Here is a 54,457-nt window from a genome sequence, read left to right as displayed (position 1 = left end):
CTGTTCACGCAGACCCTCTACCCGCAGTGGTTCCTGAACTCGTTCATCATCGCCGCGTGCACCTGTCTCGGAACGCTCGTGATCGCCTCGCTCTCGGCGTACGTGTTCTCGCGCTTCTCGTTCACCTTCAAGGGATCACTCCTCACGAGCATGATCGTGCTGCAGATCTTCCCGTCGTTCGTCGGGATGATCGCGGTCTACGTGATCCTCATGCGCATCGGCGCCCTCGACACGCTCTGGGGGCTGGTGCTGGTCTACCTCGCGGGCAACCTGCCGTACAGCATCTGGCTCGTCAAGAGCTATCTCGACACGATCCCGCACGGACTCGACGAGGCGGCCCGCCTCGACGGCGCCTCGCACCTGCGCACCTTCGCGACGATCATCATGCCCATCGCCAAGCCGATCCTGATCTTCCTCGCCGTGACCACGTTCGCGGCACCCTGGATGGACTTCATCTTCCCGAAGCTCGTCCTGCGCAGCCCCGAGATGCAGACCCTCGCCCTCGGCCTCGTGAGCTTCGTCTCGCAGAAGAACAGCGATTTCACCGCGTTCGCGGCGGGCGCGATCATCGTGGCGATCCCGTTCATGATCTTCTTCCTCGTCACCCAGAAATCCCTCATCACCTCGCTGTCGACCGGAGCCCTCAAAGAATGACGACGCCCGCGCCCTACGTCCCTGTGCCGATCCCCGCCCATCTGCCCGAGAAACTGACGATCACGCTGTGGGACTTCTCGTGGTACGTCCGAACCGGCGCGGGGGAGCCGTTCGAAGACCTGGATGCGGCCGCAGCCGACGCCGTCGCCCGCGGCTACAACACGGTGCGCATCTGCGCGATGCCGTTCCTGCTCTTCGGAACCGACCTCGACACGTCCGACCTCGAGCTCGATCGGCTCGGCGGAGACTACGCGCAGAACGTCCGCTGGTACGACGTCGCCTCGCCCACCCGCATCGACGCCCGGGCACACCTCCTCGAGCTGTTCCGGGTTCTGAAGCGGCACGACATGTTCGTGATCCTCTCGTCGTGGGAGTATCAGCAGTCATCCGTCTTCGCCACCCACCCGGCCTGGTGGGAGGCGCTCATCGCGGTTGCGCCCGAGGTCCGACCGCTCCGCCTGGCCGAGAGCCTCGCCGACCTCGTCTCCTTCGTCGCGGCCGAGGGACTCGACGATCGCATCGCGTTCACCGAGCTGCACAACGAGGTCCAGGCGGGCTATCTCGGCGAGGGCCTGCCGGATGCCGCGACCGAGCCCGACGCCGCGATCGCGGCGCTGACGCCTCGCCTCGACCGCGGGCTCGCCGCCTTCCACGCTCGCCACCCCGCACACCCGGTCACCGTCAACTACGCCGGCGTCCCCGTCGCGGCGATGCGGACGCTTCCGCGGGAGATGGACGTCCTCGTCACCCACCCCTACGTTTACGGCGTCCTCGACGAGATCACCGCCGCATTCGACCTGCGGGGGAGCCTCGCCGACTTCCCCGTCGAGGCGGTTCGGGCGGCAGGCCTGCTGCGCGCGGACGCCCCGGAGCCGACGAGCTGGGTGCTGCCCGACGAGGTGGCGTGGAAGATGCAGGCGACCATCGTCGGCAAACCTGAGATCTACCTCATGGACTGGGTGGACGCCGCGGCCTTCGACCGCTTCCTCTACGAGCGCTACCAGGTCCACCACCACGAGATGGTGCTGAAGCTCAGTCTCTGGCTCGACGTCGCCGCCGACCGTGCCGCCGAGCGCGGCATCCCCACCGTCTTCGGCGAAGGCTGGGTCGGTTACACGCCGTTGCACGGCGACTTCGAGGAGGGGCCGATCGGCGCGCAGTTCTGCCGCCTCGCGATGGCGGAGTCGGCTCGGATCGGCGCGTGGGGAACCATCGTGTGCTCGAACGCGGCGCCGCATCATCCGATGTGGCGTGACGTCGCGCTGCAGCGCGAGTGCAACGAGGGGTTCCTCGCCTCAGCGGGCGTGTGAGGAATCGGCTCGCGTCGCCGATCGCTCACCGCATCCGGCCGCGTAGCAGTGTTTCCGAGCGTGCAAGACGGCGGCATCCCGAGTGTTACTCTCTGCCTGAACGAGCCACCACACCCCGGCTCCCCGGTCAGGAAGAGCGCCGTATGACCTCTCGCAGCAGGGAGACCCTGGAAGGGTGGATCGCCGAGTTCCACGAGCGGCACGGCGAGGGCGACCTCATCAAGGTGGCGCTCCAGGACAGCTCGGACGGCGAGGACGGCGGCCTGATCGTCGTACCGCTGCGCAACGCATCGACAACGGTCTACACGCGCCCGCCGACGACGGATGACCCCCGCTGGCGCGTGGTCTTCGAGCCGCAGCCCGATGAGATCGCGCTGTCGCACGAGCAGGTCTCGGCGCTCACGGCGGAGCTCGATACGGCAGCCGCGCTGTGCGCCTTCCTCGAGTCGAAGGATGCCGCAGGCCCGAAGGTCCCCTGAGGAGCGCCGTCTAGGCTCGGGGAATGACGAGCGACGCGACACCCCGGCCGAACCGTCTCATCGAACCCCCGCTGGCCCAGCCCTGGATCGGCGCGCCGCCGCTCGCGGCCCTGCGGCGATGGTTGCAGAACTACGCGACCTTTCGCGGACGCGCGAGCCGGTCGGAGTTCTGGTGGCCGACGCTCGTGATCGTCCTGTTTCCCGTCGCCGTGCAGGTCGTCAACGGTGTCACCGCAGGCGACTGGCGGCCGATCGACACACGCGTGGTCCAAGACGTCCCCGACGTGATCGTGCTCGTCTTCTCGCTGGCGACTCTGCTGCCGATGCTCGCCGTCACCTGGCGTCGCCTGCACGACACGAACCGCAGCGGCGTGTGGTTCTTCTTGATCGTCTTGCCGCTGATCGGCTGGATCGCCCTCGCGATCATGCTCTCGATGCGCGGCGAGCGCGGGGGAGCGCGGTTCGATCCCGTTACGAGCGGCGGGCGATGAGGAGCGCCACGACGGCGACGACACCGATGACTGCGGCGATGCGCGCGGCCTTGCCGGTGCGGCGTGTGAGCGTCAGCGCGCCGTCGACGACCGTGACGTTCTGATCGATCCGGGCGGTGGCGAAGCCGGCAGCCGCGTCGACGATCTTGTCAGCGACGTCGGGAACGGCATCGGGAAGCGCGTCCTTCGCGGCATCCTGCACCTTGTGGATGGCGCCCTTGCCGGTATCCGCGACACCGTGCACGACCCGCGACGCGGCGCGGGTGACGCCCGTGGTGTTCTCGGACGCCTCCGGGGTCGGGGTCTGCGCGTCGGCATCGTCGACTGCGGCGTCGTCGCCCGTGGCAGGTGAGGTGTTGGCGTCCGTCATGACGGCTCCGTTCGTCGGTGCGAGAGGTCCGGACGAAACTCTCGCACCGACGCCGAAGAATCGAGAGGCCCTAGCCGACGCGGCGGATTTCGCGTATGCCCGCTCCGCTCAGGGCGTGGATGACCTCGACCCGGCCTTCGCCGAACGTTCCGATAGCGTCGACGGTGATGAGCAGTCCCTTCGCCGAAGTACCGGTCCTTCCCGTCGTCATCCCTTTCGGCATCGTGGTCTTCGCCGTGCTCCTGGCCGTGCTGTGGGCTCGGCGCAGCTTCTCGCTGCCTCGTGCGGCCGTGGCCGCGGCGGTCGGCGTCTACGCGGCGGGCATCGTGGGCAACACGATCTTCCCGATCTTCCTCGACAAGCCCGATTCGGGGGTGCCCTGGACGCCGGGCCTGGCGCTGATCCCGTTCGCCGACTACGAGCTCGACGACGCGCTGATGAACATGCTCGTCTTCGTGCCGCTCGGCATCCTGATTCCGCTCATGCTCGCCCGGCCGACGTGGCTGAAGGTCGTCGGCGCGGCGGCGATCACGAGCCTGACCGTGGAGTCGCTGCAGCTCGCTGCGCAGGCGTACTTCGCCGGCGGACACATCGCCGACGTCAACGACTTCCTCTCGAACGTCGCGGGCGGTGCGCTGGGCTACGGTCTGCTGCTCCTGCTCGCGCGCGTTCCCGTGCTGGCGCGCTTGATCGACCGGTTCCGCTGGTACCCCCAGGGGAATGCGGGGGCGCGAGACCGCGAGACGGTCGCCTCCCGCGCCTGAGGGGTCAGCGTCCCTGGCGCTTCTTGTACGGCTTGGGCTGACCCTTCACGATGGGCGCGCGACCCGAGCCCTTCGACGCCTTCGCCTTGCCGCCGCCTGACGCTTTCTGTCGGGGCGCGACCGCCGGGGCCGGAGCCGCGGCGACCTCGGCGCGTGCGTCCGCGAGCAGCAGTGTGCCCGCCGGGGTCAGACGGGGCTTGCCGCCGTCCTTGACGAACAGTGGCTGCCCGACCTCTTCTTCGAGCCGGTCGATCGACGAGTACAGCACGGGAAGCGAGACACCGATCTTCTCGGCAGCGCGCGGGAAATGCAGGGTGTCGGCGACGGCGACGAAGTGGACGAGATCGCGGATCTTCACAGGGCACCGTCGGGCGGGGTGGCGCGATCATCGCCGAAGCGGCGCTCGAGCACCGCGCCGTACTCGCTGCCCGTCAGATAGAGGCGCAGTGCGCGGGTGAGGCCGAGGAGGTCCTCGGGGTCGAGTTGGGCGTGGGCTCCCTCGTCGACGGCGCGGTCGATCTCACGAAGCTGCGGGACCAGCGCCTTTCCCGCCGCGGTCAGCTGCAGCGCCACCGCGCGGCGGTCGGCCGGATGCGTCGCGCGTTCGACGAATCCACGACGCACAAGCGTGTCGACGATGCGACTGGGGCTGCCCGTTTCGCAGACGATGAGGCCGCCGAGCTCCTTGAGAGAGATCGGCCCGTAGGAGTCGAGGACGAGCACGATCTCGAATTGCGACGACGTCAGTCCGAGGGGCGCGAGCTGCCGGCTGAGAGCGCGATTGCCTTCGCGCTGCGCCGCCAGTACGAGATAACGCAGCTCGAACGGTGCCAGTCCCGATTCGCGCGGGTCGGTCGTCGGCGAGGTGGCCGTGTCGGTCATTGCGGGTTCCAGCTGTTCGGGGGCGGTGGGGTGGAGGGTCCCGCCCCATTGTGTCAGGAAGTGTCGAGCGGACCGGCCGCCGCGCCTGGGCGGGCGGCCGGTCCGCTCGACCGCGGGTCAGGTGAGCGCGGGGACCGGCGCGGGGATGCCGGTGTCGGCGGCCGTCGACGGTGCGGACGGCTCCGTGCGGCGACCGAACGAGCGTGGCCCGAGGGCTCGCAGGATGCTCGGCATCACCAGCATCCGGATGACCACGGCGTCCAGCGCGACCGCGATCGCCAGGCCGATGCCGATCTCGCGGACGATGCTTATCTGAGCCGTCGTGAACGACAGGAACACCGCGATCATGATCAGAGCGGCGCTGTTGATCATCGTCCGCGTTCGGGCAGCGCCCTGCAGCACCGACTGCTCGAAGGGCATGCCCGCCCGGTAAAGCTCCCGCATGCGCGACATGATGATGACCATGTAGTCCATGCTCAGCCCGAACATCACGGCGAAAAGCAGAACCGGTGTCACCGAGTTGAGCGGATCGTCGCTCATCCACCCCTGCAACAGGGTCAACACGCCCAGGCTCGCGCCGACGACGAGGAGGTTGAAGACGAGCGCGAGCGCCGGCAGGATCACCGATCGCCACGCGAAGGCGAGCATCAGGAACGTCAACGTGAGGACGATCGCGGCGATGAGCGGGATGCTCTGGATGATCGTCTCGTCGAAGTCGAGTCCCTGCGCGGTCGCGCCGGTGACCGCGACGTCCGCGCCGTCGGGGAGACGATCCACGAGGCCCGTGCGGATGTCGCTGACGAGGGCGTGAGCACTGACGGAGTCGGGCCCCTCGGCGGTCGTCGCCAGCAGGCGCACCGTGATGCCCGCATCGTCCGCGTGCCACAAGCGCTGCAGCGGCGGGGGAGTCTCTCCCGCTTCGAGTGCGATCGCCGCAGAACCGCCGAGCGGCGCGAGCGACGCTGCGTCGAGAACGGTGTCGGCGCCGGAGAGATCGGCGATCCACGCGCTCGCCGTGGCTGTCGCCTCGAGCGCATCGACCGGCTGGGTGCCCTCGGGGAAGGTCACGATGACGTCGACGGGGAACAGTCCTTCCTGCCCGACGTTCCGCTCGAGCAGTTCGAGGCCCTGCCGGGCGGGGTCGTCTGCAGGCAGCACCGTCGCGCTCGCGACGGGGGATTGCAGCGACAACCCGAGAACCGGGATCGCCGCGAGAGCGAGCGCAGCGACGCCGGCGGCGCCGACGAGACCGGGGCGGCGGATGCGCGATCGCACGACGTGCTGACCGGTGCCGGCGGGTCGCCGTCGCCGGCCGAACGGGATGCGGCCGGCGTCGATACGCGTACCGAGCAAGGCGAGCCCCGCCGGCAGGACGAACATGGTGACTCCGAGGGCGACGAGCGAGACCACGACGCCGCCGAGGGCGATGCTCGTGAGAGCCATCACCTGCGGCACGAAGAGGGCTGAGAGTGCCAGGGCGACGGCGATACCGCTGAAGAGCACCGAATGGCCGGCGGTCGCCATGGTCACGGTGATCGCCTCAGGCGTGCTGCGCCCCGCCGCGAGCTCCTCTCGGAAGCGTTTGATGATGAACAGCGAGTAGTCGACGGCGACGGCGAGGCCGATCATCGACACGATGTTGGAGTAGAGATTCGAGATCTCCGTGACGCCCGTGGCGAGCGTTCCGAATCCGAGCGAGATCATCAGCGCTGAGCCGGCGACCAGGAGAGGGAGAAAGGTCGCCATGATCGAGCCGAAGACGAACAGGAGGACCACGATCAGCACGGGGAACACGATGATCTCCGCACGCAGGGCGTCCGCCTTGGAATGATCATTCAACTGGTAGTCGAGTGCCGGCTGCCCCGTGACGAAGGCCTCGCCCGGTATGCCGGCGTCGTCGAGGGCGGCCTGCAGTCTCGGCACGATGTTCTGCACCGCTGTACTGCCCTCGGTGAAACCCGCGATGATCGCCATGGTGCGGCCATCCTCGGACACGAGTCCGGGCTGATCGAACGCGGTGGTAATGGTCTCTGCGCCAGCGTCGGTCGCCAGATCGATCGCGCGCTCCACGTCGCTTGGCGTGAGGGGAACGTCGGCGTCGAGAACGACGACCAGCTGATTCGGTGCCTCATCGAACGTCTCCTCGACCGTCTCCTGGGCCAGCAGCGCCTCGGCTCGCGGGTTGGTGAACCCGCCGCCGCTCAGCACACCGTCCAGGCGGAGAGCAAGCAGAGCGCCCACCAGGAACAGCAGTGCCCAGGCGATGAGGACGGTCCGTGGCCGTCGGATCGCGAGGGTGGTCATGGCCTTCATGGTGTCTCCGATCTGCGTGGTCAAACATGCGTGATGTGTCATGTATACAGCATGTTGCGCCAGATGAAGATCAGATGCGCCGGTATTGCGAGCTTGACTCGCGCCCCACTAGCTTCGAGTCACACAACACGCATGCTGGGGCAATATATGCGATGTCATCAATAGGACCGCCCGAGAACGGCGGCCCACGTATGAGGGGGAACACGATGACCATTCAGCTCGACCACATCGCCGCGGACACCGTTCTGGATCCCGCTTCGGAAGCCATCGCCGCCATCGCACGCGGCGAGATCGTGGTGATCGTCGACGACGAGGATCGTGAGAACGAGGGGGATCTCGTCGCGGCCGCAGACCATGCCGACGCGGGCGTCATCAACTTCATGATCACGCACGGACGAGGACTGGTGTGCCTCGCGCTCCCGGCCGCTCGCGCCGCGGAGCTCGAGCTTCCCCCCATGGTTCCGCACAACGAGGACCACATGGGCACAGCCTTCACCGTGTCGATCGACGGAACGCCGGCACGCGGCGTGACGACGGGAATCTCGGCCGGCGAGCGCGCGACGACGATCGGTTTGGCGCTCACCGGCACGGCAAGTGACCTGCAGCGTCCAGGGCACATCTTCCCGCTCATCGCGCGTGACGGGGGAGTCCTCACCCGCACCGGTCACACCGAAGCCTCGGTGGACATCGCTCGGCTGGCGGGATGCACGCCGGCGGGTGTCATCGTCGAGATCATCGGCGAGGACGGTGAGATGCTTCGACGCGACGCCCTGCGCCTGTTCGCCGATCGACACGGCCTCGTCATGACGAGCATCGACCTCATCCGCCGCCACATCCTCGACGGAGCACGCTGATGCGCAGCGAGGTGCTCGTGCGTCGGATCTCGCGAGCCATCGTGCGACGGCAGCTGCGCACGCACCTCGCCGGGGTCGAGGGGCTGCACCACTTGCCGACGACCGGATCGTTCGTCCTCGTTCCCAACCACCGCAGCTACTTCGATCACTTCGTCATGGAGCTGCTCGTCGGGGCAGCCGTCGGCAGGCCGGTGTGGTTCCTGACGAAGCAGGAGAGCTTCGAGCGTCCCCTGTCTCGGGTATGGACGAAAGCCTGGTACGGCATCCCGGTGGAGCGAGACCGCCCCTCCCCGGGCACGCTCCGTGCCGTCCAAGCCGTTTTCGCCGCCGACGAGGTGCTGTGTGTCTATCCCGAGGGAACGCGGAACGCCACCGACGAGATGCTCCCGTTCCAGGCGGGGGCCTTCCGGTTCGCTTTGACTGCCGGTGTCCCGATCATCCCGGTGGCCCTGACCGGCACCGAGTCTGTGCTACCGAAGGGCAGCCGCCGCTTCCGTCGGGAGGGTCGCGTCCGCGTCGCGTTCGGCGCTCCGATCGTCCCGGATCTGGCAGGGGGCAAGCAGCGCGCGGCGCAACGGTTGGCCACGGAGACGAGGGCCGCCATCACAGCTCTGCTCGCGACCGACTGGCGCGCTGCGGACGGCTCGGCCGCCCCACGTGCTCTTGATGACCTCGTGACCGCGGCGCTCGACCCCGCAGGCAGGCTGGCCGTGGCGGACGAGCGACGTCTGCGCTTCGTGCTGCGGCTGATGTCGTCGTCGCACGCGCGGTCGGCTGACATCGAGGTGCAGCACGCCCGGTTACGCGGCCTGGCGATCCTGCGGCGTCCCGCACCTCTCCGTGCCCTGCCGGCCCTGGTGGTGCGTCGCCGCCTCGAGCGTGTGCTCCGCGCCGACCCCGAGCACTCCCTGGCGAACTACCTCCTCGCGCGCTGGCACCTGGCGATGCCGGCAGCACTCGGCGGTGACTCCACCTCGGCCGAACAGCTGTTCTCGCGGAGCGCGCAGGCAGCGACGGAGGGCGACACGCGCGCTTTGAGCGGTCTGGTCGAGCTGCAGCTCGGGAGCGGGCGGGTGGATGCCGCGCGCGAGACCTTGCGGCGGATCGCCGACGCTCCCGCGGTGGTGGGGTCGCGGGCGGAAGCTCGGGCGACGCGTGCCCGCCTGCAGCTCGTGACGCTGGCGGACCTCGCCGATCCTTCACCCTCCGGGGTGCTCGCATGACCGCGACCCTGAGAAGCGGATCGATGACGGTGCTGGGCGATGTCGCGGTGGTGTTCGACGACGGCTCCCGTATCCGGTGGGCCCGCACGGGCGGCAACCGATGGACCCTGTCGGAGCACTGGCCGAACGCCGAGGAGGGTGCAGCCATCGAGAGGCACCGTGCGCGAGGAGGCTGTTTGCTTGTCGTCTCGGATGGGAGACCGATCACCGCGGACGCATTCGCGAGCGAGGTGCCGCTGGGGGCGGGGGCGTCCCAAGGTGCCGACGTCGTCGAACTCTCGGTGGACCATTTCGATTGGCTCCCCGAGCTGGTGCGTGCGCGCGGGACGGCCTTCCTTCAGGAACAGGCCGATCGGTGGAACGGGCTGCCCGCTCTGCTCAGACCTGCGGTCGTGCTCGACACCGCCATAGATGAGCCGTTCACCCCGGGCCAGATCACGTTCGCACTCCTGGCGCCTGGCATCAGCCGCAGTCGCATCGAACGCGAGCTCGTCGACTATCTGGCCTTCGTGCGAGGCGGTGGCGCCGCGGCCGGACGGCGCAGCGCATGAGCTACGGCGGACAGGCGGTCATCGAAGCGTCCGCTGATGCGATCGTCGATGTTCTCACGGACGTGGGCGCGCTCGCCTCGTGGAATCCCGCCTTCGGAACGATAGAGGGGGCGGGGTCGGCCGCCGTCGGTCAGGAGTTCCGCACGCGCGTTCGCGGTCTCGTGCCGGCGTCGATCCGTTTCACGGCGATCTCCGCTGTCGAGGTTCGGTACGAACTGCACGCGCCGGGGGTACGCGAACGCGGCGTCTGGCGTCTCCGGCCGAGTCCGGCCCCCGAGAGCGGGACGATCGTCGGCCACGAGTTCACTCACACCGGGGTCGTTCTCGCCATCATGAGGCGAGCGTTCCAGTCGGTCGCGTCGTGGCGCCTCGCACGTCTGCGTCAGGAGGTGATGCGCCGGCGGGCCCCGCAACCGCGCGGGTTCAGCCGTTCGAGTTGACGCGGCGGACGAGCGCCGTTCGCAGAGAACGCAGCAGCAGCAACAGGCCGCCGAGCCCGACCACACTACCCAGGAACGGGAACACCGACACCGAGTCGGTGAGCAGTGGACCGTGCTGGACGACGCCCATCATGACGCCGACGATGACCAGGGTCGCTCCCACGAGCGTCGTGGTGAGGCGTCCGGTGAGCGACTCGACCCACGAGCGGTCGTCGGGGGACTCCAGAGCGCGGAGTCGTACGGTGAGGCGGCCCGACTCGAGGTCGCTGAGGATGCCGTCCACGCGGCGGGGCAGCTCACGCGCTCGCTCGAGCCCGAGCTGCAGCTGCACCTGAGCGGTCATCGCCGCCGAGCGCGGATCGCCCATGTGCAGGGCGTACTGCGGGGCCCGAGAGAGCGCGCGCTTGATCATGTCGTAGTCGGGATCGAGGCGCCGCAGCGTCCCCTCGATCGCGCCGAGCGTCCGGAACCCCAGCAGCAGACCGGGCGGGAGTGCGAGTCGGTGGCGCCGGAGCACCTCGATCAGCGCGGTGAAGAGATGTTGGTCGGAGGTGGAGTTGTGCAGTCGTGTGAGGATGACGCCGATGTCGTGCTGAAGCGCTCCGACATCGAGCTCGGCGTCGCCGCGCGGCTTCACGAGCATCAGGACGGCATCCGTCGCGCCGGAGTCGTCCTCGTTGTGCAATGCCACGAGCATCGGCAGCAGAAGGCGCCGCATACTGCGCTCGATGATCCCGACCGACCCGAAGTCGATGAGGGCGACGATCCCGTCGGGCTGCAGGATGAGGTTGCCGGGATGCAGGTCGGCGTGGAAGACCCCCCGCAGTGCGATCTGCCCGACGATGACGTCGAGCACGGCGTCGGCGATGCGCGTCGCCTCCGCGGGAGCGACGGCGCCCGGTGCATCGCTGCCGGGCTCGGGCAGCCGGCTGAACGGAATGCCCTGCACGTGCTCCATCACGATCAGCTGCTCGGTGCACAGGTCGGGATAGACGTCCGGGATCCGCACCGCGCGAGCGTCGGCGGCCGTCATCGAGTCGCGCAGCATCTCCATGTTCGAGACCTCGACGCGGTAGTCGAGCTCTTCGCGCAGAGCTGCGGAGAACTGCGCGGCGAGGGCCGAGGCGCCGACATCCTTCGCCCACGTCGTGCGCCGCTCGAGGTCGGCGGCGGCACGCTCGATGATGTCGAGGTCAGTTGCGACCTGGGCGCGCGCCTTCGGTCGCTGGATCTTCACCACGACGGCGCGTCCGTCCTTGAGCCGTGCGCCGTGGACCTGACCGACGGATGCCGCTGCCAGCGGCGTCTCGTCGATGCCGGCGAAGACGAGTTCGATCGGCCGGCCCAGCTGCTTCTCGATCGCGGCCTTGGCCTCCGGCCAGGGGATGGGCGTCGTGTCCATCTGCAGCGACGCGAGCGCACTCGTGATCTCGGCGGGGAGCAGATCGTTGCGGGTGGACAGGATCTGACCGAGCTTGACGAAGGTCACGCCCGCGTCGTCGAGGGTGGCCGCGAGCGCCCGAGGCAGTTCGGCTCGCGCCGACTCGCTGCGCATTCCGCCGAGGCCGTGCCGCGAGGCGATCGCGACGATACGCGCGTACCTCACCGCCCGGCGGCGGCGGTGCAACGCCTCGCGGACGTAGGTGACGGGACCGACCGGCGGCCGCGCCGGCCACATGAGCTCGAGCGTGATGAGGGCGATGAGGACGATCGCGAACAGCCAGGCCAGCACGAGCAGAACGAAGCCGAAAGCGACGGGCTGATCCGTGCGCAGCCCGCCCTGCTCCTGCAGCACGCCCGCTCCGCGCAGCACCCAGATGCCGAGCGGGCCGAAGACGACGAAGACGATGAGCGAGACGACAGGACCGCGCACCCAGCCGACCCGCGCCTCGAGCGCCCGCTTGGCGAGCCAGGTGGCCGCGATCGAGAAGACCACCGCGGCGATGGTGAAGAGCAACCACTCCGGCATCGATACCCCCTCGAGTCCGTCGACCTGCTTCGAGGCTAGGGCACCGGGCTCCGTCGCGCCGGGCCGATCATGCGATCTCGGCAGAGGCGGACTACCCTGAAGCGTGTCCACTTCTGCTGAACAGTCTGTGCCCGAGTCCGTCGACGAGCCGCCCGTCATCACTTTCCGCGACCTCGGGCTGGGAGAGCAGGTGCTCAAGGCGCTCTCCGACGTGGGCTACGAGACCCCGTCGGCGATCCAGGCCGCGACCATCCCGACGCTCCTCGAGGGGCGCGATGTCGTCGGCCTCGCGCAGACCGGTACCGGCAAGACCGCGGCTTTCGCGCTGCCTATCCTCGACCGGCTCGACCTGACTCAGAAAACCCCGCAGGCCCTCGTGCTCGCCCCGACCCGCGAGCTCGCGCTGCAGGTCTGCGAGGCGTTCGAGAAGTACGCGTCGCGCACGAAGGGTGTCCACGTCCTCCCGGTCTACGGCGGTCAGGGCTACGGCGTGCAGCTCTCGGCGCTGCGCCGGGGAGTCCACGTCATCGTCGGAACGCCCGGGCGCATCATGGACCACCTCGACAAGGGCACGCTCGACCTGTCCGAGCTGAAGTACCTCGTGCTCGACGAGGCCGACGAGATGCTCAAGATGGGCTTCGCCGAGGACGTCGAGACGATCCTCGCCGACACCCCGGACACCAAGCAGGTCGCCCTGTTCTCCGCAACGATGCCGGCGGCCATCCGCCGCATGTCGAAGCAGTACCTCAACGACCCCGAGGAGATCACGGTCGCGTCGAAGACGACGACCTCCTCGACGATCACCCAGCGCTACCTGATCGTGTCGTATCAGCAGAAGATCGATGCGCTCACCCGCATCCTCGAGGTCGAGAACTTCGAGGCGATGATCGTCTTCGCCCGCACGAAGAGCGCGACCGAGGAGGTCGCCGAGAAGCTGCGCGCCCGCGGCTACTCTGCCGCCGCCATCAACGGCGACGTGGCTCAGGTGCAGCGCGAGCGCACCGTCAACCAGCTGAAGTCGGGCAAGCTCGACATCCTCGTCGCCACGGATGTCGCTGCCCGCGGCCTCGACGTCGAGCGCATCTCGCACGTGGTCAACTTCGACATCTCGACCGACACCGAGTCGTACGTGCACCGCATCGGCCGCACCGGGCGTGCCGGCCGCACGGGTGACGCGATCAGCTTCGTCACGCCGCGCGAGCGCGGGCTCGTGAACGCGATCGAGCGCGCGACGCGCCAGCCGCTCACGCAGATGCAGCTGCCGAGCGTCGACGAGGTCAACGTCACGCGCTTGTCGCGCTTCGACGACCGCATCACCGCTGCGCTGGAAGACACCGACCGCATCGAGCGGTTCCGCGACATCGTCGCCCACTACGTCCGTCACCACGATGTGCCCGAAGTGGACGTCGCCGCCGCGCTCGCCGTGGTCGCGCAGGGCGAGACCCCGCTGCTGCTCGAGCCCGACCCCGAGCCGCGCGCACGCGCGCCGCGCGAGGACCGTGCCCCGCGCTCGTTCGACCGCGACGACCGCGACGGGCGGCCGGAACGCCGCCCGCGTGCGAGCAACCCGAACATGACGACCTACCGCATCGCGGTGGGCAAGCGCCACCGCGTCGAGCCCCGTCAGATCGTCGGGGCGCTCGCGAATGAGGGCGGTCTCAGCCGCGGCGACTTCGGCGCGATCCAGATCCGTCCCGACTTCTCGCTCGTCGAGCTGCCGTCCGACATGCCCCACTCGACGCTCGACCGCCTGGCCGACACCCGCATCTCGGGCAAGGCGATCGAGATCCGCGTCGACACCGGCGGCCCGAGCCGCAGCTCGCGCGGCCGCTTCGACCGCGACGACCGACCGCGTGACCGCGACCGCGACGGCGACCGCGACGACCGGCCGGCTCGCAAGCCCCGCCACCGCTCGGAGACGCGCGACTGACCGCGGCTTCCGGGAGCGGTGCGGCTCGCACGCATCCGCTCCCGGTGCAACCCCGGTTCGCGGCATCCGATCCGCGTGCAGAGTGAGAGGTGCCTCCGCAGTCGGGGGCGCCACACGAGCCGATCGGAGAAGCCAGATGAGTGCCGACCACCACGGACGAGACGACGAGCACCAGCACGAGGACAACGAAGCGGCCTCGGCCGGTTCCGAGTCGCCGGAAGAGGGCGCCGAGGCCGAAGAGGCCGCCGAGGACGCGCGTACCGACCGCTGACCAGTGCGCCTACGGCGATGCCCGTAGCGCCTGAGAGCACCCGGCGCAACGGGCATCGCTGTGAGCGCGGTGGCGGTGATGCTTCGAGCATGGCTGCTTCCTCGCGTCTCGCCGACCTGTCCGGGCTTACCGTCGTCGTCGTGGGGGCCTCGACGGGCATCGGGCGAGGCGTCGCCCTGCGCGCGGCGAGCTTCGGAGCGGCCGTCGTCGTGTTCTCCCGGCGACCGGACGCGCTGACGAGCCTCATCGAGCGCATCCGGGATTCCGGCGGACGAGCTCATGCCGTGGTCGGGGACGTCTCACGTGCGGGCGACCTCGAGCGCCTCGCCGACGAGGCGGAGACGGTGTTCGGGCGCATAGACGTCTGGGCGCACAACGCCGGCGTCGGCACGATCGGCCTGTTCGGCGACGTCCCGATCGAGGAGCACGTCCGCGTCGTCGAGACGAATCTCATCGGGGCCATGCGCGGAGCGCACGTCGCGCTTCGTCGATTCATCGCGCAGGGATCCGGCGTCCTCGTGAACACGGCCTCGGTCGAGAGCGTCGTGCCCCTGGCGTACCAGGCCTCGTACGCGGCGACCAAGGCCGGGCTGCTCAGCCTCACCCAGACGTTGCAGCAGGAGCTCCGGCTCACGGGAGTCTCAGGCGTCGCGGTGGCTGCCGTGCTGCCGTGGGCCGTGCGGACACCCTTCTGGCGGCACGCGGGCAACCACGCGGGCCGGGCGCTGCGGATGCCGCTCATGGATGAGCCGGAACCGGTCGTCGACGCCATCCTTCGTGCGGGCCTGCACCCGCGGGTCGCGCAGCCCGCCGGCTGGAAGGCACGGGCCTCGCTCATCGGTGCGCGGCTGGCGCCACGGGTGACCGCGCGCCTGTCCGCCGACATCGCCGACGCGCGAGTCCGTCGCGGTGCGAAGACGCCGCCGAGCGACGGCGCGCTCTTCGAACCCCTCGCTGATCCGGCGACCGTCGCCGAGACACCGCGGCGCTGAACGCCCGCCCGGGCTAGCTCCGCCGGACTGTGCGACGCACGAGGCGGAACACGCCCCACACGGCGAGCACCCATGGGCCCGCGACGAGAACGGGGTCGAGCCAGGTGTGGCGCTGATCGACGCGGCCGCGTCCGAACCGCGACCGGATCGGATGCCGCCGGGCCTCGCTCAGAACACCGGTCTCGGTGATCGGGTTATCGGGCCGCGTGGTCGCGAACGAACGCAGATGCGCACCGATCGCCTCGACGCGATCGCCGGCGATGAGGAGCAGCCAGTGCGCGGCGCGCCCCTCGCTGAACCGGTCGTATCCGAGCCTGCGGATACGACCGGACAGTCCGTGAAGCGGCTGCGCCGTGCCGTAGACGGGGGTGAGGAAGGCGTGCTCGATCGAGCGCTCGCGGCGCGGGTCGAGGCCCTGGCGCGGCGGCATCCCGCGCTCGGCGGCGGCCTCGTCGATCTTCTCGACGGTACCGGAGGGACGGTCGGCGGGATCGAGGTCGACGCCCCATCCCGGTATGCGCGCGCGCAGTGCCGCGCGGTCGGGCGCCGGCCGGGGCACGCTCGCGGTGTACGGCGTCGGCACGTCAGAGCGGTTCGAGGTCATGGGTCAGCCTTCCGAGGGGACGACGACCGTCTTCACGCAGTCATCGAGCTTGGACGAGAACATGTGGTAACCCTCGGCGATGTGGTCGAGAGGGATGCGGTGGGTGATCATGTCGCTCGGCGAGATGTACCCCGCACGGATGTGCTCGAACAGGCGCGGCCACTGCCGTTTGACCGGTGCCTGGTTCATCCGCAGCGTGAGTCCCTTGTTGAGGGCGTCGCCGAACTTCACCGCGCTGAACAGCGGACCGTACGCACCGATCACCGAGACCGATCCGCCTTTCCGTGCCCCGTCGATGGCCCAGTTCAGGGCGACGGGCGAGCCTCCCTGCAGCTTGAGCTTGGCAGAGGTGACGTGCTGGGTGACGTTGCCGTCCGCCTCGGCACCCACGGCATCGATGACGACGTCGGCGCCGAGGTAGTCGGTCATCCGCTTCATCTCGACGACGACGTCGCGGTGCTCGGAGATGTTCACCGTCTCGGCGTGCGCGAACTCGCGCGCCTTCGCCAGCCGGTAGTCGAGGTGGTCGAACGAGATGACCCGCCCCGCCCCCATCAGCCAGGCCGACTGCGCCGCCGCGAGGCCGACGGGCCCGGCACCGAGCACCATGACGGTGTCGCCCTCGACGATGCTCCCCAGCTGGGCGCCGAAGTAACCCGTCGAATAGGCGTCCGTGAGCATGAGCGCGTCCTCGTCCGACATCCAATCCGGGATGACGGTGGGTCCGACATCCGCGAAGGGAACGCGCACGCGCTCGGCCTGACCTCCGTCGTATCCGCCCGCCGTGTGCGAATAGCCGTAGATGCCGCCGACCGCGGTCGCGTTGGCGTTGACGTTGTGGCAGTTCGAGAACAGCCCGCGTGCGCAGAAGTAGCACGATCCGCAGTAGATGTTGAACGGCACCATGACCCGGTCGCCGACGGCGAGGTTCGTCACCGCACCGCCCAGCTGTTCGACCACGCCGATGAACTCGTGGCCGAAGGTGTGACCGATCCGGGTGTCGGGCATCATGCCGTGATAGAGGTGCAGGTCCGAGCCGCAGATGGCCGCGAGCGTCACCCGCACGATCGCGTCATGGGGGTGTTCGATGCGCGGATCGGGCTTCTCTTCCACACGGACCTTGTACGGTCCGCGGTAGGTCATGGCTTTCATCGATCGCCTCTCTGCCGGGGTTCGTGCGGACACGGTGCCGCCACGATGCGACCGCACCCCGGCCACGGCCCACGGGCTGGACGAGCCGACGACTGCGCGCTATCGTCCGCGCGCGTCGCGCCCGTTCCGTGAGGTGAGCTTGCATACGCGGATGATGCCGGTCAACCCGCTCGAAGGATGCCGCGCGGGGCACGTACGGTCACGGCTGTCACCCCCGAGGAGTCCCATGAGCACCACCATCGAGACCGTCCCGATCGATCTCGGCATCGCCGACCCGCTGCCGTTCTGCCCGAGGGGACCTGTCAGCGCCATGCTCCAGCGGGTGCTCGTCGCGCCGGCGACGAGTGGTCTGCCCGTCGATGCTCCCGAAATCGTCGGTCGGGCGCTCGCCGAGACGGGCGACACCCTCCGCGACGATGACCTGCAGCTCGCCCTGTTCCTGATGTACGCCCTCCACTACGGCTCGCTGCCCGGCCTCGACGCCTCGTGGGAATGGGAGCCGTCGCTCATCGCCGCGCGCGGCCGCATCGAGCGCGCCTTCGAAGCGGGCCTGCGTGATTCCGCCGAGGTCATCGACCCGCCCGAGCCCGACCGTGACGCCGTCGCTCGCTGGCTGTTCGACCTGACCGCCCCGACCGCGGGGCCCGGCATGTCGCGATACGTCGCGAAGAAGGCCTCGCTCGAGCAGCTGCGCGAGTTCCTCATCCTCCGCACCGTCTACACGCTGCGCGAAGCGGACCCGCACTCGTGGGCGATCCCGCGGCTCAGCGGTCGCTCGAAGGCGGCGCTCGTAGAGATCCAGTCCGACGAGTACGGCGGCGGTGACCCGGCACGCGTGCACGCGACGATCTTCGCCCAGAGCGTGCGCGGCGCGGGCCTCGACGACACGTACGGCGCGTACATCGACATGGTGCCCGCCGTCGTGCTCGCCAGCCACAACGCCATGTCGCTGTTCGGGCTCCACCGTCGCCTGCGCGGCGCGATCGTCGGTCACCTCGCGGCGTTCGAGATGACCTCGTCGATCCCCAATCGCTCCTACGGTGACGGCTTCCGGCGCCTCGGATTCGGGACCGACGTCACGTGGTACTTCGACGAGCACGTCGAGGCCGACGCCGTGCACGAGCAGATCGCCGGCCGCGACCTCGCGGGATCCCTCGCCGAGGACGAGCCCGACCTGCTGCCCGACATCCTCTTCGGCGCCCGCGCATGCCTGGTCATGGACGACCTCGTGGGCGACCATGTGCTTGCCGCCTGGGAGGCGGGGCGCAGCGCGCTCCGCGGCGGCGTTCTTCCCGACCTCACGGCGTGATGCGCGGGGACGTCGAGTACGTTCTGCCGCTGCGCTGGGATGACGAGACCCATCGGGCCGATGAGGCCGAGCTGGGAGAGTACCTCGCTTGGCTCGCCCGTCGCGTCGACGTCACCGTCGTCGACGGCTCGCCCGCGCACCTGTTCGCCGCCCACCGCCGAGACTGGGACGTCGTGCGGGTGGTTCCGCCGTCGGTCCCCGGCCGCAATGGGAAGGCACGCGGAGCGATGACGGGGCTTCTCCTCGCCCGGCATCCGGTGACCGTGATCGCCGACGACGACGTCCGGTACGACGACGGCGCGCTGCAACGGGTGGTTGCGGCGCTGGCGGATGCCGACATCGTGCGGCCTCAGAACATCTGGCAGCGACCCCGCCCGTGGCATGCCCGCTGGGATACGGGCCCAACCCTCATCAACCGGGCCTTCGGGGGAGACTTCTCCGGAACCGTCGCCGTGCGGACCGCCCGCGCGCGCCCCGGCTACGACACCGACGTCCTCTTCGAGAACCTCGAGCTCGAACGCACGATCCTCGCCCGCGGCGGCCGCCGTCGCATCGCACGCGACATCTTCGTCGCGCGCCGGCCCGCGACTGCCGGCCGCTTCGGCGAGCAGCGCGTGCGCCAGGCGTACGACAGCCTCGCGCAGCCCGCTCGGCTCGCGGTGGAGCTGGCAGTCGTTCCGCTCATCCTCGCGCTGCGCCGGCGACCGGCAGCACTCGCGCTCGCCGGGGTGGCGGTCATCGCCGTCGCGGAGGCCGGGCGCCGCCGCGACGGGAGCCATGGGGTGTTCGGGCGGATGGATGCGTTGTGGGCCGTCCCCTGGGTCGTCGAGCGAGGCGTGACGAGCTGGGTGGCGCTGTCTCTGCGCCTGCGCGGCGGGGTGCCCTACCGGGGCACGCGACTGCGGAAAGCGGCGAACAGCATGAGAACGCTACGGAAGAAGGAGACACGATGAGCGAGCACCGCGGTGCATCCGTGACCATCACCGCGTGCCCCGACGGGCCGCTGCTCGTGCGGGGCGACGTGGAGCTGCTCGATGACGCGGGCAACCCGATCCCGCGCAACCGGCGCACGATGGCTCTCTGCCGGTGCGGCGTGAGCGCGATCAAGCCGTTCTGCGACGGCACGCACAAGCTCTCGGGCTTCAGAGCCGACTAAGCGCGCGCCCGCCCGGGCCACGGCGCGCGCCGATGCAAGGGATCACCATCGACACCCCGGCCGGAACGGCATCCGATCGGGGTGTCGAGTGAGATCCCTTGCATCGGGGCACGGCCGCGCGCCGGCGACCGTGCCCCGCCGAGGATCAGAGCTTGTCGCGGATGACGCCCTCGGCCTTGTCGAGGAGGTTCGGCTTCGCGTCGGTGCCGTAGAACCGGGGGTCCGGCTGCGTGGGCGGGGGCATCGGAACCGAGGTGTCGGGTCCGTCGAGGTACGTGAACTCGCCCTTGCCGTCGGGGGTGGGACCCGATGCCCACGAGCCCTCGGCTGCCGCGGCACCGTCGGAGAAGTTGATGTACTTGTACGCGTGCTCGCGCGCCTCGTTCGAGAGCGGGAAGTTCGACGGCACGGGGATGTCCTCCACTCCCTCTTCGCGCAGCTCCTGCGCCGCGCGGATACACTGGTTCTGGTGCATCGTGTCGCGCGCCAGGAGGAACGAGAGCATGTCCCGGACCCCCTTGTCGTCGGTCATGTGGTAGATCCGCGCGACCTGCACACGGCCCTGCATCTCGGCGTTGGCGTTGGCCGTGAAGTCGGCGAGCAGGTTCCCGCTCGCGGTGATGTACGAGCCCTGCCACGGGTTGCCGTTCGAGTCGACCGGGCGGGCACCGGCACCGGCGACGATCGCAGACTGCACATCCATGCCGCCCATGACGGCGCCGAGGACGGGGTCGGACTTCGCCGCAGCCTCGGACTGCTCGGCCGGGGCCTTCTCGAGCAGCTGCGCGATCATGATCGCGAGCATCTCGACGTGGCCGAACTCCTCCGCCCCGATGCCGTAGAGCAGGTCGCGGTACTTGCCCGGGATGTGGGCGTTCCACGCTTGGAACCCGTACTGCATGGCCACGGTGATCTCGCCGTACTGGCCGCCGAGCACCTCCTGCATCCGTCGCGCGAAGATCGCGTCGGGCTTCTCCGGACGGGCCTCGAACTGCAGTTCCTGTCGATGAAAGAACATCTCGCCTCCTGGGGATCGGCCGAACGCCGAGTGCGCCGGCGCCGCGAACGTACGTCGGGCCCGCCGCGCACGCCACGGGCCTTGACTCCTCCCGGGCTCGGTGCAACCATCACACCCGCGCGGCGGGTGACGGCCGATCGATCTGTCAAGCCCCGCGCGCTCCTCCTAGCCCCCGCGGATCATCGGGCGGGACCGGAGGGGGAGCCATGACCGATCACCGACCGCGCGTGACCGAGGTCGCCGAGGGTGTGTATCAACTCGCCCGCGGCGGCGTGAACGCCTACCTCGTGGCGTCCGATGACGGGCTCGTCCTCATCGACGCGGGACTTCCGCGCACGTGGCCGCTCCTCGAACAGGCCCTCGCGGCTGTGGGCGCCCACCCGTCCGACATCGACGCGCTGCTGCTCACCCACGGCCACTTCGACCACGTGGGGATGTGCGAGCGCCTCGCAGACGAGCACCACCTCGTCGCTGACGTCCACCCCGGCGACGAGGAGCTGGCGCGGCATCCATACCGCTATGCGCACGAGGCCGCCCGGTTCCCGTATCCCTTCCGCTACCCGGCGGCGCTCCCGATCCTGGCGAGGATGGTGGGCGCGGGAGCGCTCGGGGTGAAGGGCGTGCGGACCGATCCGTCGATCGTGCCCGGACACTCCATCCCGCTCGCGGGCGGCATCCTTCCGATCGCGACACCCGGCCACACCGACGGACACTGCGCGTTCCTGCTCGAATCGGCCGGGATCCTGCTGACCGGAGACGCACTGGTCACCCTCGATCCGTACACGGGACGCACCGGTCCGCGGGTCGTCGCTCGCGCGGCCACGGCGCACAGCGACGAGGCGCTGGACTCGCTCTCGCTGCTCGCCGAGACGGGTGCACACCTCGTGCTGCCCGGCCACGGCGCGGTCTGGCGGGACGGCGGCATCGCCCCCGCTGCGGCCATCGCCCGCTCGCGGGGCGTCGACTGAGGCGGCCCCGCACGGTCGCGCGATGCCGGACTCGGCCCTCTCGTGTCAAGCCCCGTGAATCCGACGGCTGAGGGGGATCGGGTAGAAGCACCGTTCGACGACAGAGAGGGATGACCATGGAACCCCAGCAGCAGAACGTCCCGGGAACCGACCAGGCGATGGTGCCGAAGCCCGACTACGGCGAGGAGACCTACCGCGGCTCCGGGAAGCTCGCCGGCAAGCGCGCGCTCATCACCGGCGGCGACAGCGGCATCGGCAAGGCTGTGGCGCTCGCCTACGCCCGCGAGGGAGCGGATGTCGCCATCAGCTACCTCGACGAGCACGAGGATGCCGAAGAGGCCAAGCGCTTCGTCGAAGAGGCCGGGCGCCGCGCCGTCCTCATCCCGGGTGACATCTCCGACCCGGCCCACTGCCGTGAGGTCGTCCGCCGCACCGTGGAAGAGCTCGGCGGGATCGACATCCTGGTCAGCAACGCCGCCTTCCAGATGAACCGCGAGACGCTCGAGGAGATCCCCGACGAGGAGTGGGACTTTACGTGGGCGACGAACGTCGACGCGTACTTCCACCTGACAAAGGCTGCGCTGCCGCACATGGGGCCGGGGTCGTCGATCATCGGGTCGAGCTCGGTGCAGTCCGACCAGCCCTCGCCCAACCTCCTGCCCTACGCGGCGACGAAGGCGGCCATCGCGAGCATCACGGCATCGCTAGCGCAGATGCTGGGCGAGCGCGGCATCCGCGCGAACAGCGTCGCCCCGGGGCCCATCTGGACCCCGCTGATCCCGGCGACCCTGCCGGCGGATGCGGTGGAGAGCTTCGGCGAGCAGACGCCGCTGGGACGCGCCGGGCAGCCTGCCGAGCTCGCCTCGGCCTACGTGCTGCTGGCGTCGGACGAAGCGTCGTACATCTCGGGCGCACGTCTGGCGGTCACGGGAGGCAAGCCCATCCTCTGAGCCCGGCTCTCGGGACCGGCGTCCGGCGCCGTTCGTTCACGCAACGCTCGTCCGCGGTTCACTCGCCGCGGGCGGGCGTTGCCGCACGATGGATCGCACCCGCCGCGTCGATCCCGAAGGTCCTGAATGAGCGCTCCGCTTCGCGTCCTCTCCCTCACCGAGGGCTTCTTCGCCGGCGGGGCTCGAATCCTGCACAGCGATGTCGTCGCCGGCCTCCACGCGCGGGGCGAACAGCACCACAGCGTGCTCGCCATCGCGTCGCGGGCCCGGCGCGAGTCGACCGTCCAGCACATGGCCGGCGACCCGCGGTATCGGGCGCTGCGCGCCTCGGGCATCGGGATCACGTCTCTGGGAAAGACGGCGGGGCCGGTGCCGCACGCGCCGCACGCCTTCTCCTCGCGGCAGTTGCGCACCGCGGCGCGCGCTATCGCCGCGGCCGACGTCGTGCTCACCCTCAAGGAGCAGCCGCTCGGACTCCTGCTCGCTCTCGACGAGGCGATGATGCTGCCCGACCGGCCTGTCGTGACATGCCTGCACCGGTCCGACCCGGAGCATTCGGGCGATGCTCTGGAGTGGCTGGGTGAGAGCGTCCGTCGTGGGATCGTCACGGCGGCGGTGTCATGCGCGCGGTCGACGGATGCCGCCTACGCGTCGGTCCTGGGCGACACGCAGCGTCATGTCGTCGACAACGGCATCGACCTCTCGCGCTTCGAGCCGTCGGTCACCCGCGGGGGCGACCGCGTGCGGCGTGAGCTCGGCATCCCCGACCGGGCGGTCGTCGTCGCCTATGCGGCTCGGTTCGACGCGATGAAGGATCCCGAGCTGTTCCTGCGGTCGGTCGCCGCGCATCGAGCGCTCGTGCCCGATGCGCACTACGTCATGTGCGGAGCGGGGATGACGCGCGAGAACCCCCGTCTCACGGAGCTGCTGGAGGTCATCGGCGGCGACCGCATCCATGCTCTCGGCATCCGTGACGACATGCCCGCGATCTACCGCGCCGCGGACGTCGTCTCACTCACGAGCGCGTTCGGTGAGGCGGCCCCCCTGTGCCTGCTGGAGGGGGCGGCGAGCGGTGCGGTACCGGTCACGACGGATGTCGGCGACGCGGCCCGTCTCGTCGAGGGGATCGGCATCGTCACCCCGCGCAACCCGGATGCGATCGCGGCCGGTTGGGGTCGTGCCGTCGAGGAGCGCGTTGCGTTCGGAGGCGCCGCGCTCGCCGCTCGGGACCGGTTGGGTCGAGACCGGATGATCACGGAGTACGGCGCCGTCATCGCCGAGCAGGTCGCCGGCCTGCGCATCGCCGCCTGAATCCGCGGTCAGGGCAGCAGGCCGAGACGCCGCGCGCGCGCGACGGCCGCATGACGGGTCGACGCGTCGAGCTTGGCCATCGCCGCCTGGAGGTACGACTTCACGGTTCCCTCTTTGAGGCTCAGCGCCGCGCCGATCTCCGCGTTCGTCGAGCCGAGGGCGCAGCAGGCGAGAACGTCGAGCTCCCGCGGAGAGAGCTGCACCTCGGCATCCTTCGCCGACGCCGCCCCGTCGCCCGCAACTGTGGTGAGGCGGCGCTCGATCGCCGCCAGCCGTGCCCGCAGGTCGGCGTCGTCGATCGTCGCGGCGATGCTGCGCAGCTCGGCGAAGCTCTCGCGTAGGTCCTCTCGCGCGGCGGGGGAGAGGCCGGCCGCGGACTCGGGTGCCGGCGCCAGCGCCAGCCGGCGCTGCACCTCGTCGCGGATGCGCAGCTCGGTGCTGATCGCGTCAGCCGCTCGGAACGCCGGACGCGCCACGAGGTCGCCCACCGGAGCCTGCGACCAGGAGCCGCAGTACAGCACCCCGCGCGCCCGGCCCTCGGTGACGATCGGTACGGCGAAGAGGGTGGCGATGCCCTCGCCGAGAATGGCCCGGTCGTAGTCGTGCGTGATGGTGCGCGCGGTGCGGTAGTCGAGAGCGAGCCGCGGACGCCGTTCGACCATCGCGGCGCCGCCCAGCCCGCGGCCGACGCGCACCACCAGATCGTCGATGGAATGCGACCGCGCTCCGGCGATCGCGGTGACGTGAACCGAGCCCTGGCTCTCGAGGCCGCCGAAGACGACGGGAAAGCGTGTGCTGCGCGCGAGGTCGTCGACCGCGCGGGAGACCAGTTGCGCGTCGTTCTCGGGTGCCGCCAGTGCCGTCACGCACTACCTACTTCCGGGGGTGACGGCCTCGTTGCCGCCTTTCGTAGCGTCGACCCTACCATCGCGGTCGCTCGACGACGACGACCGCTGGAGAGCTGCTCACCATGAGGCAAGGAGGCCACATGACCGCATCGCCCACCCACTCGCCGCCTCCCGGCGGAGTGGACTATGTCGCCGTCGAGGAGTCGGCGCCGTTCCGGGAACTCAAGCGCAAGCACCGCAGCTTCGTATGGCCGCTGACGATCGTCTTCCTCGTCTGGTACTTCGTCTATGTGCTGCTGTCGTCGTTCGCGACCGACTTCATGGCGCAGCGTGTCTGGGGTGACATCACCGTCGGTCTGCTGTTCGGGCTCGGCCAGTTCGTCACGACCTTCGCGATCACCATGGGCTACGTCTGGTACGCCAACCACAAGCTCGACCCGATCTCGTCGGCGATCCGGAACGATCTCGAGCGACAGGAGGCCGGATCGTGAACGGATTCTGGGAAGCGGTGAACGGCCTGGGGGCGGCCGTCGTCGCGGTGGGGGAGACCGTCGACAACAATCCGGTGCTGAACATCTCGATCTTCGGCGCATTCGTCGCGGTGACGCTGTTCATCGTCATCCGTGCCAGCCGCAACAACAAGACCGCGGCCGACTACTACGCCGCGGGCCGCTCGTTCACCGGACCGCAGAACGGCTTCGCGATCGCGGGCGACTATCTGTCGGCGGCATCCTTCCTCGGCATCTGCGGCGCGATCGCGATCAACGGATACGACGGGTTCCTGTACTCGATCGGATTCCTCGTGGCCTGGCTCGTCGCGCTGCTGCTCGTCGCCGAGCTCATGCGCAACACCGGCAAGTTCACGATGGCCGACGTGCTGTCGTTCCGGCTGAAGCAGACGCCGGTGCGGATGGCGGCCGCCATCACCACGCTCGCGGTGTGCTTCTTCTACCTGCTCGCGCAGATGGCGGGAGCGGGCGGTCTGGTCTCACTGCTGCTGGGCATCACCGAGCAGGTCGGCCAGTCGATCGTGGTCGCCGTCGTCGGCGTGCTGATGATCGTCTACGTGCTGATCGGCGGCATGAAGGGCACGACGTGGGTGCAGATCGTCAAGGCGTTCCTGCTCATCGGCGGCGCGCTCGTCATGACGATCTGGGTGCTGGCGATCAACGGGTTCAACCTCAACACGCTCCTCGAGAGCGCGGTCGCCGCCTCGCCGAAGGGAGAGGCGATCCTCGGACCGGGCCTGCAGTACGGCGCCAACCCGTGGGACTTCATCTCGCTCGCGGTCGCGCTCGTGCTGGGAACCGCGGGTCTGCCGCACGTCCTCATGCGCTTCTACACGGTGCCCACCGCGAAAGAGGCCCGTCGCTCGGTGGTGTGGGCGATCTGGCTCATCGGCCTCTTCTACCTCCTCACCCTCGTGCTCGGGTACGGTGCGGGCGCGCTCGTCGGTCCGGAGCGCATCGCCTCGGCGCCCGGCGGGGTCAACTCCGCTGCTCCGCTGCTCGCCCTCGAACTGGGTGGCCCCCTGCTGCTCGGCTTCATCTCGGCGGTGGCTTTCGCGACGATCCTCGCGGTCGTGGCGGGCCTCACGATCACGGCGGCGGCGTCGTTCGCGCACGACATCTACGCGAACGTCGTCAAGAAGGGGAACGTGCCGCCCGACGGCGAGGTCAAGGTCGCTCGCCGCACGGTCATCGTGATCGGCATCCTCGCGATCGTCGGCGGCATCGGCGTGCAGGGACAGAACGTCGCGTTCCTGGTGGCCCTCGCCTTCGCTGTCGCGGCTTCGGCGAACCTCCCGACGATCATCTACTCGCTCTTCTGGCGGAAGTTCACGACGCGTGGCGCGGTGTGGAGCATGTACGGCGGCCTGGCGGCAGCCATCATCCTCATCATCCTGTCGCCCGTGTTCTGGGGCACCGAGACCAGCGTGTTCAAGAACGTCGGCACGGCCATCTGGCCGCTCAACAACCCGGGCATCGTGTCGATCCCGCTGGGCTTCTTCCTCGGCTGGCTGGGTTCGGTCACTGAGCGGCGGCGGGAGGACCCGGTGAAGGCGGCCGAGATGGAGGTGCGTTCTCTGACCGGTCATGGCGCGGAGAAGGCGGTTGATCACTAGGCCGCGACACCTCGCTGATCGAGACGACGGCCCCGGGCGCGCTGCCCGGGGCCGTCGCCGTTCCGGCGCGGCCTACACGCGGCCGGAGTCGGCTCTGCTCTCGAGGTCGAGCAGGAATCGCTTGCGCTCGGGATGGCCGCCATACTGTCCGATCGATCCGTCGCTGCGGACGACACGGTGTGCGGGCACGACGATCGAGATCGGCGTCCGCGCGCACGCAGACCCGACGGCTCGGTGCGCTCGCGGTGAGCCGGCGGTGATCGCGATCTCGCCGTAGGTCGCCACCTCGCCGTAGGGAACGCGGCAGACCGCGCGCAGTGCGGCGCCGGCGAATCCCGGCGGGGCCAGGAGCCAGTCGATCGGCGTCCGGAACTGCCGCAGCCGGCCCGCGAAGTACTCGTCGAGTTCGGCGGCCACGTCGGCAGCCGCGCCCGGGTCGTGGACCGGGAGCGCGCCGAGGCTCAGGGTGAGGTCGGCGAGGGCGATCTCGGCGGGGCGGTCCAGGATGTCGAGGTGGGCGAGGCCGGTCTCGGTCACGACCAGGAGGGCATCGCCGATCGGCGTGGGGTGCACCGCGAATGCTGCGTCGGTCATGGCTCCATCATCCCGGGCGGCCCCGCTGCGCCCCGCGCGCGGCGACGATGCGGGGGATGGGCGGCGGCGACGGGCGCCGGGGGAGGAACCGCCGATCGTCCGGCGTGTCGGAAATAGCGCGAAACTCGGCGGCGCCTGAGGGCCGGATGCAGGCGCGCCGCTTAGGGTGTGTGCTGTGTGGCGAGGAGATCGAGGAGCCGTCCGTCCGGACGCAGCCGACGAGGTTCGGGTCGATTCGGTGACCCCGGCGCAACTCGATGTCGCCGAAGACGACGTCGCCGTCGCCCACGTGGCCGACCCGGAGCGTGAACGCATCCGTGTGCAGGCCGCCCGCCTCGGCGGCCGTTCGACGCTGCTCCACTACATCGCTTCCGACGATGTCGGCATCGACATCACCAAGGCGCATCCGGGCAGCCTCCCGCAGTTCATCACCGGCCGTTCGACGCTCCTGTCGAACCTCTTCCGCGACGAGGTGGCGCTGCGCACGGCCCGCCTCGCCGCCGGGCGCATCACCGCGAAGGACGTCGAACTCCGCACCACGCGCGGCCTCGACACCGTCCACCTGGGCGTCGGATTCGCCTCGTGGCGGGCCGGAGGTCTCACCTTCAACGCCCCGGTCCTTCTCCGACCGCTCGCCATCCGCCGCCATCACGGCGACTTCGATCTCAAACTCCACGGCTCGTTCTCCGTCAATCCCGAGCTCGTCGAGATCGCGCGTGCGCACTTCGGAATCGACCTCGACCGGCGCGGGCTCGCCGCGCTCGCGTACGACGGCGGCATCTTCAAGCCGCAGCCCGTCATCGACCATCTGCGCGCCCTGACCGCCCATGTCGACACCTTCACGGTTCAGCCACGGCTGATCGTCTCGACGTTCGCGGATGTCGCCGCTCGCGCCGAGCGCGATGCGGCAGACCTCGACGTCCCCGTGCTCAACGCTCTCGCCGGCCACGAGGACGACCGCGCGCTCGTGGCTACTCGTTACCCCGTTCCCGACGCCGTTCCCTCGGACGACCGCCCGCCGGCATCCGACCGACTGCTGCTCGACGCCGACGCCGAGCAGGAAGGCGTCCTCGACCGGATTGTCGCCGGGCAGTCGCTCGTCGTCCACACGCTGCCGGGCACAGGGGGCACGCAGACGATCATCAACGCCGTCGGCGAGCTGGTCCGCCGCGGCAAGCGCGTCCTCGTCGTCAGCGCTCGCCGCTCCACTCTGGAGGGAGTCCGTCACCGCCTCGCCGGCATCGGGCTGCCCGGGCTGGCCGTCTCGCCACGGGGCGTCCACCGCGACCTCATTCGCGCGATCGCCCGCAACGAGAAGGCGCAGCACCCGAAGATGGGCGAGATCGACGACGCCCTCGTTCGGCTGCGCACGGTTCTGCGCGACTATCGCGTCTCGCTGACGCAGCGGCATCCCATGCTCGGCGTCTCGCCGCTCGAAGTGCTGCAGAAGCTGACGACGATCGCGGCCGAGTCGCCGCAGCCGTCGGCAGCCACGCGCTTCGATGCCGCGACCCTCCAGCGCCTCTCGACGCGTCGCGCCGAAGCGGCCGCATCGCTCGCGACCGCCGCTCGGCTGGGCGAGTTCCGTTTCGGGCCCGATGACTCGCCGTGGTACGGCGTCGCGTTCGAGACGACCGAGCAGGCACGCGCGGCACACGCTCTGGCAGGCCGCCTGCATCGCACCGAGATCCCCGAGATCCTCGAGCGCGGGTACGAGCTCATCGGGCAGACCCGGATGCGGCCGTTCACGACGCTCGCCGAGCTCGGTGCGTACATCCGCCTTCTCCAGGGGATCCGCGCGTCGCTCGACCGCTTCAGCCTGACTGTCTTCGAGCGTCCGCTGGGCGATCTGATCGAGGCGCACTCCACCCGCCGTGACACTCCCGAGATGAACGGTGCGACACGGCGTCGCCTGCGACGGCTCTCGAAGGAGTACGTCCGGCCGGGCATGCACGTCACCGACATGCACGACGCCCTCGTGCGCGTGCAGAAGCAGCGCGAGCAGTGGCAGCGTCTGGCCGAAGTGGGCGTCGTCCCCGAGATCCCCGCGGGTCTCGACGCGGTCGCGACCTCGTGGCAGCGCGTCGACGCCGACCTCGCCGAGCTCTCGCGCGTGCTCGGCCCGGGGCACGATCTGCTCGCGACGCCGATCCCCGAGCTCGTGCGGATCCTCGCCGGGCTCGCCGCGGAGTCCGACGTGTTCGACAACCTCGTCGAACGAGCGACGCTGCGCGGTGAACTCGCTTCCCTCGGCCTCGAGGGCCTGCTCACCGAGCTTTCGGTGCGCCATGTGCCCGAGGAGCGCGTCGCGGCGGAGTTCGAGTTCGCCTGGTGGCAGTCCGCCCTCGAGGCGATGCTTCGCAGCGACCGTGCACTGCTCGGAGCCAACACCAGCGTCGTCGATCGCCTCGAACGCGATTTCCGCCTCGTCGACGAGGCGCACGCCGCCTCGGCGGGGCAGCAGCTGGCGGCCGAGCTCGCGACGCGATGGAAGATCGCGATCGTCGACGAGGCTGACGAGACCGCGGCGCTCAAGGCCGCGCTGCGCGAGGGCACAGCGTCGGCTGCCGAACTGCTCGCCGTCGCGCCGAAGCTCCTGCGCACGCTCGCGCCCGTCTGGATCGCGTCGCCCTACGAGGTGGCCTCCCTGCCGGCCCGGCCCGCGTTCGACGTCGTGATCCTGGCGGATGCCGGCGCCCTGAGCGTCGCCGAATCGGCCTCGGCCCTTCGCCGCGGGCGGCAGATCGTCGCGTTCGGCGACCCCGTCACGCAGCGCCCGACCCCGTTCGAGATCGCCGCCGACCGCGATCCGTCGGACGAGCCGATCGCAGACCCCGACGAGCGGAGCGTCTTCGAGCGCCTCGCCGAGATCGTTCCGGTCGAGACCTTGACCCGCAGTTACCGCGCGGGCGGCGAAGACCTCGCCGAACTCGTCAACGAGGCCTTCTACGGGGGCGAGATCGTCTCGTTCCCCTGGGCCGGCTCGTATCTTGGACGCGGCAGCCTCAGCGTCGACTACGTCGAGGGCGGTGTCGGTGCACCGGACCCCGACTCGGGAGCGGTCGAGAGCCCCGATGCCGAGGTCGCCCGTGTCGTGACGCTCGTCGTCGAGCACGCCGTCAACCGGCCGAACGAGTCGCTGATGGTCGTCACGGCGTCGACCAAACACGCCCTCCGCATCCGGGCCGCCGTCGAGGCTGCTTTCGCCGGACGATCGGATGTCGCCGAGTTCGTCGGCCGCGAGACGGCTGAGCCGTTCGCCGTGCTCGGGCTCGAGGAGTCGGTCGCCGAGAGCCGAGACCGCGTCGTGTTCTCGCTCGGTTACGGTCTGACGCGCCACGGGCGCGTGCTGAGCGACTTCGGTGTGCTGTCGGGGCCGGATGGTGAGCGGCTGCTGACGGTCGGCATGACGCGCGCCCGCCGTTCCATGGTGATCGTGTCGTCGATCCGGCCGTCGGCGTTCGACGACGGACGACTCGAGAACGGCGCCGCCACGCTCATGTCGATCCTCGGGGGAATCGCGGCACGCGCTCGCGAGGCCCGTCTCGAAGACCTCGCCGACCCGCTGACTCTGGCCCTCGCGCAGAACCTCCGCCGTCTGGGCGTCGCGGTCGATGTCGCGTACCGCGGGCTGCTGCCGCTGGTCGCTCAGCGCGACGGCAAGGCCGTCGTCGTCGAGGGCGACCCCGAGACGATCGGGCAGTCGCTCCGGGAGTCGCTGCGGCTGCGTCCCCAGATTCTGCGGCGGCTGGGATGGCACTACATCCGCGTGCACTCGTTCGACCTCTACAGCGACCCCGCCGGTGTGGCCGCGCGTGTCGCTGCGATCCTGGGCGTCGAGCCCGAGGCACCGACCGCGGACGCGAGCACCGAGCCGCTCGATGTCATCGAGTGACCGACAGCGGGTCGAGCGGGTCGGCAGCCGCCGAGCTCGACTGACCGCCGCTCCGGGTACGACGGCCGAGCCGACATCGGCCGATGAGACGACGGATGCCCCGGCCGGCGCCGAGGGCGCGGCCGGGGCATCCGGTCCGAATGATGCGCGGATGCGGAACGAGGTTCCGCCGCACTACTGATCCGGTCAGGCGGACGGCGCCGCCGGGGGAGTGTTCTGCGAACGGCGCAGCGGGGCGTCGGTGGTCGCGGCTGCGGCGCTCGAAGCAGAGGTCGCGGCGTTGTTCTTCTCCAGCAGATCGCGGATCTGGATGAGGAGCTCCTGCTCGGTCGGGAGCTTCGCCGCCTCTTCGACGACGCCGGCCTTGGCGGCCTGACGCTCCTTCCACTTGTTCATCGGAACGACGAACACGAGGTAGACCACGAGAGCGACGGCGAAGAAGCTGATGATCGCGCTGATGAGTCCCCCCAGGGGGAACGCGACCGGCTGACCGTAGATCCCGGTGAGCGTCGGGCCGGCGATGCCCTCTTCGTTGGGCTGGTAGAACAGCTCGACGAGTGGGTTGATGATGCTCGACACGATCGCGTTGACGACGGCGGTGAATGCACCGCCGATGACCACGGCGACCGCCAGGTCGATGACGTTGCCGCGCATGATGAAGTCGCGGAAGCCCTTGATCATGGCTCTCCTCTCTCCGGACGCGCCGGGTGTCACGAGCCCGCCGCGGCGGGGGAGGACTTCGCCTCGGACTTCGATGATGCCGAAGACGACGAGTCGCCGCCACCGGTTGACGTGTCCGCCCCCGAGCCGCTCGCGCGGGAGTCGGTGCGGTAGAAGCCGCCGCCGTTGAAGGTCACGCCGATCGACCCGTACTGCTTCCGCAGCTCGCCCGAGCACTCGGGGCAGACCGTGAGAGCGGGGTCGGCGAAGGACTGGACCGCATCGAAGCGGTGCCCGCACGACTTGCAGGCGTAGGCGTAGGTGGGCATGGTTCCTCGGTGTTCAGTGCGCCTCGGGGGCGAGGACGACGGTTCGGGTGGGAGTGACGACGCCGGTGACCGGCTGATCGTGCAGATCGCGCGGCACCTCCTCGACGAGTTCGGAGTCGAAGAGCACGGCGTACACCGGCGGGCGGTTCTCCATCGAACCGAGGGTCTTGTCGAAGTAGCCGCGGCCCCAGCCGAGACGCATGCCGGCGGAGTCGACCGCCGCGGCGGGGATCACCAGCAGATCGACCTCTCCGACGGAGATCGGACTGAGCACTTCACCGATGGGCTCGGGAATGCCGAACAGTCCGTCCGAAACGGCGGCGCCCGGCTCGGCGACGACCCAGTCGAGCAGACCGTCGTTGCGGCTGATGGGCAGGAGTACCCGGACGCCCGCGGCCACGGCTTCGTCGATGAAGGCGCGCGTGCCGGGCTCGGTCGGCGCCGAGAGGTAGCACGAGATCGAGCGGGCACCGGTGCTGGCGACGAGTTCGCGGAGCTGTGTGCGGATGCCGTCTGCCGCAGCTGCGCGAGCGGCATCCGACATCCCGTACCGGCGTTCGCGGAGGTCCGCCCGCAGAGCGCGCTTGGCGTTGTCGATCGCGTCGGACATGCCCCCGATTGTAAAGGGTGGGCATCAAACCACTCGCCTGCGCCACCTGATCGATATGGTGGACCCATGTCTCAGCAGCGCATCAAGGCCGTCATCCCTGCCGCGGGTCTCGGTACCCGCTTCCTTCCCGCGACGAAGGCGATGCCGAAGGAGATGCTGCCGGTCGTCGACAAGCCCGCGATCCAGTACGTCGTCGAAGAGGCGACGCAGGCCGGCATCGACGATGTCCTGATCATCATCGGTCGCAACAAGAACAACCTCTCGAACCACTTCGACTCCGTCCCCGAGCTCGAGCACAACCTCACCCGCAAGGGCGACGACGTCAAGCTCCGCAAGGTGCAGGAGTCGTCCGACCTCGCCGACATCCACTTCGTCCGTCAGGGCGAGCCGAAGGGCCTGGGGCACGCCGTGCTGCGCTCGCGGGCGCACGTCGGTGACTCGAACTTCGCCGTCATGCTCGGCGATGACCTCATCGACGAGCGCGACCCGCTGCTGCCGAAGATGCTCGCGGAGCAGGAGCGCTCGGGTCTCACGGTCGTCGCCCTCATGGAGGTCGACCCCGACCAGATCCACCTCTACGGCGCCGCGGCCGTCGAGCCGACCGACGATCCGGATGTCGTGAAGGTCACCGGCCTCGTCGAGAAGCCGAAGAAGGAGGACGCCCCCTCCAATTACGCGATCATCGGGCGTTACGTCCTCAAGCCGAACGTGTACGAGATCCTCGAGCGCACCGAGCCGGGCAAGGGTGGCGAGATCCAGCTGACCGATGCGCTGCAGGAGCTCGCGACGACCGAGGGAGTCCTGGGTGTCGTCTTCCGCGGACGCCGTTATGACACCGGGGACCGACTGGACTACATCAAGGCCATCGTGCAGCTCGCCTCTGACCGTGATGACCTCGGACCCGAGCTCCGCCCGTGGCTGAAGGACTTCGTCGGAAACCTCTGACACGAGAACCGGAACGCGCGTGGATGCCACCGCACCCCGCCACCACGGATCGGTGGCCATTCGGCTGATCAGGCCGCGCGATGCCCGCACTCTGCAGGCAGAACTCCTCGCGAACCGTTCCTGGTTGCAGCGGTGGGAGGCGACGAGCCCGGACGGGCCGGTGTCTTTCGACATGCGGCTCGGCATCCGGCGTCTGTTGCAGCAGTACCGTGATGGCGCCGGTGTGCCCTTCGTCATGGAGCACGACGGGCAGATCGCGGGACAGCTGAACGTCTGGGGCATCGCGCGCGGCTCACTGTCGTCGGCGACGATCGGGTACTGGGTGAGCGAGCGGTTCGCCGGCAAGAGCATCACGCCGACCGCTGTCGCCTTGGCGACCGACCTCTGCTTCGAGGAACTGCGGCTGCACCGGATGGAGATCTGCATCCGGCCGGAGAACCGGGCGAGCCTGCGGGTGGTCGAGAAGCTCGGATTCCGCTACGAGGGACTCCGCCGTCGCTACATCCACATCGACGGCGACTGGCGCGATCACTTCGCTTTCGCGCTCGTCGCGGAGGAGGTGCCGCGCGGCGTCCTCGGGCGCTGGCTCGAGGGCGCAGTGCCGCCTGATGCAGCGGCCATCCCCCGTGCCGACCGTCGCGCGGCCGGACTCGAACCTTAAAGTTGAACAAGAACTTCAGACACGCGTGTGTCTGGGGTGTCACCACGCGGGATGCCACGTACGGTTGTCCCCATGGGTGGGCAGGTTCTCGGCGGCGGCGTGATCGTCCTCGTCGCGGTCGCGTTGTGGATGGTCTATCTGCTTCCGTCCTGGCACAGTCGTTACCGCTACGACGCCGCCGAGCGCAACGCCGTCCGCCTGAACCAGGCGCTGCGCGTGCTCGCCGAGACGGCTGAGGCGCCGGAGGAGGTGCGGGTCGAGCTCTCGACGCGCACCGCGCTGGCGCAGCAGAAGCTCGCGCGTCAGGTGCAGCACGAGAAGGAGCAGCTGCGACTCGAGAGCGAGCGCCGCCGGCTCATCGAAGCGCGCCGCGAAGTGCGTGTCGCGCGCTCCGCACGCATGACGTCGCCCGAGCACCGCGCGCGTGTCCGTCGCCGTCTCCGCCTGGCGACGACGATCGTCGCTCTGCTGGCTGTCGGCGCGAGCGGCGCCGGCGGCTGGATGCTGGCATCGTCCGGATCGGCCGCGCTGCTGATCGCGGGCATCGCGACCCTGCTCGTGGCCACCGTCGTGCTCAACCGTATGGCTGCGGTTGCTCGACGCGCCGCCCGCTCTGCCGTCGTCGCGCCGTCTGTCACCGCTACCGTCCAGCCGGCCTCGGCCGTGGTGCCCGAGTTCGAGTTCGCCGACGCGCGTGCCACCTGGACTCCCCGCGAGCTGCCCCGCCCGCTTACGGCCTCGGCCGGGTCGCGTGCCGCCGCCGTGCTCGACGAGGTCGACGCGCGCGAAGCTCTCCGTCAGGCCGCCGTCGGTGAGGCGATCCAGCGAGAGGCCGCGCGTCGCGCGCCGGCATCCATTGCCGCCAGCCGCGCCGCCAAGGCACCCACCCCGGCGTTCGTGCCGACGGGTCAGGTCGACGACGCGCAGATCGAGGACCACGTCCGGCGACTTCTCGCGCAGCGCGCAGCAGGCTGATCCCGGCTCAGCGCTGCAACAGGACGCGCCCGTTCCCCACGACGAGCTCGCGCTCGGGCGTCCGAACGAGGGCGTCCATCGGGTTCTCTGCGTCGACGAGGATGATGTCGGCGCGAGAGCCCGCCTCGATCCGGCCGACCGGCAGTCCCGCGAAGGGGGCCGAACCGCCCGTCGCGATGTCGACCACACGGCGCAGGTCGTCGTCGCGGACGAGGCTCGAGGCGCGGGCGTACTGCCAGGCGATGCCGAGCAGATCACCGGTGCCGTAGGGGCTCCACAGGTCGCGGATGCCGTCGGTGCCGAAGCCGAAGCGCACGCCCGCGGCATCCATCTCGTGAAGCGGCAGCTGGGAGAGGCGCAGGGGCGCCACTGTCGTCATCGTGATGTCGAGCGCGGCCATCGCCTGCAGCAGGTCGCGTCGGTGCGACGCGCCGACCTGTGCGAGCGCGAACCCGTGCGCGAGGTTGACGCGTCCCGCGAGGCCGAACCGCTCGGTCCGCTCGATGATCAGCTCAATCTGGAACGCGCCGAGCTCGGCGGGGTCGTGCAGATGCAGGTCGATTCCGACCCCGCGGTCGGCGGCGACGCGGAAGAGCGCGTCGAGCTGGCCGACCGGGTCGCGATCGATCGACGCAGGATCCAGCCCGCCGATGAACTCCGCGCCGGCGGCGGCCGCCTCGTCGAGCAGGTCGATGACGCCGGGGCGGCGCAGCACGCCGTCCTGGGGGAAGGCCACGATCTGCACCTGGAGGGCCCCGTCGTATGCCGCGACCGCTTCGCGCACCGCTTCGATGCCGCGCTGGGCGACACCGAGGTCGACATCGACATGCGTGCGGATCGCGGTCGTGCCGTGACGGACGAACTGCTCGAGGACGTGCGCCGTCGTCGCGACGCTCGGGATCCCCAGCTCGTCGCGGCGGGCGCGTTCGTGTCGGATGCGGCCATCGGTGCCGCCCTCGCCGCCGTACGACTGCCACGGGAGTCCCCACCACGACTTGTCAACGTGGGCGTGGGTGTTGACGAGGCCGGGCAGCGCGAGCATCCCGCGCCCGTCGATCTCGAGGCCAGTGTCGCCCGCGTCTGCGGACGGCGCCTGCGGCGTGGCCGGCTCGACCGAGGTGATCAGGCCGTCGGCGATGCGGATGTCGACGGCGGTGGCGTCGGAGACGCGGACTTTGCGAATGACAGATGCCGCGGGGTGGTGCATCCCTCCATTGTGCGCGCGCGGGTGCACCCTGACAGCGTGATAGTGTGGGGGAGTTCCGGGCCTGTGGCGCAGTTGGTAGCGCGCTTCGTTCGCAATGAAGAGGTCAGGGGTTCGAATCCCCTCAGGTCCACCGAGAAAGCCCCCGCATCGCGGGGGCTTTTCGCGTTCTACGACGGGTACACTGTATGCAAATGAATCGATCCCCCGGGAGGTTTCGTCCATGACCACCTACAACGTCGGCGTCATCGTCGGCAGCATCTCGTCGACCTCGATCAACCGTCGTCTGGCGAAGGCGCTCACCAAGCTGGCCCCGCAGGCCGGGCTCGAGCTCACCGAGATCCCGATCGCACCGCTGCCCTTCTACTCGGCTGACAACGACGCGTCGATCCCCGCCGAGGCTGCCGAGTTCAAGGCTGCGGTCGAGAAGGCCGACGGTGTCATCATCGTCACCCCCGAGTACAACCGCTCGGTGCCCGGCGTCCTGAAGAACGCTCTCGACACCGCGAGCCGTCCGTGGGGCGACAACAGCTTCGCCGGCAAGCCGTCCGCCGTCATCGGCATCTCCATCGGCGCGGTGGGCACCGCCGTCGCGCAGCAGCACCTGCGCTCGATCCTCTCGTTCCTCGCGTCGCCCGAGCTCTCGCAGCCCGAGGGCTACCTGCAGCTCACCGAGGGGCTGATCGACGACGACGGCACCGTCACCAACGAGTCGACGTCCGAGTTCCTGCTCTCGTGGCTGAAGGCCGTGCACGCGCACGTCGCGAAGAACCTCGCTGCCGCCAGCTGATCAGACCCCTCTCGACAGGGCGCCCGACCACACGGTCGGGCGCCCTGTCGTCGTGATGCACCCCGGCGCATGGTGTCGTCGCCGGTAGGGTGACAGGCGTGACGCGCCCTCCCGAGACCGACGAAGCCCAAGCGGTGCGCGCTCTCGGCGCGACCGTCCGTGACTCGCGTAAGCGCCTCGGGCTGAGCGTGCACGCCCTCGCGGAGAAGGCGGGAGTGAGCTTCGGGCTCGTCAGCCAGCTCGAGCGCGGAATGGGCAATCCGTCGCTCCAGTCGATCCATCGACTCGCGGGTGCCCTCGGTGTGCCGGTCGGCCAGTTGCTCGACGAGCCGGCGGGTGAGCTCGCCGTCGTGGTCGCCGGCCAGGGGCACCGGATGCCGCCGATCGCCGACATCCCCGCCGGTCAGCAGTCGGTCCGCGAACTGCTGACCCCCCGGGGCGAGTCGATGCTGCAGCTGATCCGGTCGACCCTGCCGGTCGGGTTCAGCAACGAGAGCCGCCCGTTCCGGCACATCGGCACCGAGACCGTTACGGTCGAACGCGGGGTGCTCATCGTCGCGCAGGGCGAGCGCCGCGTGCGGCTCGAAGCCGGCGACACGGTGACCTACGGCTGTTCCGAGGCGCACTGGTGGGCCAACGGGCACGATGATGTGACGGTCGTGCTCGGCGCCGTTACGCCCTTCGAGCGCTGAGATCCGCGCGCAGATCGCTCGCGCGCAGCTCGACGAGCCGGTGGAGCTCGGCGAGTGGGTTGCCGTGGTCATCGACCCGGAGGTCGACCCATGCGTCTCCGGCGAGACTCGACGAGGTCACGACGACCGCAGCGCTCTGGCGACCCCGGCGATCACCGCCTTGCGCTTCCCCCGCCGCGAGAGCGGCGACGAGACGCGCGGCGAACGCGGCCGCATCGGGGGCCGGGGCGACCTCGTCATCGTCGTCACCTGCCATCCAGGCGTCTCGGATGGCAGTGAGCACGTCTTCGCCGGTCAGCAGGTTGCCGGCGACGATCAGGTCACTCTCGACGAGGTGGCCGCTCCACGGCGACGTGTCCGCACCCGTGTGCGCTGCGCCGGGACCTGCCGACGGCAGGACGGCGGCCTGGCGCAGTGCCGGCTCGTCATCCCAATGGGGGATGAGGGCGACGGCATCCGCTGCGGATCCCGACGCGACGGCGTCGAGAAGGCGGCCCCGCAACGCCCGGTTGGTCCAGGCCTGGCTCGCCGCCGCGCCGACGCCCCGCCGCACCTCGATGACGGCGTTGCCGACGGCGAGCGACCTGCTCGCCGTGGCGGCGCCGATCAGGCCCGTACGGCCGTCGCGTGCCAGGACGGTGAAGGTCATGCGATTCCTCTCGCGGGGCGATTGTGAAGATTCTGTTTCGAGATGGGCCTGTGCTTGTCGCCCTCCCTCATGGTGGCACATACTGATCGAATCATCATCAAAATGATGCACCAGCGATGATGCCCTGACCGATGACCCGATAGGCAGACCATGAACAAGCGCACCGCATTCGGCGCCGTGACTTTCGTCGCGGCGCTCACCCTCGCCGGTTGCTCCGCGGGCGAAGGCGTCGACCTCGACGGCGCCGCCGGCGTCGAAGGAGACGTCCTCGTCGCGGCCATCGGCGGTGAACCCGACCAGCTCGACCCGCATCGCACGAGCTCGTACTTCGCGTTCGAGGTGCTCGAGAACGTCTTCGACACGCTTGTCGCCCCCGATGAGAACCTCGAGATGCAGCCCGCTCTCGCCGAGAGCTGGGAAGTCAGCGACGACCAGCTCACCTGGACCTTCGATCTGCGCGACGGCGTCACCTTCCACGACGGATCCGACTTCACCAGCGCGGATGTCGTCTACTCCTACGACCGCATCATCGACGAGGAACTCGCCAACGCCTGGAAGTTCAGCGCGGTCACCGACGTCACCGCTCCCGACGACGACACCGTCGTCATCACCGTGTCGCAGCCCACGCCGAACCTGCTGAGCAACCTCGGCGGCTTCAAGGGCATGGCGATCGTGAAGAAGGAGAACGTCGAGTCGGGCGACATCACCACCGCGCCGATCGGCACCGGACCGTTCTCGGTCGCGAGCTACACGGCCGGCGACCGCATCGACCTCGCCGCCAACGAGGACTACTGGGGTGGTGCGCCCGACCTCGGCGGTGTCGAGTTCCGCTTCATCTCCGAGCCGGCGACGGCTCTCGCCGCGCTCCGCGCCGGAGACATCCAGTGGACCGATGTCGTGCCGACGCAGCAGGTCGCCGACCTTCAGGGCGACGACGCGGTGCAGCTCGGCCTCACGCCCTCGAGCGACTACTGGTACCTGGCGCTGAACGAGGCACGGGGACCGTGGAGTGACGTGCGGGTGCGGCAAGCGATCGCTTACGCGATCGATCGCGACGCGATCGTCCAGGCGGTCAGTTACGGAACCGCAGCCCAGAACCAGCTCGCGATCCCCGAGCAGAGCGTCTGGTACACCTCGTACGACCGGTACTCGACCGACCTCGACACCGCCCGCGGGCTGCTCGACGAGGCCGGCTTCGCCGGCGGAACGCTCGACCTGCTGGCCACGTCCGACTACCCCGAGACCGTCACGGCTGCACAGATCATCGCCGCGAACCTCGAACCGCTCGGCATCGACGTGCAGATCCGCCAGCCCGACTTCTCGACCTGGCTCGACGAGCAGAACTCCGGCAACTTCGACATGCTCATGATGGGCTGGCTCGGCAACATCGACCCCGACGACTTCTACTACTCGCAGCACCACACCAATGGGGCCAGCAACGCGCAGAAGTACTCCAACAGTGAGGTGGACGGACTGCTCGACGCCGCCCGTGTCGAGGTCGACCAGGACGCGCGCAAGGGCCTCTGCGCCCAGGCCGCGACCATCATCGCCGACGAGGCCAGCTACATCTACCTCTACAACCCGTCGGTCATCCAGGTGTGGTCGCCGCAGGTCTCGGGCTACGAGACGCGCGCCGACCGCGCCATCCGGTTCGCCGGCGCATCGATCGGCGACTGACATGACGACCTCGAGCACCACGGTCCCCCCGAGAGGAGGCCTCATGAGAATCAGCCCCGCACGCATCGCGCGGTTCCTCGGCGTGCGCCTGCTCTCGTCGGCGCTCGTGCTGCTCGGGGTCGCCGTCGTCGTCTTCGCCCTCATCCAGCTCGTGCCGGGCGACCCGGTGCGATTGGCCCTCGGCACGCGGTACACCCCCGAGGCCTACGAGGCACTGCGCGCGGCATCCGGTCTCGACCGCCCGCTGTGGGAGCAGTTCTTCGGCTACCTCGGCAGCGCCGTCACGGGGGACCTCGGGGTGAGCTTCCGCAACGGCCAGCCGGTGACGGTGACCTTGCTCGACCGCCTGCCGGCGACGGTCTCGCTGGCTCTGGTCGGCCTCGTCATCGCGCTGGTCCTGGCCGTGCCCGCCGGCATCTACTCAGCCCTCCGCGAGGGACGCCTGAGCGATGTCATCGTGCGGCTCACGAGCCAGTTCGGCGTCTCGATCCCCGACTTCTGGCTCGGGATGCTGCTCATCTCGCTCTTCTCCGTGACGCTCGGCTGGCTGCCGGCGAGTGGCTACGTCGCCTTCGGCACCGACCCCGGCGGGTGGCTGCGACAGGTGTTCCTGCCCGGGCTCACCGTCGGCCTGGTCGCGGGAGCGATCATGACCCGCTACATCCGGGCGGCCGTCATCGACGTGGCGTCGGCGGGGTATGTCCGCACCGCGGTGTCGAAGGGCCTTCCGCGCCGTGTCGTGACGTTCCGGCACATCGTGCGCGGCGCTCTGGTTCCGGTTCTGACGATCGCCGGGATTCAGCTCGCGACCATTCTCGGCGGCGTCGTCGTTGTCGAGGTGGTCTTCGCCTGGCCGGGTCTCGGACGTCTCGTGTTCGAAGCCGTGGCCGCCCGCGACTATCCGCTCATCCAGGGGGCCGTGCTGCTGGTGGCCGTGATGTTCATCGCGGTCAACCTCATCGTGGACGTGCTCTACGCGATCGCCGACCCGAGGATCCGTGTCTCATGACCATCGACGCCTCTTCCGCCTCCGAGCCCGCCACGGCACCCGCCGCCACCGAGCATGGCCGCACGCCTGCCTGGCGTCTGCTGCTGTCCAACCCGACGACCGTGGTGAGCGGTGCGGGCCTGCTCGCCATCGTGCTGCTCTCGGTGCTGTCGGGCTGGATCGCCCCCTACGGCATCAACGACATCGACGTCTCGCGTGCGTTGCAGCCGCCCGGCCCCGAGCACTGGTTCGGCACCGACGAGCTCGGTCGCGACGTCCTCTCGCGTGTGCTCGTGGCGGGGTCGACCTCGCTCACGATCGCGGTGGTCGCCGTGCTGTTCGCCCTCATTCTCGGCCTCGCGATCGGGGCCATCGCGGGCTATCGCGGCGGTTGGGTGGATGCCGCCCTCATGCGGGTCGTCGACGTGATGTTCGCGTTCCCGGTGCTGCTCCTCGCGCTCGCGATCGTCGCGATCTTCCAGCCCGGCCAGGTGACGACGACGATCGCGATCGGCATCGTCTACACCCCGATCTTCGCCCGGGTGGCTCGAGCCAGCGCGCTGTCGGTGCGCACCTCGGCGTTCGTTCAGGTGTCGCAGACGATGGGGACGCCCGGATGGTGGATCCTCAGCCGCCACGTCCTCCCCAACATCGCCGGACCCGTCGTCGTCCAGACGTCGCTCTCGCTCGCCTTCGCAATCCTCTCCGAGGCGGCGCTGTCGTTCCTCGGACTCGGCGTGCAGCCTCCCGCGCCCTCGTGGGGAGGGATGCTGTTCACCGCGCAGGGCTTCCTCGGCCAGGCCTGGTGGATGAGCGTCTTTCCCGGCGCCGCGATCTTCGTCACGGCGCTCGCCTTCAACCTCGTGGGCGATGGCCTGCGCGACATCCTCGATCCGCGTCAGCGGACCCTTATCGAAGCGAGGAGGGCGCGATGACCGCCGCTGCTCACCCGGTGCTCTCGGTGCGCGATCTGCGCGTGACCATCGGTACGAGAGAGATCGTTCACGGCCTCGGCTTAGACGTCATCGCCGGCCAGACCCTCGGTATCGTGGGCGAGTCGGGGTCGGGCAAGACGATGTCGGTGCTCGCCGCGACCGGGCTCATCGACGCACCCGGGGCGCGTGTCAGCGGGTCGAGCGTGCTGCGGCGCCGGAACGAGGACGGCAGCATCGATGCCACGGGTGTGGAGCTCGTCGGTGCATCCGAGCGCACGCTGCGCAGCGTGCACGGCGACCGTGTCGGCTTCGTCTTCCAGGATCCGTCGACATCGCTCAACCCGTTCCTGACCGTGGGCCGCCAGATCACCGAGTCGCTCGAGACCCATCGCCGCCTCTCTCGTCGCGCGGCGCGTACGCGCGCGATCGACCTGCTCGACGCTGTCGGGCTGCCGCGGCCCGACGAGCGCGTCGACGCCTACCCCCACCAGTTTTCCGGCGGTCAGCGTCAGCGCGCGATGATCGCGATCGCGCTGGCCTGCGATCCGGCGCTGCTGATCGCCGACGAGCCGACGACTGCGCTCGACGTCACCACCCAGGCCCAGATCATCGACCTCGTGCGCGAGCTCCAGAACGAGCGCGGCACCGCCGTGGTGTGGATCAGCCACGACCTCGGCGTCATCGGGCAGGTGGCGGACGACGTCCTCGTACTGCGCGAGGGACAGACCCGCGAGCACCGGCCCATCGGCGACATCTACGCCGCCCCCGAAGACGACTACACGCGAGAGCTGCTCCGCGCGCGGCCGCGGATCGTGGCGGATGCCGGCCCGCCCGAGCCCGCGGCATCCGACGTCCTTCTCGACGTGACGGATCTCGATGTGTCGTTCACGATCCCGACTCCCACCGGACGTCGCACCATCCACGCCGTCGACGGGGTGTCGTTCTCGGTGCGGCGGGGCTGCACGACGGCCCTCGTGGGGGAATCGGGTTCGGGCAAGTCGACGATCGCGAACACCCTGACGGGTCTCGTGCGCCCCGACTCGGGCACCGCCACGCTCGCCGGACGCGACGTGCTGCGCGCCGGGCGGCGCGAGCGCCGGCGGATCTCCATGGTCTTCCAAGACCCGTTCGCCTCGCTCGACCCGCGACGGAGCGTCGGCGACGCCATCGCCGAACCCCTCACCGTGCACCGGCTCGGCGGGCCGAACGCCGTCGCGAGAGAACGGCGCACGGCAGAGCTCCTCGACATGGTCGGTCTTCCCGCGGCATTCGCGACCCGGTTCCCCCACGAGCTGTCGGGCGGGCAGCGTCAGCGCATCTCGATCGCTCGCGCCCTCGCCCTCGAACCGGAGCTGATGATCCTCGACGAGGCGACGGCGTCGCTCGACGTCTCGGTGCAGGCGCGCGTGCTCGACCTTCTGCGCGACCTGCAGGGCGAGCTGGGACTGACGTACCTCTTCATCGCCCACGACCTCGCGATCGTGCAGCAGATGAGTCACGACGTGGTCGTGCTGCGCGACGGCAAGGTCGTCGAGTCGGCGCCGGCCCGGCAGATCTTCGCCGAGCCGTCGGATGACTACACCCGGCGACTCCTCGCCGCCGTGCCGCCCGAGGAGCCGCGGGTCCGCCTGTCGCTTCCGTGACCTGGCGACGGCGCGGGTCGCGACGGCGCTGTCGGGTTCGTTCAGGTGCGAGGCGTAGCATGGTCGGCGGGGTTCGGCCCGCGGCATCCGATGTGCCGCCGCCCGGCCCGTGATCGACGGCAGATCCTCATCTGCCCGTCGTCGACCTGCGAGAAAAAGGAAGTGAGGTGAGGTGCTCAATGAGCGGTGATAGTTGCCATCGCGAGATCATCAGCGCCGCGCCCGCTGCCGGCCCGCTCGTCGACCGAATCGACTCCTGAGCGGACGAGCCGCGGTGCGACGCGCCAGCAGGCTTCGCGATGTTCTCCGTGCCGTCGTCTTCGTGACGATGCCACGGATGTGCGCGCGTCCACATGAGGAGGGCTCCCATGACTCCGGAGCAGATCAACGAACTGACCATCGTCGTCGACGGCATCGCCGCGCCCCTGTCGCGCGGTGATCTGCCGTCGGCCGCGGCCGCTCTCGCCGACGTCGAGCCCGAGCGTCTCGCCGAGGTGCTCGAGCGACTCGACGGTCGTCGCCGCGCCGTCGCCTACCGGCTGCTGCCGAAGGACCACGCGCTGCAGGTCTTCGAAGCGCTCTCGCCGAACATGCAGGGGGAGCTCATCGGAGACCTGCGCGACGCCGAGGTGGCGCACATCTTCGGCGACCTCGACCCCGACGACCGCGCCTGGCTCGTCGACGAGCTGCCGGCATCGCTCGCATCCCGGCTGATGCGCGGGCTTCCCGCTCACGAGCGCGAGATGACCGCCGCCGTGCTCGGCTACCGTCGCGGCTCGATCGGGCGCCGCATGAGCCCGGAGTTCGTGTCGGTTCCGATCGGCAGCACGGTCGCGGGCGCGCTCGACCGGGTGCGGGCGCGTCTGCACGACGCCGAGACGGTGTACACGCTCCCCGTCGTCGACGCGGGTCGTCGCGTCGCCGGGGTCGTCAGCCTGCGCGACCTGCTCGCCGCCGACCCCGACGCCGGCCTCCGCGACATCATGCAGAGCGCGCAGACCGCGAGCGTGGACGACGACGCCGAGACCGCCGCGCGTCGCTGCACCGAGCGGGGCCTGCTCGCGCTGCCCATCGTCGACAGTGAGGAGCGGCTCGTCGGCATCCTGACGGTCGACGACGCCGCCCGCATCCTGGAGCACGAGGAGAGCGAGGATGCCGCGCGCCAGGGCGGCGCCGAGCCGCTGCGCCGGCCCTACCTCTCGACGCCGATCCTGCAGATCGTGCGGTCACGCGTCGTCTGGCTGCTGGTGCTGGCTGTCGGAGCGACCCTGACCGTGCAGGTGCTGTCGGCGTTCGAGGCGACGCTCGCCCAGATCACGGTGCTCGCGCTGTTCGTCCCGCTGCTCATCGGCACCGGCGGCAACACCGGCAATCAGGCGGCGACGACGGTCACGCGTGCGCTCGCGCTGGGCGACGTGCGACCTCGCGACGTCGTGCGGGTGCTGAGCCGCGAGGTGCGCGTGGGATTCTTCCTCGGCAGCATCCTGGGGCTTGTCGGGTTCGCGGTCACGGCCCTCGTCTATGAGCCGCGCATCGGTCTCGTCATCGGGGCGACCCTGATCGCGGTGTGCACGATGGCCGCGACGGTCGGGGGAGTCATGCCCCTGCTGGCCCGGGCGATCCGGGTGGACCCAGCGGTGTTCTCGAACCCGTTCATCACGACGTTCGTCGACGCCAGCGGGCTCATCCTGTACTTCCTGATCGCCCGCGCCATCCTGCAGATCTGAGGTCCTGCCTGCGCCGTGGGTCGGTGCCGGGATGCAAGGGATCGGGCGCGGCGCGCCGGTGCGGATGCCGTTCCGCCGGCGTGTCGGCCACGATCCCTTGCATCCCGGTTACGCGGTCAGACCAGGGCGTCGCGCGCTGCCCCGGCGGCGAGGCGTTCGGCGGCGAGCGACTCCGCGGCGGCGAGCGGCGTGACACCGCGCGAGTCGGCCTCGTCGAAGATGCGCCGCAGCACGTCGCCGATGCCCTCGACGCGCGTCGCGATCTCGCTGCGATCGCGCTGCTTCGCAGCGAGGTCGAGGTAGATGACACCGCCGGCGTTCACGACGAAGTCGGGGGCGTACAGGATGCCGCGCGCGGCCAGGCGGTCGGCGCCGGAGCGGTGCGCCAGCGGGTTGTTCGCCGGTCCGCACACCGCCTGCGCATCGAGGGCGTCGATCACCTCGTCGGTCAGCACCCCGCCGATGCCCGCTGGCACGAACACGTCGGCCGAGGCGAGGTGGGCCTCGGCGGGTTCGATCCACGTTGCACCGAGGCTCGTCGCGAGCTCGCGCTTCGCGGGGTTCACATCGGTCACGGTGAGCTCCGCCCCCTCGGCAGCGAGCTGCACGGCGAGACGGCTGCCCACCTGTCCGAGCCCGGCGATCGTGACCCGGCGTCCGGCGACCTCGCGAGAACCGGTCGCGCGCTCGAGCGTCGCGAGCAGCGACGCGTGCACGCCGATGCTCGTCGGGCCGGCAGGCTCGCCCGAGCCTCCCACGCGGTCGGGGAGCCCCACGACGTGTGCCGTTCGCTCGCTGACGGTCAGCATGTCGTCGGTGGTCGAGCCGACATCCTCGGCCGTGCGGTACAGGCCGCCCAGCGACTCGACGGCGTCACCGAGGTCGAGGAATGCGGCACGGCGCCGCTCGGCGTCGAGCACGGTTCCCGGAGGCAGTCCGATCACGGCCTTGCCGCCGCCGGCATCCAGACCCGCGGCTGCGTTCTTCAGCGTCATCGCCGCCGACAGGCGCAGGGCGTCGCCGAGGGCGTCGCTCCAGTGCGGGTACGTCCACACCCGGGCGCCGCCGAGGGCGGGGCCGAGCACCGAGGAGTGCAGCGCGGCGGCGATGAAGAGGCCGCTCCGCCGCCCCGTGATCACCTCCACGCGCTCGTGCGTGAAATCGGGCAAGGGCAGGGCGTGGGTCATCGCGATCCTCTTTCGGCGGAGCCTTGTGGGCTCATGCTCTCCGTGCCGCGGCGTTGCGGCATACAGCCCATTGTGCCCCTTCTAGAGTGTGAGCGTGACCACCGATCTGCCTCCACGAAGCCGAATCGTCCACGACTCCCTGCGCGCTGCCGGCATCCTCGGCGACATCGTCGTTCTGCCGGATGCCGCATCCACGGCCGCCCTCGCCGCAGCGGCGCTCGGCGTCGAGGTGGGGGCAATCGCCAACAGCCTCGTCTTCTGGTCCGACGGCGAGCCGCTGCTGGTCATGACCAGCGGGGCGCACCGCGTCGACACGGCCGCACTGGCCGAGCGCACCGGGCGCAGCGCGATCACGCGCGCGAGCGTCGAGCAGGTCCGCGCCGCGACGGGACAGGCGATCGGCGGGGTCGCGCCGACGGGACACCCGGCACCTCTCGCGACGCTCATCGACGAAGACCTCGCGCAGTACGACGAGATCTGGGCGGCCGGCGGCACCCCGCACACCGTCTTCCCGCTGACCTTCGACGAGCTGGTGCGCCTCACCGGCGGAACGGTCGTCGCCGTCGTCTGAGCGGGGCTCAGCCCTTCGGGCTGTCGAAGGTCCATTCGTCGGGGTCGGTCGCGGTCGCGACATCCCAGTCGTCGGTCCGCCACGTGAAAGTGGCCACCGCGCACGTCGGCATCCCGCCGATGCCGCCGTTCGACAGACGCTCGGCGAGCACCGTCATCCCCGGGTCATGCGCCACCACGAGCACCGACCGCGCACCGCTGCCGCTCGCCGCGTCGAGGAGCACGCGCGCCGAGGCGCCGTAGAGCTCGTCGCGCAGTTCGGGTTCGAGCCCGAGCACGGCACCGAAGGCGGCCGCCGTCGTGCGAGCGCGAAGCGCGGTCGAGGCGAGGATGCGCTCGACCTCGACGCCCGTGCTCGCCAGCCGCTCAGCCATCGCGGGGGCGTCGCGCATGCCGCGGTCGTTCAGCGGACGGTCGTGGTCGTCGAGTGAGGGCGAGCCCCAGTCGCTCTTGGCATGCCGCGCGAGGATGAGCGTCGTCATGGAATCATCCTCCCGCGCCGAAGACCGCGTGGGCGATCGTGTAGATGACGAGTCCGGCGAGCGATCCCACGATCGTGCCGTTGAGTCGGATGTACTGCAGGTCGCGGCCGACCATGAGCTCGATCTTCTCGGTCGTCTCCTGAGCGTCCCAGCGCTCGACCGTCTCGGTGATCACCGAGGCGATGTCGGCCCGATGCCGGGCCACGAGCGTCGCGGCGGCGTCGATGACGCGCGCGTCGATCCGCTGCTGCAGTGCCGTCTCGGTCGACAGGCGTTCGCCGACCTCGGTGAGCGCGGCAGCGATGCGACGGCGGAGCGGGCTCTCGGCGTCGCCGAGCGAGCGGACGAGACCGGCCTTCGCCGTGCCCCACGCCTCGGCGGCCAGGGCGCGAACGCGAGGACTGTCGAAGACCGCCGCTTTGGCGGCCTCGAGCCGCGCCGCCGTCTCGGTCTCGCCCTGCAGATCGCCGGCGAGACGAGCGAGGTAGCCGTCGATGGCCTTTCGTGCCGGGTGCTCGGGGTCGTTTCGCACGGCCGCGACGAACGTCAGCGCCTCGCGGTAGACGGTGTCGTCGACGAGCCGTGTTGCCACCGACGGTAACCACGACGGCAGGCGGCGGGAGACGAGCCCGGTGAACACCGAACGGTTGGCGACGAGCCAGGTCTCGATGTTGTCGATGGCGAGATCGACGGCGCCGTGGTGAGCGCCGGCGCCGACGACGCGCTCGAGCCATCCCCCGATCGAGGGCCCCCAGGAGGGGGCCAGCAGGTGCTCGCGCGCCAGGTCTTCGAGCAGGTCCTGCACCTCGTCGTCGCTCAGCGCCGTCAGGATGCCGGATGCCGCCGCCGATGCCTCGGCCGAGACGCGCTCCGCGTTCTCGGGACGCCGCAACCACGCGCCGAGCCGCGTCGCGATGCCCATCGATTCGAGCTTGCCGCGGATGACGCCCGCTTCGAGGAAGTTCGTCTCGACGAACTCGCCGAGGGTGTGGCCGATCTCGTCCTTGCGCCTCGGGATGATCGCCGTGTGCGGGATGGGCAGGCCGAGCGGATGCCGGAACAGCGCCGTGACGGCGAACCAGTCGGCGAGGGCTCCGACCATGCCACCCTCCGCGGCGGCGCGGACATAGCCGAAGGCGGGGACGGTCTGCTGCAGGGGGAAGGAGATCGCGAAGACGATCGCCATGAAGATCAGCGCGCCGAGGGCGACGGCCTTCATCCGCCGCAGCCCCTGGCGTCGAGCCTGGTCGGCGGGGGAGAGCAGGGAGGTCGGCGTGCGTGCCATCCGGTCATCCTCCCACGGGGCTTCGCCGAGCGGGGCCGGTCTCGGCGTATCCTGACCGCGTGATCGACGACATCCAGAAGCGAGCCCTGCGCCGCACGAGCATCCTCGAAGGCCAGGTCCGCGGGCTCGCCCGGATGATCGAGAACGAGGACTACTGCATGGACATCATCGCCCAGTCACGGGCCATCCAGAAGGCACTCGCCTCGCTCGACAAGCTCCTCATCGAGAACCACCTCCGCACCCACGTGACCCACATGTTCGAGAACGGCGGCGCCGATCGCGAGCAGGCCGTCGCCGAGCTCCTCAAGGCCTATGACCTCGAGACCCGCTGACCGCATCCGTCCCTCCGCCTACCGTCGAGTCGCCAGGAATTGCGGATCCGGTGGCCCCGGCATCCGCGGTTTGTGGCGAGTCGACCGGCCCGGGCCGAGCGGGCAACCGGTCAGGGGGTGAGAGGGCCGAGCCAGGCGGCGGCGACGGTGCTGTGGGCGGACTCCGGATCCGAAGGGTGGAACATCCCTGCTACGACGTCACGGTAGAGGCGACCGAGCTCGGAGCGGGAGAAGTACGACGACCCGCCCGCCACCAGCATCGCCTCGTCGACGACGGCCTTCGCCGAGGTGACGGCGCGGTGCTTCAGCCCGCTGAGCTTCGCGAACCAGAGGCCGCCGTGATCGGCCCGCTCGTCGATGTCGCGCGCGATCGCCTCGAGCTGCGGCAGCATCCCGTCGTACGTGAGCGCCATCTCGGCGATGCGCCAGCGGATGTCGGGATCCTGGCTGTACGCCAGCCCCGTCTTCTTCGAGGTGCGCGACTGGGCGGCGACGACGGCGACGTCGAGAGCGCGTCGGGCGATGCCGGTGTACACCGACGCGAGCAGCAGCTCGAAGACCGAGAAGATGCCGAAGACGAGCGGATCCGGGTTCGGGCCGGGGGAGAGGCGGCGCACGACGCGGTTCGGTGATGCGAGGGCGCCGTGCAACTCGGTCGTGCGCGACTGCGTCCCCCGCATGCCGACGGTGTCCCAGTCGTCGCGCGTGCGGACCGCGTCGGTGCGGTCGACGAAGGCGAACACCATCTTCGGCGCGTCCTCGCTCGTCGTGTCGAGGCCGTGCAGCCCGAGGTGGTCCCACACCGGAGCGAGCGAGGTGAAGATCTTCGTGCCCGTGAAGGCGTACCCGCCGTCGGACTGCGGCTCGGCCACGGTGTCGCTGCCGAACAGGACGAGGTCGTTGCCCGCCTCGCTGATGCCGAACGCGAACACCTCGCCCGCAGCGGCGCCCTCCTGCACGAAGCGCAGGGCGTCGTCACCGCGGTCGGACAGCACCTTGGCAACACCCGTCCACACGAGGTGCATGTTGATCGCGAGCGCTGTCGCGGGCGCGGCACCGGCCAGCCGCTGCTGCAGAACGGATGCCTGCGCGAGCGACAAGCCCGCGCCGCCGAGCTCTTCCGGAACGAGGATGCCGAGGTAGCCGGCTTCTCGCAGCTCGGCGAGATCCTCGTCGGGGAAGACGTTGTCCGCGTCGACGCCCGCGGCTCGCTCTCGGATCCGTTCGATGAGGCTGTCGGGAAGGTATCGGGCCGGGTCGAAGTCGCTCACGGCATCCATTCTGCTCCCGCCCTCCTCACCCGGTCGCCTGGTGCAGGATGGGGGCATGATCTCGACCGACGCCGCGCTCGCCCTGCGCGAGGCCGGGCTCGTCTGGCGCCCGGCATCTGGAGACCGCTTCCAGCTCAACGAGCCGGAGTTCGAGGCCGACGTCTTCACCGTCAGCGAGATGACGATCGAGCCGCGGCGCTATCCGACCGGGACGATCCTCGCGTTCAACGGCACGACGGAGTGGGCGCTCGACTCCGTCGCGCTCGACGAGGCGCTTTGGCTTCCCCGTGAGGACCAGCTGCGTGAGATGCTCCGCGGCGGCTTCCGGAGTCTGCGCCGGCTCGCGGACACTCACCGCGTGGAGATCGAGTTCGCCGGCGAGGAGCTGGCGTTCGAGCATCCGCAGCCCGAGGATGCCTACGCGGCGGCCGTCCTCGCGATGCTGCAGCGCGTCAACGACTGAGCGATCGTCCGCGCGGAACCAGCCTCACGTAATCGTGTGGACCGGTGCGGTGTCGGGAATGGGCGACGCGTCGCGCCCGCGGAGGTCGGGGAACCACTGCACGCACGTCACCGCGACGACGAGGCCGACGACGGCGAACAGGGTAGCGGCCACATATGCGCCCTGCGGGCCCACACCGTCGATGAGGAAACCGGCGATGGCGGAACCCGCCGCGGCTCCGATGAGCTGCCCGGTGCCGATCCAGCCGTAGGCTTCGGCCGTCTCGCTGAACTTCACGCTCGCCGAGGTGATGGCGAACATGACCGCGAGCGCCGGCGCGATGCCGATGCCGGCGACCAGCAGCGAGCCGCCGAGCCACCAGGCGTTGAGCGAGAAGATGGTCGCCGCCAGCCCGACGGTGACGATGAGAAAGCGGCGAGCCATGGCCCACCGTCCGATCGGGATGTGGCCGAACGACAGGCCGCCGGCCAGGCTGCCGACGGCGAAGACCGCAAGGACGAGGCCGGACTCGAGTCCGCCGTGACCGAACGACGCGACGACGCCCGCTTCGACCGCGGAGCACGCGCCGATGAGGAGGAAGCCGGTCGCGGTCGCGAGCATGACCGGCGGCTTGAGCAGCACGCGGCCCAGGCTGCGCCGGCTGCGCGGGATGCGGACGCGTCCGAGCTCGGGCGAGGAGATGAACCACGCGCCGCCGCCGATGAGGATGACGACGACGAGCAGGAGCCCCGGCACGGTGCCGGCCTGCAGCGCGACGAAGGTGATGAGCACCGGCGCGATGATCCAGATGATCTCCTGCAGCGATGCGTCGAGGGAGAAGAGGGGGGTGAGCTGCCGCGACGTCACCATCTTCGGGTAGATCGTGCGCACGGCCGACTGCACCGGCGGGGTCGACAGGCCCGCGATGAGACCGAGCGCCATGTAGACCCAGAGCGGCACGTCGAGCACCGCGAGCAGAGCGATCGACGCCGCGCACACGGCGAGCGTCAGCGTCAGTACCCGCCGCATGCCCCAGACGCCCATCCATCGACTCGTCACCGGACCTGCGATCGCCTGTCCGACTGAGGTCGCCGCCAGGACCAGACCGGCCGACCCGTAGGACCCGGTCACGTGCTCGATGTGGAGCAGGATGGCGAGGCTCGTCATCCCGCTCGGAAAGCGAGCGGTCAACTGTGCGGCGATGATGCGCGCGACACCCGGTGCGCGCAGCAGTTCTCTATATCCCGCCACCCCTCAACGGTAGCGATTCCGAAGCCCGGTCGGCGACGCCCGGGCGGGGGCCGCGGCGACACGCCCGCGACACGCCGATGCGACGAGATCCGCCCGAAACGGATGTCGGTGGGTCGGTCTAGCGTCCGACCTGTGGACAGACTCGTGCGGCGTCGCCCGGAAGCGCGGAATCACGCGTCGAACCGGGCTTCGATCGAGTCGCGGGACTGTGGATGAAACGGTGGACAAGATGTGTTGTACCTGGGGAGAGCGGTGCAAAACTACAGACTTGTAACTACTACCCCTTGTGGTGCCCCCCGATGTCGGCACCCATATGTAGTATTGAGGCTCCGGCAGGTTCTCAGCCGGAGATGCGTAAGAAGCGAAGGGAAACCACACTCGACATGGCGATCACGGTCTACACCAAGCCCTCCTGCGTGCAGTGCAACGCGACGTACCGTGCGCTGGACTCGAAGGGCATCGAATACGACGTCCTCGACCTCTCCGAGGACCCGGCGGCGCTCGAGCGCGTCAAGTCGCTCGGCTACCTGCAGGCCCCCGTCGTCATCACCGACGAGGACCACTGGTCGGGCTTCCGCCCCGACAAGATCGACGAGCTGGCCGCTCGCTTCGCCTGAGCCATGAGCACGGCGGTCGCGACGCGGGCGCCTCTGCTCGTGTACTTCTCGAGCGTCTCCGGCAACACCGCGCGATTCATCGACAAGCTGGGATTGCCGGCGCTCCGCATCCCCCTTCACTCCTCACCGACGCCCCTCGTCATGACCGAGCCCTTCGTGCTCGTCACCCCCACCTACGGCGGGGGACAGGGTCGCGGTGAGGAGAAGGGTGCGGTGCCCAAGCAGGTCGTTCGCTTCCTGAACGACGTGCGCAACCGCACCCTCCTCCGGGGAGTCATCTCCACCGGCAACACGAATTTCGGCGAGTCGTACTGCCTCGCCGGCGACATCATCAGTCGCAAGTGCTCCGTGCCGCACTTGGACAAGGTGGAACTGTTCGGCACGCCCGAAGACGTCGAGCGCGTGAGCGCAGGATTGGAACGATGGTGGAATCAGCACTGGAAACAGCCTTGACCGATAACGGCTTCAAGGTCGACGCACGCTTCGACGGGCTCGACTACCACGCCCTCAACGCGATGCTCAACCTCTACGGCGCGGACGGCAAGATCCAGTTCGACGCCGACAAGCGCGCCGCGCGGGAGTACTTCCTCCAGCACGTCAACCAGAACACGGTCTTCTTCCACTCCCTCAAGGAGCGTCTCGACTACCTCGTCGAGAAGGAGTACTACGAGCCCAAGGTCATCGAGAAGTACTCGCTCGAGTTCATCCAGAAGCTCAACGACTTCGCCTACGGCAAGAAGTTCCGCTTCGAGACCTTCCTCGGCGCGTTCAAGTACTACACGAGCTACACGCTGAAGACCTTCGACGGCAAGCGCTACCTCGAGCGCTTCGAGGACCGCGTCGTGATGACCGCCCTCGGCCTCGCCGACGGTGACGAGAACCTCGCGATGCAGCTCGTCGACGAGATCATCTCGGGTCGTTTCCAGCCCGCCACCCCGACGTTCCTCAACACGGGCAAGGCCCAGCGCGGCGAGCTCGTGTCGTGCTTCCTGCTCCGCATCGAAGACAACATGGAGTCGATCGCCCGCGGCATCAACTCCGCCCTGCAGCTCTCCAAGCGCGGCGGCGGCGTGGCCCTGCTGCTGTCGAACATCCGCGAGGCCGGCGCTCCG

The 54,457-nt window shown here is 69.8% G+C and carries 58 protein-coding genes and 1 tRNA gene (2 of these 59 running past the window's edge); 39 read left to right on the top strand and 20 right to left on the bottom strand.

Annotation, left to right across the window (positions count from 1 at the left end):
- From P6897_RS10110 to P6897_RS10095, 4 genes are all read left to right on the top strand, one after another.
- Positions 1-654, top strand: the 3' portion of a protein-coding gene (locus tag P6897_RS10110; protein WP_274179027.1) for an ABC transporter permease subunit. 189 nt of this gene lie to the left of the window's left edge; only the last 654 of its 843 coding nucleotides appear in the window; the start codon falls outside the window, past its left edge; its stop codon occupies positions 652-654.
- Positions 651-1,964, top strand: a complete 1,314-nt coding sequence (locus P6897_RS10105; protein ID WP_282501105.1) for a cellulase-like family protein — start codon at positions 651-653, stop codon at positions 1,962-1,964. Before P6897_RS10110 ends, P6897_RS10105 begins: the two co-directional genes overlap by 4 nt.
- A 143-nt stretch (positions 1,965-2,107) precedes the next feature.
- Positions 2,108-2,443: a hypothetical protein gene (locus tag P6897_RS10100; RefSeq protein ID WP_274178593.1), complete on the top strand. Its 336-nt coding sequence runs from the start codon at positions 2,108-2,110 to the stop codon at positions 2,441-2,443.
- Between the two features lie 23 nt (positions 2,444-2,466).
- On the top strand, positions 2,467-2,934 hold the full coding sequence (locus tag P6897_RS10095; protein ID WP_282501104.1) for a DUF805 domain-containing protein: 468 nt from the start codon (positions 2,467-2,469) through the stop codon (positions 2,932-2,934).
- Here P6897_RS10095 and P6897_RS10090 read toward each other — a convergent pair.
- The gene (locus tag P6897_RS10090; protein ID WP_274178592.1) at positions 2,915-3,304 is read right to left on the bottom strand and encodes a hypothetical protein; all 390 of its coding nucleotides are present in this window, start codon (positions 3,302-3,304) and stop codon (positions 2,915-2,917) included. The two genes, P6897_RS10095 and P6897_RS10090, sit on opposite strands and share 20 nt — an antisense overlap.
- A 167-nt stretch (positions 3,305-3,471) precedes the next feature.
- Between P6897_RS10090 and P6897_RS10085 the strand changes: the two genes are divergently transcribed.
- Positions 3,472-4,068, top strand: coding sequence for a VanZ family protein (locus P6897_RS10085; RefSeq protein WP_282501103.1), 597 nt, complete (start codon positions 3,472-3,474; stop codon positions 4,066-4,068).
- 4 nt (positions 4,069-4,072) lie between these two features.
- On the opposite strand, the gene P6897_RS10080 is transcribed toward P6897_RS10085, so the two are convergent.
- The 3 genes from P6897_RS10080 to P6897_RS10070 form a co-directional block, all read right to left on the bottom strand.
- Positions 4,073-4,426 (bottom strand): LysR family transcriptional regulator, encoded by a 354-nt coding sequence (locus P6897_RS10080; RefSeq protein ID WP_282501102.1) that lies wholly within the window; start codon positions 4,424-4,426, stop codon positions 4,073-4,075.
- Entirely contained in the window at positions 4,423-4,950 is a 528-nt protein-coding gene (locus P6897_RS10075) for a MarR family transcriptional regulator (RefSeq protein ID WP_282501101.1), read from the bottom strand. Before P6897_RS10075 ends, P6897_RS10080 begins: the two co-directional genes overlap by 4 nt.
- A 117-nt stretch (positions 4,951-5,067) precedes the next feature.
- Positions 5,068-7,254, bottom strand: a complete 2,187-nt coding sequence (locus P6897_RS10070; RefSeq protein ID WP_282501100.1) for an MMPL family transporter — start codon at positions 7,252-7,254, stop codon at positions 5,068-5,070.
- Positions 7,255-7,469: 215 nt separating this feature from the next.
- Here P6897_RS10070 and ribB point away from each other — a divergent pair, with 215 nt between their 5' ends.
- Genes ribB through P6897_RS10050 form a run of 4 tightly spaced genes read left to right on the top strand, consistent with a single transcriptional unit; the run spans position 7,470 to position 10,331 of the window.
- Complete coding sequence (gene ribB / locus P6897_RS10065; RefSeq protein ID WP_282501099.1) at positions 7,470-8,117, top strand: 3,4-dihydroxy-2-butanone-4-phosphate synthase; 648 nt, start codon at positions 7,470-7,472, stop codon at positions 8,115-8,117.
- Positions 8,117-9,340, top strand: coding sequence for a lysophospholipid acyltransferase family protein (locus P6897_RS10060; RefSeq protein WP_282501098.1), 1,224 nt, complete (start codon positions 8,117-8,119; stop codon positions 9,338-9,340). The genes ribB and P6897_RS10060 overlap by 1 nt, the downstream gene beginning before the upstream one ends.
- Positions 9,337-9,891, top strand: coding sequence for a hypothetical protein (locus P6897_RS10055; protein WP_282501097.1), 555 nt, complete (start codon positions 9,337-9,339; stop codon positions 9,889-9,891). Before P6897_RS10060 ends, P6897_RS10055 begins: the two co-directional genes overlap by 4 nt.
- Entirely contained in the window at positions 9,888-10,331 is a 444-nt protein-coding gene (locus tag P6897_RS10050) for an SRPBCC family protein (protein ID WP_282501096.1), read from the top strand. Before P6897_RS10055 ends, P6897_RS10050 begins: the two co-directional genes overlap by 4 nt.
- Here the strand turns inward: P6897_RS10050 and P6897_RS10045 are convergent.
- Positions 10,315-12,300: an AarF/UbiB family protein gene (locus P6897_RS10045; RefSeq protein WP_282501095.1), complete on the bottom strand. Its 1,986-nt coding sequence runs from the start codon at positions 12,298-12,300 to the stop codon at positions 10,315-10,317. The genes P6897_RS10050 and P6897_RS10045 overlap by 17 nt on opposite strands.
- Positions 12,301-12,403: 103 nt before the next feature.
- On the opposite strand from P6897_RS10045, the gene P6897_RS10040 reads away from it, so the two are divergent.
- The 3 genes from P6897_RS10040 to P6897_RS10030 all read left to right on the top strand — a co-directional run bounded on the left by P6897_RS10040 (position 12,404) and on the right by P6897_RS10030 (position 15,493).
- Complete coding sequence (locus P6897_RS10040; protein ID WP_274178589.1) at positions 12,404-14,230, top strand: DEAD/DEAH box helicase; 1,827 nt, start codon at positions 12,404-12,406, stop codon at positions 14,228-14,230.
- Positions 14,231-14,366: 136 nt separating this feature from the next.
- Complete coding sequence (locus P6897_RS10035) at positions 14,367-14,501, top strand: hypothetical protein (protein WP_269268695.1); 135 nt, start codon at positions 14,367-14,369, stop codon at positions 14,499-14,501.
- 89 nt (positions 14,502-14,590) lie between these two features.
- Entirely contained in the window at positions 14,591-15,493 is a 903-nt protein-coding gene (locus P6897_RS10030) for an SDR family NAD(P)-dependent oxidoreductase (RefSeq protein WP_282501094.1), read from the top strand.
- A 13-nt stretch (positions 15,494-15,506) separates the two neighbouring features.
- On the opposite strand, the gene P6897_RS10025 is transcribed toward P6897_RS10030, so the two are convergent.
- On the bottom strand, positions 15,507-16,097 hold the full coding sequence (locus P6897_RS10025) for a hypothetical protein (protein ID WP_274178587.1): 591 nt from the start codon (positions 16,095-16,097) through the stop codon (positions 15,507-15,509).
- Between the two features lie 3 nt (positions 16,098-16,100).
- Positions 16,101-17,249, bottom strand: a complete 1,149-nt coding sequence (locus P6897_RS10020; protein WP_282501093.1) for a zinc-dependent alcohol dehydrogenase — start codon at positions 17,247-17,249, stop codon at positions 16,101-16,103.
- Between the two features lie 226 nt (positions 17,250-17,475).
- Between P6897_RS10020 and P6897_RS10015 the strand changes: the two genes are divergently transcribed.
- The 3 genes from P6897_RS10015 to P6897_RS10005 are packed head-to-tail and all read left to right on the top strand — an operon-like array spanning position 17,476 to position 19,714.
- The gene (locus P6897_RS10015; RefSeq protein WP_282501092.1) at positions 17,476-18,558 is read left to right on the top strand and encodes an iron-containing redox enzyme family protein; all 1,083 of its coding nucleotides are present in this window, start codon (positions 17,476-17,478) and stop codon (positions 18,556-18,558) included.
- Complete coding sequence (locus P6897_RS10010) at positions 18,558-19,511, top strand: glycosyltransferase (RefSeq protein WP_282502586.1); 954 nt, start codon at positions 18,558-18,560, stop codon at positions 19,509-19,511. Before P6897_RS10015 ends, P6897_RS10010 begins: the two co-directional genes overlap by 1 nt.
- A complete protein-coding gene (locus P6897_RS10005; protein WP_112617036.1) occupies positions 19,508-19,714 on the top strand; it encodes a CDGSH iron-sulfur domain-containing protein in 207 nt (68 codons plus the stop codon). Before P6897_RS10010 ends, P6897_RS10005 begins: the two co-directional genes overlap by 4 nt.
- Before the next feature lie 145 nt (positions 19,715-19,859).
- On the opposite strand, the gene P6897_RS10000 is transcribed toward P6897_RS10005, so the two are convergent.
- Entirely contained in the window at positions 19,860-20,732 is an 873-nt protein-coding gene (locus P6897_RS10000) for a manganese catalase family protein (protein WP_282501090.1), read from the bottom strand.
- 206 nt (positions 20,733-20,938) lie between these two features.
- Here P6897_RS10000 and P6897_RS09995 point away from each other — a divergent pair, with 206 nt between their 5' ends.
- The 3 genes from P6897_RS09995 to P6897_RS09985 all read left to right on the top strand — a co-directional run bounded on the left by P6897_RS09995 (position 20,939) and on the right by P6897_RS09985 (position 23,961).
- Positions 20,939-21,700, top strand: coding sequence for an MBL fold metallo-hydrolase (locus tag P6897_RS09995; protein WP_112617033.1), 762 nt, complete (start codon positions 20,939-20,941; stop codon positions 21,698-21,700).
- Between the two features lie 110 nt (positions 21,701-21,810).
- Positions 21,811-22,650, top strand: a complete 840-nt coding sequence (locus tag P6897_RS09990) for an SDR family oxidoreductase (RefSeq protein WP_282501088.1) — start codon at positions 21,811-21,813, stop codon at positions 22,648-22,650.
- A 126-nt stretch (positions 22,651-22,776) separates the two neighbouring features.
- Positions 22,777-23,961, top strand: a complete 1,185-nt coding sequence (locus P6897_RS09985; RefSeq protein ID WP_114588287.1) for a glycosyltransferase — start codon at positions 22,777-22,779, stop codon at positions 23,959-23,961.
- Positions 23,962-23,969: 8 nt separating this feature from the next.
- Here the strand turns inward: P6897_RS09985 and P6897_RS09980 are convergent, their stop codons facing one another.
- Positions 23,970-24,827: a LuxR C-terminal-related transcriptional regulator gene (locus tag P6897_RS09980; RefSeq protein ID WP_274178581.1), complete on the bottom strand. Its 858-nt coding sequence runs from the start codon at positions 24,825-24,827 to the stop codon at positions 23,970-23,972.
- A 122-nt stretch (positions 24,828-24,949) separates the two neighbouring features.
- Between P6897_RS09980 and P6897_RS09975 the strand changes: the two genes are divergently transcribed.
- Positions 24,950-25,300, top strand: a complete 351-nt coding sequence (locus P6897_RS09975) for a DUF485 domain-containing protein (RefSeq protein WP_112617029.1) — start codon at positions 24,950-24,952, stop codon at positions 25,298-25,300.
- Positions 25,301-25,317: 17 nt separating this feature from the next.
- Positions 25,318-26,934, top strand: coding sequence for a cation acetate symporter (locus P6897_RS09970; protein WP_282502585.1), 1,617 nt, complete (start codon positions 25,318-25,320; stop codon positions 26,932-26,934).
- Between the two features lie 72 nt (positions 26,935-27,006).
- On the opposite strand, the gene P6897_RS09965 is transcribed toward P6897_RS09970, so the two are convergent.
- Positions 27,007-27,528 (bottom strand): methylated-DNA--[protein]-cysteine S-methyltransferase, encoded by a 522-nt coding sequence (locus P6897_RS09965; RefSeq protein WP_282501087.1) that lies wholly within the window; start codon positions 27,526-27,528, stop codon positions 27,007-27,009.
- A gap of 166 nt (positions 27,529-27,694) precedes the next feature.
- On the opposite strand from P6897_RS09965, the gene P6897_RS09960 reads away from it, so the two are divergent.
- Entirely contained in the window at positions 27,695-31,423 is a 3,729-nt protein-coding gene (locus P6897_RS09960) for an AAA family ATPase (protein WP_282501086.1), read from the top strand.
- Positions 31,410-31,604: a hypothetical protein gene (locus P6897_RS09955; protein WP_112617026.1), complete on the top strand. Its 195-nt coding sequence runs from the start codon at positions 31,410-31,412 to the stop codon at positions 31,602-31,604. The genes P6897_RS09960 and P6897_RS09955 overlap by 14 nt, the downstream gene beginning before the upstream one ends.
- Positions 31,605-31,609: 5 nt before the next feature.
- Here the strand turns inward: P6897_RS09955 and mscL are convergent, their stop codons facing one another.
- The 3 genes from mscL to P6897_RS09940 are packed head-to-tail and all read right to left on the bottom strand — an operon-like array spanning position 31,610 to position 33,022.
- Positions 31,610-32,104, bottom strand: coding sequence for a large conductance mechanosensitive channel protein MscL (mscL, locus tag P6897_RS09950; protein ID WP_282501085.1), 495 nt, complete (start codon positions 32,102-32,104; stop codon positions 31,610-31,612).
- A 29-nt stretch (positions 32,105-32,133) separates the two neighbouring features.
- Positions 32,134-32,412, bottom strand: coding sequence for an FmdB family zinc ribbon protein (locus P6897_RS09945; protein WP_282501084.1), 279 nt, complete (start codon positions 32,410-32,412; stop codon positions 32,134-32,136).
- A gap of 13 nt (positions 32,413-32,425) precedes the next feature.
- Entirely contained in the window at positions 32,426-33,022 is a 597-nt protein-coding gene (locus P6897_RS09940) for a 5-formyltetrahydrofolate cyclo-ligase (RefSeq protein WP_112617023.1), read from the bottom strand.
- A gap of 66 nt (positions 33,023-33,088) precedes the next feature.
- Here P6897_RS09940 and galU point away from each other — a divergent pair, with 66 nt between their 5' ends.
- The 3 genes from galU (at position 33,089) to P6897_RS09925 (ending at position 35,603) form a co-directional block, all read left to right on the top strand.
- The gene (galU, locus tag P6897_RS09935; protein ID WP_112617022.1) at positions 33,089-33,967 is read left to right on the top strand and encodes a UTP--glucose-1-phosphate uridylyltransferase GalU; all 879 of its coding nucleotides are present in this window, start codon (positions 33,089-33,091) and stop codon (positions 33,965-33,967) included.
- A gap of 19 nt (positions 33,968-33,986) precedes the next feature.
- Positions 33,987-34,628: a GNAT family protein gene (locus P6897_RS09930; RefSeq protein WP_282501083.1), complete on the top strand. Its 642-nt coding sequence runs from the start codon at positions 33,987-33,989 to the stop codon at positions 34,626-34,628.
- A gap of 72 nt (positions 34,629-34,700) precedes the next feature.
- Positions 34,701-35,603 (top strand): large exoprotein, encoded by a 903-nt coding sequence (locus tag P6897_RS09925; RefSeq protein WP_274178576.1) that lies wholly within the window; start codon positions 34,701-34,703, stop codon positions 35,601-35,603.
- Positions 35,604-35,610: 7 nt separating this feature from the next.
- Here P6897_RS09925 and P6897_RS09920 read toward each other — a convergent pair whose 3' ends face one another.
- A complete protein-coding gene (locus tag P6897_RS09920; RefSeq protein WP_282501082.1) occupies positions 35,611-36,810 on the bottom strand; it encodes an amidohydrolase family protein in 1,200 nt (399 codons plus the stop codon).
- 57 nt (positions 36,811-36,867) lie between these two features.
- Here P6897_RS09920 and P6897_RS09915 point away from each other — a divergent pair.
- The 3 genes from P6897_RS09915 (at position 36,868) to P6897_RS09905 (ending at position 38,289) form a co-directional block, all read left to right on the top strand.
- Positions 36,868-36,940, top strand: a tRNA-Ala gene (locus P6897_RS09915).
- Between the two features lie 90 nt (positions 36,941-37,030).
- Positions 37,031-37,597 (top strand): NADPH-dependent FMN reductase, encoded by a 567-nt coding sequence (locus tag P6897_RS09910; protein WP_023954623.1) that lies wholly within the window; start codon positions 37,031-37,033, stop codon positions 37,595-37,597.
- Between the two features lie 98 nt (positions 37,598-37,695).
- A complete protein-coding gene (locus tag P6897_RS09905) occupies positions 37,696-38,289 on the top strand; it encodes an XRE family transcriptional regulator (RefSeq protein WP_282501081.1) in 594 nt (197 codons plus the stop codon).
- Here P6897_RS09905 and P6897_RS09900 read toward each other — a convergent pair.
- On the bottom strand, positions 38,270-38,938 hold the full coding sequence (locus P6897_RS09900) for a DUF1028 domain-containing protein (protein WP_274178571.1): 669 nt from the start codon (positions 38,936-38,938) through the stop codon (positions 38,270-38,272). The two genes, P6897_RS09905 and P6897_RS09900, sit on opposite strands and share 20 nt — an antisense overlap.
- A gap of 150 nt (positions 38,939-39,088) precedes the next feature.
- Between P6897_RS09900 and P6897_RS09895 the strand changes: the two genes are divergently transcribed.
- The 5 genes from P6897_RS09895 (at position 39,089) to mgtE (ending at position 45,908) form a co-directional block, all read left to right on the top strand.
- Positions 39,089-40,615 (top strand): ABC transporter substrate-binding protein, encoded by a 1,527-nt coding sequence (locus P6897_RS09895; RefSeq protein WP_282501080.1) that lies wholly within the window; start codon positions 39,089-39,091, stop codon positions 40,613-40,615.
- Positions 40,616-40,658: 43 nt separating this feature from the next.
- Positions 40,659-41,624 (top strand): ABC transporter permease, encoded by a 966-nt coding sequence (locus P6897_RS09890; RefSeq protein WP_274178569.1) that lies wholly within the window; start codon positions 40,659-40,661, stop codon positions 41,622-41,624.
- Entirely contained in the window at positions 41,621-42,538 is a 918-nt protein-coding gene (locus tag P6897_RS09885; RefSeq protein ID WP_282501079.1) for an ABC transporter permease, read from the top strand. The genes P6897_RS09890 and P6897_RS09885 overlap by 4 nt, the downstream gene beginning before the upstream one ends.
- Positions 42,535-44,181 carry an ABC transporter ATP-binding protein gene (locus P6897_RS09880; RefSeq protein ID WP_282501078.1) on the top strand — a complete coding sequence of 549 codons (1,647 nt, stop codon included), beginning with the start codon at positions 42,535-42,537 and terminating at the stop codon, positions 44,179-44,181. Before P6897_RS09885 ends, P6897_RS09880 begins: the two co-directional genes overlap by 4 nt.
- 368 nt (positions 44,182-44,549) lie before the next feature.
- Positions 44,550-45,908 (top strand): magnesium transporter, encoded by a 1,359-nt coding sequence (gene mgtE, locus P6897_RS09875; protein WP_274178566.1) that lies wholly within the window; start codon positions 44,550-44,552, stop codon positions 45,906-45,908.
- 116 nt (positions 45,909-46,024) lie between these two features.
- Here mgtE and P6897_RS09870 read toward each other — a convergent pair whose 3' ends face one another.
- A complete protein-coding gene (locus tag P6897_RS09870) occupies positions 46,025-47,095 on the bottom strand; it encodes a Glu/Leu/Phe/Val dehydrogenase family protein (RefSeq protein ID WP_282501077.1) in 1,071 nt (356 codons plus the stop codon).
- 94 nt (positions 47,096-47,189) lie between these two features.
- Here P6897_RS09870 and P6897_RS09865 point away from each other — a divergent pair, with 94 nt between their 5' ends.
- A complete protein-coding gene (locus P6897_RS09865) occupies positions 47,190-47,666 on the top strand; it encodes a YbaK/EbsC family protein (protein WP_274178564.1) in 477 nt (158 codons plus the stop codon).
- A gap of 7 nt (positions 47,667-47,673) precedes the next feature.
- Here P6897_RS09865 and P6897_RS09860 read toward each other — a convergent pair whose 3' ends face one another.
- Positions 47,674-48,147 (bottom strand): histidine phosphatase family protein, encoded by a 474-nt coding sequence (locus tag P6897_RS09860; protein WP_282501076.1) that lies wholly within the window; start codon positions 48,145-48,147, stop codon positions 47,674-47,676.
- Between the two features lie 4 nt (positions 48,148-48,151).
- Positions 48,152-49,432: a DUF445 domain-containing protein gene (locus P6897_RS09855; protein WP_274178562.1), complete on the bottom strand. Its 1,281-nt coding sequence runs from the start codon at positions 49,430-49,432 to the stop codon at positions 48,152-48,154.
- A 59-nt stretch (positions 49,433-49,491) separates the two neighbouring features.
- Here P6897_RS09855 and P6897_RS09850 point away from each other — a divergent pair, with 59 nt between their 5' ends.
- Complete coding sequence (locus tag P6897_RS09850; protein WP_023954607.1) at positions 49,492-49,764, top strand: metal-sensitive transcriptional regulator; 273 nt, start codon at positions 49,492-49,494, stop codon at positions 49,762-49,764.
- A gap of 110 nt (positions 49,765-49,874) precedes the next feature.
- On the opposite strand, the gene P6897_RS09845 is transcribed toward P6897_RS09850, so the two are convergent.
- The gene (locus P6897_RS09845; RefSeq protein WP_282501075.1) at positions 49,875-51,044 is read right to left on the bottom strand and encodes an acyl-CoA dehydrogenase family protein; all 1,170 of its coding nucleotides are present in this window, start codon (positions 51,042-51,044) and stop codon (positions 49,875-49,877) included.
- A gap of 46 nt (positions 51,045-51,090) precedes the next feature.
- Between P6897_RS09845 and P6897_RS09840 the strand changes: the two genes are divergently transcribed.
- Positions 51,091-51,498: a pilus assembly protein CpaE gene (locus tag P6897_RS09840; protein WP_112617009.1), complete on the top strand. Its 408-nt coding sequence runs from the start codon at positions 51,091-51,093 to the stop codon at positions 51,496-51,498.
- 24 nt (positions 51,499-51,522) lie between these two features.
- Here the strand turns inward: P6897_RS09840 and P6897_RS09835 are convergent, their stop codons facing one another.
- Positions 51,523-52,728, bottom strand: a complete 1,206-nt coding sequence (locus P6897_RS09835) for an MFS transporter (protein WP_112617008.1) — start codon at positions 52,726-52,728, stop codon at positions 51,523-51,525.
- A gap of 383 nt (positions 52,729-53,111) precedes the next feature.
- Between P6897_RS09835 and nrdH the strand changes: the two genes are divergently transcribed.
- The 3 genes in view from nrdH to nrdE are tightly spaced (at most 3 nt apart) and all read left to right on the top strand, a layout consistent with a single transcriptional unit that may run on beyond the window.
- The gene (gene nrdH / locus P6897_RS09830; RefSeq protein WP_023954603.1) at positions 53,112-53,345 is read left to right on the top strand and encodes a glutaredoxin-like protein NrdH; all 234 of its coding nucleotides are present in this window, start codon (positions 53,112-53,114) and stop codon (positions 53,343-53,345) included.
- A 3-nt stretch (positions 53,346-53,348) separates the two neighbouring features.
- Positions 53,349-53,798 carry a class Ib ribonucleoside-diphosphate reductase assembly flavoprotein NrdI gene (gene nrdI, locus P6897_RS09825; protein ID WP_023954602.1) on the top strand — a complete coding sequence of 150 codons (450 nt, stop codon included), beginning with the start codon at positions 53,349-53,351 and terminating at the stop codon, positions 53,796-53,798.
- Positions 53,768-54,457, top strand: partial view of a class 1b ribonucleoside-diphosphate reductase subunit alpha gene (gene nrdE, locus P6897_RS09820; protein ID WP_023954601.1) — the 5' end (the start) only. The gene runs 1,479 nt beyond the window's last position; only the first 690 of its 2,169 coding nucleotides appear in the window; it begins with the start codon at positions 53,768-53,770; its stop codon lies off the right edge, out of view. Before nrdI ends, nrdE begins: the two co-directional genes overlap by 31 nt.

The organism is Microbacterium sp. BDGP8 (genome assembly GCF_029991045.1).
In the GTDB taxonomy this organism is placed as follows: Bacteria; Actinomycetota; Actinomycetes; order Actinomycetales; family Microbacteriaceae; genus Microbacterium; species Microbacterium plantarum.
This window is presented reverse-complemented; position numbering and strand designations above follow the sequence as displayed.

What these genes read in the sequence shown, in the direction of transcription:
- P6897_RS10105 (WP_282501105.1), top strand. Translation starts at nt 651, where the DNA reads ATGACGACGCCCGCGCCCTACGTCCCTGTGCCGATCCCCGCCCATCTG.
- P6897_RS10100 (WP_274178593.1), top strand. Translation starts at nt 2,108, where the DNA reads ATGACCTCTCGCAGCAGGGAGACCCTGGAAGGGTGGATCGCCGAGTTC.
- P6897_RS10095 (WP_282501104.1), top strand. Translation starts at nt 2,467, where the DNA reads ATGACGAGCGACGCGACACCCCGGCCGAACCGTCTCATCGAACCCCCG.
- P6897_RS10090 (WP_274178592.1), bottom strand. Translation starts at nt 3,304, where the DNA reads ATGACGGACGCCAACACCTCACCTGCCACGGGCGACGACGCCGCAGTC.
- P6897_RS10085 (WP_282501103.1), top strand. Translation starts at nt 3,472, where the DNA reads ATGAGCAGTCCCTTCGCCGAAGTACCGGTCCTTCCCGTCGTCATCCCT.
- P6897_RS10075 (WP_282501101.1), bottom strand. Translation starts at nt 4,950, where the DNA reads ATGACCGACACGGCCACCTCGCCGACGACCGACCCGCGCGAATCGGGA.
- P6897_RS10070 (WP_282501100.1), bottom strand. Translation starts at nt 7,254, where the DNA reads ATGACCACCCTCGCGATCCGACGGCCACGGACCGTCCTCATCGCCTGG.
- ribB (WP_282501099.1), top strand. Translation starts at nt 7,470, where the DNA reads ATGACCATTCAGCTCGACCACATCGCCGCGGACACCGTTCTGGATCCC.
- P6897_RS10060 (WP_282501098.1), top strand. Translation starts at nt 8,117, where the DNA reads ATGCGCAGCGAGGTGCTCGTGCGTCGGATCTCGCGAGCCATCGTGCGA.
- P6897_RS10055 (WP_282501097.1), top strand. Translation starts at nt 9,337, where the DNA reads ATGACCGCGACCCTGAGAAGCGGATCGATGACGGTGCTGGGCGATGTC.
- P6897_RS10050 (WP_282501096.1), top strand. Translation starts at nt 9,888, where the DNA reads ATGAGCTACGGCGGACAGGCGGTCATCGAAGCGTCCGCTGATGCGATC.
- P6897_RS10045 (WP_282501095.1), bottom strand. Translation starts at nt 12,300, where the DNA reads ATGCCGGAGTGGTTGCTCTTCACCATCGCCGCGGTGGTCTTCTCGATC.
- P6897_RS10035 (WP_269268695.1), top strand. Translation starts at nt 14,367, where the DNA reads ATGAGTGCCGACCACCACGGACGAGACGACGAGCACCAGCACGAGGAC.
- P6897_RS10030 (WP_282501094.1), top strand. Translation starts at nt 14,591, where the DNA reads ATGGCTGCTTCCTCGCGTCTCGCCGACCTGTCCGGGCTTACCGTCGTC.
- P6897_RS10025 (WP_274178587.1), bottom strand. Translation starts at nt 16,097, where the DNA reads ATGACCTCGAACCGCTCTGACGTGCCGACGCCGTACACCGCGAGCGTG.
- P6897_RS10020 (WP_282501093.1), bottom strand. Translation starts at nt 17,249, where the DNA reads ATGAAAGCCATGACCTACCGCGGACCGTACAAGGTCCGTGTGGAAGAG.
- P6897_RS10015 (WP_282501092.1), top strand. Translation starts at nt 17,476, where the DNA reads ATGAGCACCACCATCGAGACCGTCCCGATCGATCTCGGCATCGCCGAC.
- P6897_RS10010 (WP_282502586.1), top strand. Translation starts at nt 18,558, where the DNA reads ATGCGCGGGGACGTCGAGTACGTTCTGCCGCTGCGCTGGGATGACGAG.
- P6897_RS10005 (WP_112617036.1), top strand. Translation starts at nt 19,508, where the DNA reads ATGAGCGAGCACCGCGGTGCATCCGTGACCATCACCGCGTGCCCCGAC.
- P6897_RS10000 (WP_282501090.1), bottom strand. Translation starts at nt 20,732, where the DNA reads ATGTTCTTTCATCGACAGGAACTGCAGTTCGAGGCCCGTCCGGAGAAG.
- P6897_RS09995 (WP_112617033.1), top strand. Translation starts at nt 20,939, where the DNA reads ATGACCGATCACCGACCGCGCGTGACCGAGGTCGCCGAGGGTGTGTAT.
- P6897_RS09990 (WP_282501088.1), top strand. Translation starts at nt 21,811, where the DNA reads ATGACCATGGAACCCCAGCAGCAGAACGTCCCGGGAACCGACCAGGCG.
- P6897_RS09985 (WP_114588287.1), top strand. Translation starts at nt 22,777, where the DNA reads ATGAGCGCTCCGCTTCGCGTCCTCTCCCTCACCGAGGGCTTCTTCGCC.
- P6897_RS09975 (WP_112617029.1), top strand. Translation starts at nt 24,950, where the DNA reads ATGACCGCATCGCCCACCCACTCGCCGCCTCCCGGCGGAGTGGACTAT.
- P6897_RS09965 (WP_282501087.1), bottom strand. Translation starts at nt 27,528, where the DNA reads ATGACCGACGCAGCATTCGCGGTGCACCCCACGCCGATCGGCGATGCC.
- P6897_RS09955 (WP_112617026.1), top strand. Translation starts at nt 31,410, where the DNA reads ATGTCATCGAGTGACCGACAGCGGGTCGAGCGGGTCGGCAGCCGCCGA.
- mscL (WP_282501085.1), bottom strand. Translation starts at nt 32,104, where the DNA reads ATGATCAAGGGCTTCCGCGACTTCATCATGCGCGGCAACGTCATCGAC.
- P6897_RS09945 (WP_282501084.1), bottom strand. Translation starts at nt 32,412, where the DNA reads ATGCCCACCTACGCCTACGCCTGCAAGTCGTGCGGGCACCGCTTCGAT.
- P6897_RS09940 (WP_112617023.1), bottom strand. Translation starts at nt 33,022, where the DNA reads ATGTCCGACGCGATCGACAACGCCAAGCGCGCTCTGCGGGCGGACCTC.
- galU (WP_112617022.1), top strand. Translation starts at nt 33,089, where the DNA reads ATGTCTCAGCAGCGCATCAAGGCCGTCATCCCTGCCGCGGGTCTCGGT.
- P6897_RS09925 (WP_274178576.1), top strand. Translation starts at nt 34,701, where the DNA reads ATGGGTGGGCAGGTTCTCGGCGGCGGCGTGATCGTCCTCGTCGCGGTC.
- P6897_RS09920 (WP_282501082.1), bottom strand. Translation starts at nt 36,810, where the DNA reads ATGCACCACCCCGCGGCATCTGTCATTCGCAAAGTCCGCGTCTCCGAC.
- P6897_RS09910 (WP_023954623.1), top strand. Translation starts at nt 37,031, where the DNA reads ATGACCACCTACAACGTCGGCGTCATCGTCGGCAGCATCTCGTCGACC.
- P6897_RS09900 (WP_274178571.1), bottom strand. Translation starts at nt 38,938, where the DNA reads ATGACCTTCACCGTCCTGGCACGCGACGGCCGTACGGGCCTGATCGGC.
- P6897_RS09895 (WP_282501080.1), top strand. Translation starts at nt 39,089, where the DNA reads ATGAACAAGCGCACCGCATTCGGCGCCGTGACTTTCGTCGCGGCGCTC.
- P6897_RS09890 (WP_274178569.1), top strand. Translation starts at nt 40,659, where the DNA reads ATGAGAATCAGCCCCGCACGCATCGCGCGGTTCCTCGGCGTGCGCCTG.
- P6897_RS09885 (WP_282501079.1), top strand. Translation starts at nt 41,621, where the DNA reads ATGACCATCGACGCCTCTTCCGCCTCCGAGCCCGCCACGGCACCCGCC.
- P6897_RS09880 (WP_282501078.1), top strand. Translation starts at nt 42,535, where the DNA reads ATGACCGCCGCTGCTCACCCGGTGCTCTCGGTGCGCGATCTGCGCGTG.
- mgtE (WP_274178566.1), top strand. Translation starts at nt 44,550, where the DNA reads ATGACTCCGGAGCAGATCAACGAACTGACCATCGTCGTCGACGGCATC.
- P6897_RS09870 (WP_282501077.1), bottom strand. Translation starts at nt 47,095, where the DNA reads ATGACCCACGCCCTGCCCTTGCCCGATTTCACGCACGAGCGCGTGGAG.
- P6897_RS09860 (WP_282501076.1), bottom strand. Translation starts at nt 48,147, where the DNA reads ATGACGACGCTCATCCTCGCGCGGCATGCCAAGAGCGACTGGGGCTCG.
- P6897_RS09855 (WP_274178562.1), bottom strand. Translation starts at nt 49,432, where the DNA reads ATGGCACGCACGCCGACCTCCCTGCTCTCCCCCGCCGACCAGGCTCGA.
- P6897_RS09845 (WP_282501075.1), bottom strand. Translation starts at nt 51,044, where the DNA reads ATGGATGCCGTGAGCGACTTCGACCCGGCCCGATACCTTCCCGACAGC.
- P6897_RS09840 (WP_112617009.1), top strand. Translation starts at nt 51,091, where the DNA reads ATGATCTCGACCGACGCCGCGCTCGCCCTGCGCGAGGCCGGGCTCGTC.
- nrdH (WP_023954603.1), top strand. Translation starts at nt 53,112, where the DNA reads ATGGCGATCACGGTCTACACCAAGCCCTCCTGCGTGCAGTGCAACGCG.
- nrdI (WP_023954602.1), top strand. Translation starts at nt 53,349, where the DNA reads ATGAGCACGGCGGTCGCGACGCGGGCGCCTCTGCTCGTGTACTTCTCG.